The 40,410-nt window shown below is 65.6% G+C and carries 39 protein-coding genes and 3 tRNA genes; 21 read left to right on the top strand and 21 right to left on the bottom strand.

Annotated features, from left to right (window positions below):
• A partial coding sequence (locus IEW02_RS24765) for a hypothetical protein (protein ID WP_188548076.1) occupies nt 1-195 on the bottom strand: 195 nt, incomplete at its 3' end.
• Between the two features lie 183 nt (nt 196-378).
• On the opposite strand from IEW02_RS24765, the gene IEW02_RS24760 reads away from it, so the two are divergent.
• From IEW02_RS24760 to IEW02_RS24750, 3 genes are read left to right on the top strand one after another with little or no spacing between them, the layout of a single operon-like run.
• A complete protein-coding gene (locus tag IEW02_RS24760; RefSeq protein ID WP_229746311.1) occupies nt 379-894 on the top strand; it encodes a 2Fe-2S iron-sulfur cluster-binding protein in 516 nt (171 codons plus the stop codon).
• Nucleotides 891-1,898 carry an FAD binding domain-containing protein gene (locus IEW02_RS24755; RefSeq protein ID WP_188548072.1) on the top strand — a complete coding sequence of 336 codons (1,008 nt, stop codon included), beginning with the start codon at nt 891-893 and terminating at the stop codon, nt 1,896-1,898. The genes IEW02_RS24760 and IEW02_RS24755 overlap by 4 nt, the downstream gene beginning before the upstream one ends.
• Nucleotides 1,895-3,997: a xanthine dehydrogenase family protein molybdopterin-binding subunit gene (locus IEW02_RS24750; protein ID WP_188548070.1), complete on the top strand. Its 2,103-nt coding sequence runs from the start codon at nt 1,895-1,897 to the stop codon at nt 3,995-3,997. Before IEW02_RS24755 ends, IEW02_RS24750 begins: the two co-directional genes overlap by 4 nt.
• Here the strand turns inward: IEW02_RS24750 and IEW02_RS24745 are convergent.
• From IEW02_RS24745 to IEW02_RS24720, 6 genes are read right to left on the bottom strand one after another with little or no spacing between them, the layout of a single operon-like run.
• Nucleotides 3,987-5,075, bottom strand: a complete 1,089-nt coding sequence (locus IEW02_RS24745) for an NADH:flavin oxidoreductase/NADH oxidase (protein ID WP_188548068.1) — start codon at nt 5,073-5,075, stop codon at nt 3,987-3,989. The genes IEW02_RS24750 and IEW02_RS24745 overlap by 11 nt on opposite strands.
• Nucleotides 5,072-6,055 (bottom strand): amidohydrolase family protein, encoded by a 984-nt coding sequence (locus IEW02_RS24740; RefSeq protein WP_188548066.1) that lies wholly within the window; start codon nt 6,053-6,055, stop codon nt 5,072-5,074. Before IEW02_RS24740 ends, IEW02_RS24745 begins: the two co-directional genes overlap by 4 nt.
• Nucleotides 6,052-6,492: a cupin domain-containing protein gene (locus IEW02_RS24735; protein WP_188548064.1), complete on the bottom strand. Its 441-nt coding sequence runs from the start codon at nt 6,490-6,492 to the stop codon at nt 6,052-6,054. Before IEW02_RS24735 ends, IEW02_RS24740 begins: the two co-directional genes overlap by 4 nt.
• Before the next feature lie 24 nt (nt 6,493-6,516).
• Entirely contained in the window at nt 6,517-7,707 is a 1,191-nt protein-coding gene (locus IEW02_RS24730; protein ID WP_188548062.1) for an FAD binding domain-containing protein, read from the bottom strand.
• Nucleotides 7,704-9,098 carry an MFS transporter gene (locus tag IEW02_RS24725; RefSeq protein WP_229746308.1) on the bottom strand — a complete coding sequence of 465 codons (1,395 nt, stop codon included), beginning with the start codon at nt 9,096-9,098 and terminating at the stop codon, nt 7,704-7,706. The genes IEW02_RS24730 and IEW02_RS24725 overlap by 4 nt, the downstream gene beginning before the upstream one ends.
• Nucleotides 9,099-9,136: 38 nt before the next feature.
• On the bottom strand, nt 9,137-10,615 hold the full coding sequence (locus IEW02_RS24720) for an aldehyde dehydrogenase (RefSeq protein ID WP_229746313.1): 1,479 nt from the start codon (nt 10,613-10,615) through the stop codon (nt 9,137-9,139).
• 121 nt (nt 10,616-10,736) lie between these two features.
• Here IEW02_RS24720 and IEW02_RS24715 point away from each other — a divergent pair, with 121 nt between their 5' ends.
• Nucleotides 10,737-12,503 (top strand): helix-turn-helix domain-containing protein, encoded by a 1,767-nt coding sequence (locus tag IEW02_RS24715; protein ID WP_188548059.1) that lies wholly within the window; start codon nt 10,737-10,739, stop codon nt 12,501-12,503.
• Nucleotides 12,504-12,739: 236 nt separating this feature from the next.
• Nucleotides 12,740-13,642: a LysR family transcriptional regulator gene (locus tag IEW02_RS24710; RefSeq protein ID WP_188548056.1), complete on the top strand. Its 903-nt coding sequence runs from the start codon at nt 12,740-12,742 to the stop codon at nt 13,640-13,642.
• Between the two features lie 4 nt (nt 13,643-13,646).
• On the opposite strand, the gene wrbA is transcribed toward IEW02_RS24710, so the two are convergent.
• The 5 genes from wrbA to IEW02_RS24685 form a co-directional block, all read right to left on the bottom strand.
• Nucleotides 13,647-14,246 carry an NAD(P)H:quinone oxidoreductase gene (gene wrbA, locus IEW02_RS24705; protein WP_188548054.1) on the bottom strand — a complete coding sequence of 200 codons (600 nt, stop codon included), beginning with the start codon at nt 14,244-14,246 and terminating at the stop codon, nt 13,647-13,649.
• 96 nt (nt 14,247-14,342) lie between these two features.
• Nucleotides 14,343-15,227: an aldo/keto reductase gene (locus IEW02_RS24700; protein ID WP_188548052.1), complete on the bottom strand. Its 885-nt coding sequence runs from the start codon at nt 15,225-15,227 to the stop codon at nt 14,343-14,345.
• A gap of 88 nt (nt 15,228-15,315) precedes the next feature.
• Nucleotides 15,316-15,388 (bottom strand) — tRNA-Arg (locus IEW02_RS24695).
• A gap of 36 nt (nt 15,389-15,424) precedes the next feature.
• Nucleotides 15,425-15,514: transfer RNA gene (locus tag IEW02_RS24690), tRNA-Ser, on the bottom strand.
• A gap of 90 nt (nt 15,515-15,604) precedes the next feature.
• Nucleotides 15,605-16,306, bottom strand: coding sequence for a dienelactone hydrolase family protein (locus IEW02_RS24685; protein ID WP_188548050.1), 702 nt, complete (start codon nt 16,304-16,306; stop codon nt 15,605-15,607).
• A gap of 59 nt (nt 16,307-16,365) precedes the next feature.
• Between IEW02_RS24685 and hisC the strand changes: the two genes are divergently transcribed.
• Nucleotides 16,366-17,409, top strand: a complete 1,044-nt coding sequence (hisC, locus tag IEW02_RS24680; RefSeq protein WP_188548047.1) for a histidinol-phosphate transaminase — start codon at nt 16,366-16,368, stop codon at nt 17,407-17,409.
• A 5-nt stretch (nt 17,410-17,414) separates the two neighbouring features.
• Here hisC and IEW02_RS24675 read toward each other — a convergent pair whose 3' ends face one another.
• Nucleotides 17,415-18,413: an alpha/beta hydrolase gene (locus IEW02_RS24675; protein ID WP_188548045.1), complete on the bottom strand. Its 999-nt coding sequence runs from the start codon at nt 18,411-18,413 to the stop codon at nt 17,415-17,417.
• A 484-nt stretch (nt 18,414-18,897) separates the two neighbouring features.
• On the opposite strand from IEW02_RS24675, the gene IEW02_RS24670 reads away from it, so the two are divergent.
• Nucleotides 18,898-20,151, top strand: coding sequence for a PucR family transcriptional regulator (locus tag IEW02_RS24670; RefSeq protein WP_229746306.1), 1,254 nt, complete (start codon nt 18,898-18,900; stop codon nt 20,149-20,151).
• A 79-nt stretch (nt 20,152-20,230) separates the two neighbouring features.
• Here IEW02_RS24670 and IEW02_RS24665 read toward each other — a convergent pair.
• The 3 genes from IEW02_RS24665 to IEW02_RS24655 form a co-directional block, all read right to left on the bottom strand.
• Nucleotides 20,231-20,320: transfer RNA gene (locus IEW02_RS24665), tRNA-Ser, on the bottom strand.
• A gap of 26 nt (nt 20,321-20,346) precedes the next feature.
• Nucleotides 20,347-20,778 carry a MarR family winged helix-turn-helix transcriptional regulator gene (locus IEW02_RS24660; RefSeq protein ID WP_188548085.1) on the bottom strand — a complete coding sequence of 144 codons (432 nt, stop codon included), beginning with the start codon at nt 20,776-20,778 and terminating at the stop codon, nt 20,347-20,349.
• A gap of 112 nt (nt 20,779-20,890) precedes the next feature.
• Nucleotides 20,891-22,066 (bottom strand): alpha-hydroxy-acid oxidizing protein, encoded by a 1,176-nt coding sequence (locus tag IEW02_RS24655; protein WP_229746305.1) that lies wholly within the window; start codon nt 22,064-22,066, stop codon nt 20,891-20,893.
• A gap of 32 nt (nt 22,067-22,098) precedes the next feature.
• Between IEW02_RS24655 and mgrA the strand changes: the two genes are divergently transcribed.
• Genes mgrA through IEW02_RS24640 form a run of 3 tightly spaced genes read left to right on the top strand, consistent with a single transcriptional unit; the run spans nt 22,099 to nt 24,525 of the window.
• Nucleotides 22,099-23,133, top strand: a complete 1,035-nt coding sequence (mgrA, locus tag IEW02_RS24650) for an L-glyceraldehyde 3-phosphate reductase (RefSeq protein WP_188548043.1) — start codon at nt 22,099-22,101, stop codon at nt 23,131-23,133.
• Nucleotides 23,134-23,172: 39 nt separating this feature from the next.
• Nucleotides 23,173-24,162: an NAD(P)H-quinone oxidoreductase gene (locus IEW02_RS24645; protein WP_188548041.1), complete on the top strand. Its 990-nt coding sequence runs from the start codon at nt 23,173-23,175 to the stop codon at nt 24,160-24,162.
• A 15-nt stretch (nt 24,163-24,177) separates the two neighbouring features.
• Nucleotides 24,178-24,525, top strand: coding sequence for a DoxX family protein (locus IEW02_RS24640; RefSeq protein ID WP_188548039.1), 348 nt, complete (start codon nt 24,178-24,180; stop codon nt 24,523-24,525).
• Here IEW02_RS24640 and IEW02_RS24635 read toward each other — a convergent pair whose 3' ends face one another.
• A complete protein-coding gene (locus IEW02_RS24635; RefSeq protein ID WP_188548037.1) occupies nt 24,526-25,728 on the bottom strand; it encodes a cysteine desulfurase-like protein in 1,203 nt (400 codons plus the stop codon). It lies immediately after the preceding gene.
• 160 nt (nt 25,729-25,888) lie between these two features.
• Here IEW02_RS24635 and IEW02_RS24630 point away from each other — a divergent pair, with 160 nt between their 5' ends.
• From IEW02_RS24630 to IEW02_RS24610, 5 genes are read left to right on the top strand one after another with little or no spacing between them, the layout of a single operon-like run.
• Nucleotides 25,889-26,473: a bacterial proteasome activator family protein gene (locus IEW02_RS24630; protein ID WP_229746304.1), complete on the top strand. Its 585-nt coding sequence runs from the start codon at nt 25,889-25,891 to the stop codon at nt 26,471-26,473.
• Nucleotides 26,466-27,335 carry a galactan export ABC transporter permease subunit Wzm/RfbD gene (gene wzm / locus IEW02_RS24625; protein WP_188548080.1) on the top strand — a complete coding sequence of 290 codons (870 nt, stop codon included), beginning with the start codon at nt 26,466-26,468 and terminating at the stop codon, nt 27,333-27,335. Before IEW02_RS24630 ends, wzm begins: the two co-directional genes overlap by 8 nt.
• A gap of 12 nt (nt 27,336-27,347) precedes the next feature.
• On the top strand, nt 27,348-28,145 hold the full coding sequence (wzt, locus tag IEW02_RS24620) for a galactan export ABC transporter ATP-binding subunit Wzt/RfbE (protein WP_188548035.1): 798 nt from the start codon (nt 27,348-27,350) through the stop codon (nt 28,143-28,145).
• Nucleotides 28,138-29,025, top strand: a complete 888-nt coding sequence (gene glfT1, locus IEW02_RS24615) for a galactofuranosyltransferase GlfT1 (RefSeq protein ID WP_188548034.1) — start codon at nt 28,138-28,140, stop codon at nt 29,023-29,025. The genes wzt and glfT1 overlap by 8 nt, the downstream gene beginning before the upstream one ends.
• A 16-nt stretch (nt 29,026-29,041) precedes the next feature.
• Nucleotides 29,042-29,872 carry a class I SAM-dependent methyltransferase gene (locus IEW02_RS24610; RefSeq protein WP_188548032.1) on the top strand — a complete coding sequence of 277 codons (831 nt, stop codon included), beginning with the start codon at nt 29,042-29,044 and terminating at the stop codon, nt 29,870-29,872.
• 9 nt (nt 29,873-29,881) lie between these two features.
• Here the strand turns inward: IEW02_RS24610 and IEW02_RS24605 are convergent, their stop codons facing one another.
• Nucleotides 29,882-31,735 (bottom strand): glycosyltransferase, encoded by a 1,854-nt coding sequence (locus tag IEW02_RS24605; RefSeq protein ID WP_188548031.1) that lies wholly within the window; start codon nt 31,733-31,735, stop codon nt 29,882-29,884.
• A 138-nt stretch (nt 31,736-31,873) separates the two neighbouring features.
• Between IEW02_RS24605 and IEW02_RS24600 the strand changes: the two genes are divergently transcribed.
• Nucleotides 31,874-34,105: a hypothetical protein gene (locus tag IEW02_RS24600; RefSeq protein ID WP_188548029.1), complete on the top strand. Its 2,232-nt coding sequence runs from the start codon at nt 31,874-31,876 to the stop codon at nt 34,103-34,105.
• Here the strand turns inward: IEW02_RS24600 and IEW02_RS24595 are convergent.
• Nucleotides 34,063-34,656 (bottom strand): class I SAM-dependent methyltransferase, encoded by a 594-nt coding sequence (locus IEW02_RS24595; protein WP_188548027.1) that lies wholly within the window; start codon nt 34,654-34,656, stop codon nt 34,063-34,065. The genes IEW02_RS24600 and IEW02_RS24595 overlap by 43 nt on opposite strands.
• Nucleotides 34,657-34,812: 156 nt before the next feature.
• On the opposite strand from IEW02_RS24595, the gene IEW02_RS24590 reads away from it, so the two are divergent.
• The 4 genes from IEW02_RS24590 to IEW02_RS24575 are packed head-to-tail and all read left to right on the top strand — an operon-like array spanning nt 34,813 to nt 38,014.
• Complete coding sequence (locus IEW02_RS24590; RefSeq protein ID WP_188548078.1) at nt 34,813-35,799, top strand: glycosyltransferase; 987 nt, start codon at nt 34,813-34,815, stop codon at nt 35,797-35,799.
• Entirely contained in the window at nt 35,796-36,674 is an 879-nt protein-coding gene (locus tag IEW02_RS24585) for an NAD-dependent epimerase/dehydratase family protein (RefSeq protein ID WP_188548025.1), read from the top strand. Before IEW02_RS24590 ends, IEW02_RS24585 begins: the two co-directional genes overlap by 4 nt.
• Nucleotides 36,675-36,713: 39 nt before the next feature.
• Nucleotides 36,714-37,187, top strand: coding sequence for a GtrA family protein (locus IEW02_RS24580; RefSeq protein ID WP_188548023.1), 474 nt, complete (start codon nt 36,714-36,716; stop codon nt 37,185-37,187).
• The gene (locus IEW02_RS24575; RefSeq protein WP_188548021.1) at nt 37,184-38,014 is read left to right on the top strand and encodes a glycosyltransferase family 2 protein; all 831 of its coding nucleotides are present in this window, start codon (nt 37,184-37,186) and stop codon (nt 38,012-38,014) included. The genes IEW02_RS24580 and IEW02_RS24575 overlap by 4 nt, the downstream gene beginning before the upstream one ends.
• On the opposite strand, the gene IEW02_RS24570 is transcribed toward IEW02_RS24575, so the two are convergent.
• Both IEW02_RS24570 and rfbB read right to left on the bottom strand, forming a co-directional pair.
• Nucleotides 38,011-39,132 carry a cutinase family protein gene (locus IEW02_RS24570; RefSeq protein ID WP_188548019.1) on the bottom strand — a complete coding sequence of 374 codons (1,122 nt, stop codon included), beginning with the start codon at nt 39,130-39,132 and terminating at the stop codon, nt 38,011-38,013. The genes IEW02_RS24575 and IEW02_RS24570 overlap by 4 nt on opposite strands.
• On the bottom strand, nt 39,129-40,133 hold the full coding sequence (gene rfbB, locus IEW02_RS24565; protein WP_188548017.1) for a dTDP-glucose 4,6-dehydratase: 1,005 nt from the start codon (nt 40,131-40,133) through the stop codon (nt 39,129-39,131). The genes IEW02_RS24570 and rfbB overlap by 4 nt, the downstream gene beginning before the upstream one ends.
• Nucleotides 40,134-40,172: 39 nt before the next feature.
• On the opposite strand from rfbB, the gene IEW02_RS24560 reads away from it, so the two are divergent.
• Nucleotides 40,173-40,410: dTDP-4-dehydrorhamnose 3,5-epimerase family protein (locus IEW02_RS24560; protein ID WP_188548015.1), on the top strand; the 238-nt coding region annotated here is incomplete at its 3' end.

Here is a 40,410-nt window from a genome sequence, read left to right as displayed (position 1 = left end):
CGCCAACCACGCGTTCGATGCGCCCTCGAGCACGCGGCCCAACCGAACGGCCTCCGCCCACACCGTCTGCAGATCCTCGGTGTGCAGCATCGAGGACTGGGCATCGGTCAGCGCGAGCACCGACTTCTGCGCCGCGGCAAGCAGATCGGCGAACACGACGTCGCCGACCTCACCCGATGTTCCCCCCGAAACCATGCCCACACAGTAGCGAGCACCACCGACAATTTTCGAACATGCGTGCGACTGTTTCATCGGCGCCGGAAACTCAGCGCAGACAGAAAATTCCGTGCGGGCACGAAGTCGGAAGATCAAGTAATCACAGCCTTACCTATGTCCACCAACGGGTTTCGGCCACTTCACCCCCGGGTACCAGAACGTATGAGCCAGATCACTGCCCGGGTCACGCTGAATGTGAACGGTGACGACCGATCGTTCGAGTGCGACGTCCGCACAACGCTGCTGGACGCGTTGCGAGAACATGCCGATCTCACCGGAACCAAGAAGGGGTGCGATCACGGGCAGTGCGGTGCGTGCACGGTCCTGGTGGAGGGGCGGCGAATAAACAGTTGCCTCACGTTCGCCGTCGCACAAGAAGGTCGCGCGATCACCACCGTCGAGGGGCTAGCCGACGGTGACAACCTGCATCCGGTGCAGCAGGCGTTCATCGACCACGACGCATTCCAGTGCGGTTACTGCACTCCCGGCCAGATCTGCTCGGCCGTCGCGGTGCTCGACGAAGTGAAGAACGGGTGGCCCAGTGCGGTCACCGACGACGACCCCACAACCGAGATCGCGCTCACGCGTGAGGAAGTTCAGGAACGTATGAGCGGCAACATCTGTCGGTGTGGCGCGTACGCCAACATCATTCCCGCGGTACAGCAGGCCGGCGAATGAAGACCTTCGCTTTCGACGTGGCCGGTGATGTGGACGATGCGGTCGCGCTCCTCGCCGCCGACCCGGAGGCAAAGCTGCTCGGCGGCGGGACCAACCTCGTCGACCTCATGAAGTTGGGTGTCGAGCGCCCCACTGCCCTCATCGACGTCACGCGGTTGCCCTTGCGCGAGGTCGACGTCCGGGACGACGGCACCGTCCGCGTGGGGGCGGGAGTTCCGAACAGCGATCTGGCCGTACATCCGGTGATCAGAGCGCGGTACTCCGTCCTGTCACGAGCCGTACTGTCCGGCGCGTCCGGTCAGCTCCGGAACATGGCGACCACGGGCGGCAATCTGTTCCAGCGCACGCGCTGCGTGTACTTCATGGACTCGTCCAAGCCGTGCAACAAACGCGAACCCGGATCGGGATGCCCCGCAATCGAGGGTGAACATCGCAACCTGGCCATCCTGGGCGCATCGGAGGACTGCATCGCGACGCATCCATCGGACATGGGCGTCGCGCTCGCGGTGCTGGACGCCACGGTGGAGGTGCTCGGACCCGAAGGCCCGAAGACCGTGACTTTCGGTGATCTGCACCGGTTGCCGGGTGACGACCCGACGCGGGACACGACGCTGCAGCACCACGACATGGTCACATCGATCGACCTGCCGCCCCTCCCGGACGGTGCCGTGTCCGTCTACCGCAAGGTGCGTGATCGTGAGTCGTACGCCTTTGCCGTGGTCTCCGTCGGCGCCGTTCTCGTGATGGACGGCGACACGGTGAAGGAAGTTCGCCTCGCGCTCGGCGGTGTGGCCCACAAGCCCTGGCGCGCAACGACTGCGGAGCGGGCCATCACCGGGGGACCGGCGACGGAAGACGCGTTCCGGATCGGAATCAGAGCGGAGCTGGCAGCAGCACAGCCGCTGCGCGACAACGAGTTCAAGGTTCGGCTTGCGGAAAATCTCGTCGTGAACACACTCGTGGATCTCGTGGCACGAGCACGAAACCAGGGAGTCGGCGCATGACCTCGATCGCAGAACCCAGCATCGGCACACCGATTCGACGCACGGAGAGCGTCGCCAAGGTCACCGGCGCCGCGCACTACGCCGCTGAACACAAGCCCGCCGAAATGCTCTACTGCGCTTACGTTCCCGCGACCATCGCCGCCGGCACCGTCACCGCGGTGGACACTGCCGCCGCCCTCGACGACCCGGCTGTGGTGGCCGTCATCTGGCACGGCAATGCCCCCACACTCGGCGAGATCGACGACACCGAACTGCTTGTCATGCAATCGAACACGGTCGCCTACCGTGGGCAGATCGTCGCCGCCGTCGTCGCCTCGTCCCTCGAAGCGGCCAGGGAAGCAGCAGAGTCTCTCGGAGTCGACTACGACGACCGAGGTGCGCCGGACAACGAGCTGACCGCCGATCATCCCAAGCTCTACGCTCCCGAGTCGGTCAACGCCGGCTTCCCGACCGACGTGACCGTCGGAGAACCGGTGAGCGCCGTGACGAGCTCCGGCCACACCGTCGACGCATGGTATTCGACTGCGCCACTTCACAACGCGGCGATGGAACCGCACGCCACCGTCGCCCGCTGGGACGATGAGAACTCACTCACCGTCTGGGATTCGACTCAGGCACCGTCCGGGGTGCAGGCCGACCTTGCGACTCTGTTCGACCTCGAACCCGACAAAGTGCGCGTGATCGCCGAACACGTCGGTGGTGGATTCGGCGGCAAGGGCAGCACACGGCCCAACGCCGTACTCGCGGCGATGGCAGCGCGGGTGACAGGCAAGCCCGTCGTCTTCTCCCTCCCCCGACAAGGGACTTTCGACATGGTGGGGTACCGAACCCCCACAATTTCGCATGTCCAACTGGCCTCGGACGCGGACGGGCGGCTCACGGCCATCACCCATGACACGTTCCAACAGACGTCGACCATCTTCGAATTCTGTGAGCAGACAGCCGAACCCACGCGGCACATCTACGCCGCGGACAACCGCCGCACCACGCACCGGGTCGTCGCGTTGGACGTCGGTAGCCCCCGGTGGATGCGCGCACCCGGTGAGGCGCCCGGAGCCTTCGCCGTGGAGTCGGCCATCGACGAACTGTCCTACGCGCTCGGCATCGACCCCGTCGAGATCCGCTTGCGGAACGAGCCGTCCGTCGACCCTGCGGACGGCAAGCCGTTCAGCTCCCGCAGCGTCGTCGAATGCCTCACGCACGGCGCAGAGCGATTCGGTTGGGCCGACCGCCCGGCGAGGCCACGGCAGACTCGCGTCGGCCGGTCTCTGATCGGCACGGGCGTCGGTGTGGCCAGCTACCCGGTCCTCATCAGTCCCTCCACCGCCAATGCCCGTGTCGAGGCCGACGGCTCCATCGTCGTGTCCATCGCCGCGTCGGACATCGGAACCGGAGCGCGAACCGCGTTGCGGCAGATCGCCGCCGATGCACTCGGAGTCGGCGCCGACGACGTGGAACTCCGACTGGGCGACAGCGCGCTTCCGACTGCACCCGGCGCCGGCGGATCGTCCGGCACCTCGTCCTGGGGGTGGGCAATCACCAAGGCGTGCAAGGCCCTCGTCGACAAGCGAGGCTCCGATCCTGTACCCGCCGACGGTCTCGAGGTCACGGCGTCCACGGACGACGACATCGAGGGAATGGCGGACGTGTCTCGCATGGCATTCGGAGCCCACTTCGCCGAGGTGCGCGTCGACGTCGACACCGGCGAGGTGAGGGTCAGTCGCATGCTCGGGGTGTACGGCATCGGCAAGGTGATGAACCCGCGGCTCGCGAGGTCCCAGCTCATCGGCGGCATGATGTTCGGTCTCGGCATGGCGCTGATGGAAGAGGGAACGGTCGACACACAGTTCGGCGGGTTCGCCAACCACGACCTCGCGGAGTACCACGTGACCGCATGCGCGGACGTGCCGGAGATCGAGGCCGTCTGGGTCGAGGAGAACGACGACGACCTGAGTCCCATGGGCAGCAAGGGAATCGGCGAGATCGGCAACGTCGGTTCGACGTCGGCGATCGTCAACGCCGTCTTCCACGCAACGGGCATTCGGGTTCGCGACCTGCCGGTCCGGCTCGACAAGTTGGTCGGCGGTCTCAGCGACTGACCGACCGCCTCTGGAACGCCCGCGCGTAGTTGGGCGGGTGGCGCACCGGCTCGCCGAGTTCCAGCGACGCCCGCTGGGCCCAGTTCGGGTTGCGCAGGATCTCCCGTGCGAGGAACACGGCGTCGGCGTCGCCCGATCCGACTATGCGCTCTGCCTGGCCGGGTTCGGTGATCAAACCCACTGCAGCAGTACGCATTCCGGTGCGACGGCGAACCTCGGCTGCGAACCGTACCTGGTAGCCCGGTTCGACGGGGATGCGGGCGTCGGGGACGATCCCTCCCGTCGACACGTCGACGAGGTCTACCCCGTGCTCGGACAGTATCGAGGCAAGCTCGACGGTCTCCTCGAGCGTCCACCCCGGCCGCGGGTCGTCCGTGTCGCCGGAGAGCCAGTCGGTCGCCGAGACGCGGAAGAACAACGGGCGATCCTCCGGCCATTCCTGCCTGACCGCGTCGACGACCTCGATCGCAAACCTCATGCGGTTGGCCGATGATCCTCCGTAGGCGTCGACGCGATGGTTGGCGGCCGGAGACAGGAACTCGTGGATCAGATATCCGTGTGCGCCATGAATTTCCAGAACGTCAAAACCGGCGTCACGTGCCAGTGCGGCACTGGTGGCAAATGCCTCCACCACGTCGGCGATCTCGCCGACGGACAGGGCGACCGGCGACGGTGAGTCACCGAACGCCACCGCCGACGGCGCCACCGTCTGCCACGTTCTGTCCGGCTCCGTCGACCACGGTCGTCCGGTCGACGCCTTGCGACCGCCGTGCACCAACTGAATACCGGCGGCGGCGCCCTGACCGTGCAGGAAGTCGATGATGCGTCGGTGCGAGTCCGCTTGATCGTCGTTCCACAATCCGAGATCGAAGTCGCTGGCCCGCCCGTCGGGCAGAACCGACGTCGCCTCCACCATCGCCAGCCCCACCCCGCCCAGGGCGCGTGCGGCGAAGTGCTGAAAATGCCAATCTGTCGCCACTCCCGTTGCATCGGAGGCGAACTGCATCATCGGTGACATCCAGATCCGGTTCGCGATCGTCAACTTTCTCAGCGTCAACGGCTCGAACAGCGCACTCACGCCGGCACCTCCGAGTGGACGTCGAGGCCGAGGAAGTCCCGGCCGGCCGCGGCCAGCGACAGTCGATCGAGACCGGCTGTGTCGACGAAGGATGCGACGTCGGACTCTGCCATGTCGAAGGGATAGTCCGTGCCACACAGAATCCGGTTCTCGCCCGCATGAGTACGCAGAAGGTCCAGTGCAGCGTGATCGTGCGTCACCGTGTCGAAGTAGGCCGCGCGGAACAGCTCTCGCGGCGAACTCGTGCTGCCGGCTCGGACGTCCGGACGTGCCTCCCAGGCGTGTGTCCATCGGCCCAGCAGGTCGGGTGCACACCCTCCGCCGTGAACGAAACAGATCCGCAGATTCGGCAACTCCTCGAGGACGCCTCCGAGGATGCTCGACGCCACCGCTGTCGCCGTCTCCACCGGGTTGCCGACGAGGTTGGCCAGGTAGTACTTCGACCATTCGGGGCGAGGCAGCTGCATCGGGTGGACCAGGACCGCCAACCGGTGCTCGGACGCCGATCGCACGACGGACCGCAGCACACCGACGTCGAGTGACCCTCCACGCAGCACGGGCGGAACGGCAACGCCCACAAGCGTTCCCTGCGATGCGATGGCACGGATCTGGTGATCGGCTGCGTCTGCGTCGTCCAATCGGATCGACGCGAGGCCGGCGAGTCGTCCGGAGGAGTCGGTGACGACACGCGCGAGTGCGTCGTTGTACGCGTCGGTGTAGTCCCCCGCGGGGACGTCCGCGTCCACAGCGAAAGCGAAGGGCGGCGCCGACAAGGCGCGGACACCGATGCCCGAGACGTTCATGTCCGCGATGATCGCGTCGACATCGCTCATCGCTTCGGTGCGAATGGACAGCGGGACGTCGCCCAGGAACAGTTCCCCGTCCCGATCTCGCATCGCACCGAACGGTGAGTTCGGCGGCAGTCCGAACAGCTCCGTGGGAAGCCAATGAGCGTGGACGTCGATCAGATCGGTGCTCACGACGCCGCCAGCGGGAGTGGGTCGTTGGCCGAGTCCAGGTGCTCGACGGTGGTGAACACCAGTTCGGACGATCCGACGTTCTCGATGTCGTGCAGAAGGTATTCGCCTGCGCCGAAATGGAAGTGGCGGGTCTCGCCGGCGGAGTACGAGACGTCGCGGGTCGTTCCGTCGAAGGTGTGCTGGCGGGAGGTGCCGGCGTTCACCGCTGTCCAGAAATAGTCCAGGACGTGGCGGTGTGCGTGCCACCGCTCACCCGGCGCCAGGCGGATTTCCCACACCCGGACACGGTCGTTCTCGCTGAGGAGTTTCGACCCGACCTCCCCATCGTGGGCGTGGGCGCCGAACTCCGCGCGGAGGTCGTCGGACCAACCTTCGAAGTTGTCGCCGACGAGGTTTCCCGCCAAGGGCAGATCGCTGAGAAAACTGTTCGTGGTCATGGTGTTTCCCTCTCCTCGGTGTCTCTAGCGTCCGGGTCCGTACAGGCCGAACCGTAGGTTTTTGTCACCCGGTGTCCAGGTGTTGGTGAACTGCGACCGCTCACCCATGGCTTTGACGCGCGAGAGCAGGTTGCTGCTCAGTTCGAGTTGACCGGGCTCCCACTTCTCCAGCGCTTCGGTGACGTTGCCGGCGGACGAGGTGAGCGCGTCGCTCAACGCCCAGGCATCGGCCGCGGCCTTCGCGGTTCCCGCGGCGGCGTGCGGACGAGCGCCGCACGCCGCGTCACCGATGAGAGCGACGCGGCCGCTGGCCATCTTCAAGGCACGAGAATCCCACACGACCTGGATGAACGGCGCCTCGGTCGAAGTGACGACCTCCGCCGCAGCCGGAGCGAGCAAGCGGGCTGCGGCATCGCGCATCTCGTCGATGTAGCGATCCTGGACCTGGTGTGGATGCACCGATACCTTGCCCTGGAATCCCCGTTTGTCCGTCAACATCTCGTCGAGATCGGGGCCTTCTGCGACGTTGCGGTACCAGACGTAGTTCATGAGTCGGTCCCCGACGGCCGTGCCTCGTTCGCTCGGAATCGGGTACATGGTGATCTGAGAGTTCGGAACGATGTTGTAGGTGATCGAGTTGTGCAGCAGCTCTGCGGTTTCGGAGGTCAGCAGCGCCTCGTCGACGGTTCCGCGCCAGCCGATGTAACCCGAATACGTCAGCTTTACATCGGGATCGATCCGAGCCCGGTTGGCCGACGTCACGCCGTCCGCGATAACGAGGAGGTCTGCGCTCTCGACACGTCCGCTCACGAATCGAACGGTGACCGAGTCGACGTCCTGGTCGAAGCCGCAGGCGAATTCGCCGAGGTGGTAGTGATCGCGCCCGAAGTCGGCGAGCAGCGCGCGGTAGAAGGTTCCCCACGACGTGTGCGACCACGAGCGGGCATCCCGGTCGACGACGCGGTTGCCGGCCTCGATGTACTGGACCCAATCGGTGGTGGTGCTCACGTCTTCCGGTCGCTGCGAGCTCCGCTCACGGAACCACCGGAGCGTGTCGGGCTGCAGGACGATGCCACCGCCGCGCCCGTCGAGATCCGACGGTGTCCGCTCGTAGATATCGACTTCGAAGCCGAGGTCCCGGAGAAGGAGTGCCGAGGTCAAGCCTCCGATCGATCCTCCGATGACGACCGCTCGTGATCCTGTGTAGACGCTCATGCCGGCGTTCCTTTCACTACTGAGGGTGCCGGCATGGTGTCGGCGGTGTGGGGGTGTACTGCATCGGTGGGCAGCGCTGCGTCCTTGGTCTCCGGAGCGAACGCCAATCCCACGAGCGCGATGACGCCGGTGGAGGCGAGTACCGCGGTGGCGATACCGAGATTGCCGCCGAACCAGGACGTGGCGATCACGCCGGCCACGAGGGGTCCCGCGGCGGTGATGTAGCGACCGATACTGTTGGCCAACGCAATTCCACTGGCCCTCATGCTCGGCGAGAACATCTCCGGGCCGTAGACGAAGTTGCCGGACAGTGCGCCGAAGAGTCCGAATCCGACGATGGGGATGACGATCAGATAGGTGGTGTACGAGTGCTCGAAGGGGAACAGATACGCGACGCTGACACCGGAGACCACGAAGCTGACGAGGAACGCTTTGCGTCGCCCGATCGCATCGGCAAGGAATCCCCATGTGGCGTACCCGATAATGCCGCCGGCGTTGAACAGCATCGACGAGATGGCCACCCGATGGTTTGCGATCTCGGTCGAGAGCGATTCGGCACCGGCCATGTTGCGAATGATCTGCGGGTACCAGGTGGACACACTCCAGAAGGCCAGCAGTGATCCGGTGGCGAGTGCGGTGCAGATGAGCGTGGCTCGCAGGTTCGGCGGGGAGAGCAGGCGACGCAGTACGAACTGGTCCTCCGGGCGCGCGATCCCCCTGTCCTTCCGCTGTTTACGCGTGGCGATGACATTCTTGATCTCCTCGGGCTCCGGAACGTAGCGGCGCAGGAACCAGACGAGGAACGCAGGCACGACGGCGAGGACGAGCATGAAACGCCAGCCTTGGCTGCTCAGCATGCTGTAAGCGAGTGCGGCGATGAAGAATCCTCCGGCGTATCCGGACATCATCACGCCACAGGCGCGAGCACGGTACTTGTTCCGCCACACCTCGGCGACCAAGGCGGCACCCACGGGAGCTTCCACCCCCGATCCGAGACCGGCGATGAAGCGGAGAACGCCCAGCTGCCACCAGGTGTCCGCGAACGCGGCCAGTGCGGTGAACAGCGCGTAGGTGAGGATGCCGATGGACAGCACGCGCACTCGTCCGAAGTAGTCGGCCAAAACGCCGAACAGTATTCCGCCGGTTGCCCATCCGGCCAAGAAAAGAGCGACGGTCATGCCGCCGTAGAGGCCGATGTGCGCTGCGTCGACATTGATTCCGGAGTTCGGGAGAAGGTCGGTCATGGCCGGGCCGAGCACCAGGGCGTAGAGGCTGCCGGCGAAACCGTCGAGGGCCCAGCCCATGGTGGTGCCGAACAGCACCAGCCATTGCACTCGGGTGATCTGTTGGCGCCAGCCCGGTTCGGCAGCGCTTGTGCGACTAGTTGTCATTGTGAGTCCTTGTGAGTCGAGGGGAAAGGGAAGAATGATCAGTTCAAGCGGCCGGGTTCGTCCGACCCGTACCAGTCGACGTCGTCGTCGGCGATACGCACCACGATGGTCTTGATCCAGGTGAAGTCGTCGAACGACTCTGTGCCGGCGTCTTTTCCGGCGCCGGATTCCTTGACTCCGCCCCACGGGAGGGACGGTTCGAGTCGGTGATGATCGTTGACCCAGACCATCCCGGATTCGATCGCTTCGGCGACGCGATGCGCGCGTCCGATGTCGCGGGTCCACACCCCGGCGCCCAGTCCGAAGCGGTTGTCGTTGGCCATCTCGATCGCCTCCTCTTCGGTGTCGAAGGGGACGACGACGGCCACGGGACCGAAGATTTCCTCCTGGGAGACACGCATGGAGTTGGTGGCGTCGGCCAGCACTGTCGGCTGCACGAAGAACCCGTCGTTCAGCGCTCCGGGAAGTTCCGGAACCTCACCGCCTGCGGCGACGCGGGCACCTTCCTCTCGTCCGATGTCGATGTACTCGAGCACCTTTCGGCGTTGGCGATCGCTGATCATCGGTCCCATCTGGGTCGACGTGTCGGCCGGGTCGCCGAGGCGGATCTTCTCGGCGCGTGCGACGAGTGCGGCGACGAACTCGTCGTACCGCCCGCGTTGAACGAGGAATCGCGCTCCTGCAACGCAGGATTGGCCGGACGCGACGAACGCCGCGAATGCAGCGCCCTCGGCAGCGCGGGTGGGGTCGTAGTCGTCGAACACGATGACGGGTGTCTTTCCGCCGAGTTCGGCGGTGATGCGGGCAAATCGCTTCGAGGTGGCACCCGCTGCCGAGCGGCCGGCTTCGGTGCCGCCGGTCAGGGTGATCTTGGCGATGTCCTCGTGCTCGGTGAGCCTGATGCCCGCGTCCCGTCCGCCGGTGACCACGTTGATCACGCCTTCGGGAATGCCGGATTCGGTGACGATGCGTGCGATGGCGAGTGTCGTCAGCGGCGTGAGCTCGGATGGTTTGACCACCACCGTGTTTCCGGTCGCCAAGGCGGCCGACAGACTTCGCGCGAGGATCATGGCCGGATGGTTGAAGGGGGTGATGATGCCGCAGACACCGAGCGGCGCGCGCTTCTGGTATGTCAGATAGGGACCGTCGCTGGGCAGCACCGCATCACGTTGTGCAGCAAGCAATCCCGCGTTGTAACGGAACCACTCCGGCACTCGGGACAGCTGAGCACGCGTCTCGGTGATCGGCCGACCGTTGTTCTGGGTCTCGAGTGTGTACAGCGTGTCGCTCGCGGCCTCCAACGCGTCGGCTGCCCGCAGGAGCGCCTTCGCCCGTGCCGTGCGGCTCATACGGGGCCACGGGCCCGACTCGAAGGCGGCCCGAGCCACGGCCACCGCATTGTCGACGTCGACTCCGACGCCGTCGGGCACGGTAGCGATCGGTCGGCCCGTCGCCGGGTTGACGATTGTCAACCGTGCACCGCTGTCGGCAGAAACATCCTTGCCGTCCACGTACATCCACTGCTCTGTCATCGGATCCGGTTCCTCTCGCTGGCGTAACCCCGTGAGTACAGATCTTGCGATCTGGATCACACAGCAGCCATGTCTGTGTGAACATAAAACGATCGGAGGTATGTGGATGGACACACAGCAGTTCACCGTCGCGACGGATCGGCCGGAGATCAGGCGTTGGATGCGCAGCGTCGGCGCCATCACCAGGACCGTCGTCGCGGCAGCGCCCCTGCACGACGTGCTCGACCTCATCGCGCGAACGGCGGCCGACCTCATGGGGTACGAGTTCTGCGGCGTTCTTCTGCCAGACCCTGAACGCCGCAAACTGATCATCGAAGGGTCGAGCGGTCTGTCGACGGAGTACGTCGCCCGCGTCAACGCCGACCGGCCGGTGCGACTCGATCAGGATGCAGCCGTCGAGGCGCCGTCGAGTACTGCGTTCCGTACCGGCCGACCAGTGGCGATCGCCGACATCGACGCGACACCGCAGTTCGCGCCATGGGGAGGCGTCGCCAAGGAGCAGGGATATCGGGCCATGATCTCGGTCCCGTTGGTGGAGTCGAACGACGTGGTCATCGGGACGCTCAACTGTTATCGCAAGGGCACGTACAGCTTCGAGCCGGAGGAGATATCCCTGCTCACGGTGCTGGCCGACCACGCAGCTCTGGCCCTGACGACGGCGCGTCTGCGTTCCGACGAAGCGGTCCGGATGGACGAGTTGGTGATCCTGAACGGAGAACTGCATCAGCAGCGAGATCTACTGCAGAGGTCCGAGGAGATCCACCGCAAGCTGACCGAGATCGCGCTGCGGGGTGGCGGGGTGCCCGGTATCGCGACCGCGTTGTCCATCCTCGTCTCGAGACCGATCTCGATCGAGGACACGAACGGATCCACTCTCGGGCGGTCGACCGGGCACTTCGCCGTGTCGGTCGACGAGGGCGATGTGGAGTACCCGTGGCATCCGGTCCTGTTGTCCGAGAACGAGGTTGCTCGCATTCGGGTCCATGCCGGCGGCACACCTCTGTCGTCGATCGACACCCGCGCGATCGAACACGCCGCCGTCGTGACCTCGCTCGAAATCCTCCGCAGCAGAACCGCGGACGAGGCGGCGTGGCGGTTGCACGGCGAGGTCTTGAACGACCTGGTCGGTGGTGAACCGTCGGCACTGGCCACGGTCGTCGAACGAGCACAGAGACTCGGCCACGACCTGACCGTCGACCACACGATGGTTGTCGTCGCCCTGTCCGATGTCCGGCCGGACGACGTGGATCTCTGCCAGCAGCAGGCCGTACGCCGCATCCACGCCTGGGCGGGGGCGCAGGAGCCGAAGCCGCTCTCCGGGATTCATCACGATCGCATCGTCGTGCTGATTCCGGACATGGGCCCCGATACGGCCGAACACGTTCGACGGCTGGTCGCGTCGAATAGGCCGCCGGCGGTCTCGACCGCGGTGATCGCGGGTCCGTGCTCGGATCTGCCCTCCTACAACCGGGCCTACCGGGCGGCGTCCGGCGCCCTCGACATGCTTGTGTTGACCGGACGCGCGGACGAAAGCGTCTCGCTCGACGGTCTCGGCCTGGTCGGCCTCTTGCTCCAACTGGACGACACCACACAACTGCTGCGCTATGCCGACCGCGTTCTTGGACCCGTGCGCGCGCACGACGTCACCCGAGGCACCGATCTCATCCTCACTCTGCGGACGCACTTCGCAGGTGGTCTCGTCGCCGGAACCACTGCGACGCGGTTGCACGTCCACCCGAACACCGTCGGGCAACGGTTGCGGCGCATTCATTCGCTGACCGGAATGGACCTCACACGGCCGGACGAAGCGATGGAGATCGCTGTCGCTCTGACCGTGGGAGACGTGGCGAACAGCTATCGAGAAGCTCGATAGCCAGACGCAGCATTGATCGTTGGACTTGTCGCCTGTCGTACGTCACAGTGACGTACACCACGTCGATCGGAGTTCACCGTGCTTGTCGAGCTTTGCTGCAGGTTCGCGGCCAGGTCGTATCGCGACTCGGTTCGACCTGGCCCGACCGTGCCCGCCGCGCTCGGTCACGCCGTTGCGTGGGGAGCATCGATCGATATCGTCTCCACAGACGATCGAAGAGTGCGATCGTCGACACCGTGGACGAACGACAACTCGAGTACTTCGTCGCGGTAGCCGAAGAGCTCAGCTTCACCCGAGCCGCCCGAAAGCTGTTCGTGGTCCAGTCGACCGTGTCGGCGAGCGTGCGCGCCCTGGAGAAGGACGTCGGCGCGCCGCTTCTTCTCCGCACGAGCAAGAGCGTCCGACTCAGCGAAGCCGGCCGGGCGTTCCTGCCCGAGGCCAAAGCAGCACTGGCGGTTCTCGGTCACGCCCGAACCCTGGTCCGAGACTTCGACGACGGCGTTCGCGGCACACTGCGCGTCGGCACTCTCAGCGGTCTGACGGCCGTCGACTCCCCCGGACTCGCTCGCCGTTTCACCCAGCTGTACCCGCAGGTGAGCCTGTACATGGAGACGTCGCCGAGCGGTTCCGCCGGACTTCTGACGAAGGTTCGCGACGCCACGCTGGACGCGGCGTTCATCGGAACAGCAGCACCGGCCGATGCCACGGGTGTCGAATCCCGTTCGCTCCGAACACTGTCGCTTCGGGTCCTGCTCCCGCCCGGGCACCGACTGACCGACCGCACCTCCGTGCAGCTGGCCGATATCGCCGGCGACCCGTTCGTGGACATGCCGGTCGGGTTCGGGCTCAGAACACTCGTCGACGACGAATTCCGCCGCGCGGGCCTCACCCGCACCACCGCAGTTCAGGCCGCCGACCTGTCCACCATTCCCGATTTCGTCGCAGCCGGCCTGGGAACCGCTGTGGTGCCCGACCTTCGGAGGTCCGCCGAACTCGGGTTGACGTCGATTGCCCTCGACGGCTCGACGCCGACGTGGACCCTGTCGGCGGTGGTGCGATCGGGCAGCCGACTATCCAGAGCGACGGAAGCGTTGTTGGCGTTGGCGCCCGAGTTCGTGTCGACGGAGCCGTACTACTGAGCTGCTACTTCGACAGCTTGTCGGCAATGGTGACCACGCGAGTCGCGAGGTGCTCGAGAGCCGCAGCGGTCGCGTCGGCGATCTCGTCCTGATTGTTCGCACCGGTGACGTGGCTGACGCCGTACGGGTTTCCGTCGGCGAACTTCAAGCCGTCGGTGTAGCCCGGAGGAACCAGAATGCCGCCGAAATGCATGATCGAGGTGTACAGGCCGATCAGCGTGGTCTCCTGGCCTCCGTGCAGGGTCTGACTGGAGGTGAAGGCCGCGTACGCCTTGTTCGCGAGTTCGCCCTTCGCCCAGTAACCACCGAGAGAATCCATGAAGTTCTGGAACGGTCCGGCGGTGTTGCCGAAGCGCGTCGGCGAGCCGAAGATGACGGCGTCGGCCCAGACGATTTCGTCGCCGCTCGCGGCCGGAAGGTCCTTGGTCGCCTCGTAATTGGCGGTCCAGGCGGGGTTCTCGGCAAACGTGCTGGGGTCGCGGGTCTCGGCGATGTGCCGGACGCGTACCTCGGCTCCCGCTGCGGTGGCCGCGTCGGCGATCTTGTTCGCCATGGTGGTGCCGTGGCCGGTGGACGAGTAGTAGATGACGGCGAGCTTGGTCATGATGGCGCCTTTCGAGAAAACTCATGTAGTTGCGCGTTCAATCAATACGATACTGCGAATAGTTGCTGTGTCAACTACCGCACGGGAGGCGTTCGATCAGCCGTCCGCATTCAGGTCGGCGACTTCGTCGGCGGTCAGCTCGATGTCGGCTGCGGCGGCCGAATCGCGGACTGACGACGGCCGCTTCGCGCCGGGAATCGGAATCACGCACGGTGACTGCGCAAGCTCCCAGGCAAGCGCAATCTGTTGTGCGCTCACCCCACGCGACTCTGCGACGGTCGCGAAGGCAGGATGCTTGTCCGAGAGGTCCTTGGCCTTGTTCAAGCCACCGAGAGGACTCCACGGCAGGAACGCCAGTCCCAGCTCCTCGCACACCTCTATCTCCGGAGCGCTGCTACGGAACGCCGGTGAAAACTGGTTCTGCACACTGACCAGTGAATCGCCCAGTACCGCGTGCGCGGCACGGATCTGCTCGACATTTGCGTTGGAGAGCCCCACACGGGCGACCTTGCCGGTGTCGGCAATCTCCTTCAGCGTGCCGATCACATCGTCGTAGCTCACGTCTGGATCGGGCCGGTGGTGTTGCCACAATGCGATCTGGTCCACACCGAGCCTGCCCAGGCTGGCGTCGACGGCAGACCGGAGATGAGCCGCCGAACTGTCGGTGTCCCACCCACCGTCCTCCGTGCGCACGTGGCCGCCCTTGGTGGCGAGCAACACGCGATCCCGCACGCCGAGTTCGTCGAGGAGCCCTGCGACCAACGTCTCGTTCGCTCCCTGAGCATCGGGCCCGTTGTCCCCGGGGCCGTACGCGTCGGCGGTGTCGAACAGGCTGACCCCGGCGTCCACTGCGGCGCGCACGGTATCGAGCAGTTGTTCGCGAGGCTGAGGGCCGGACTGGTCGAAGGTCATCAGGCCCAGCCCGATGGCGCCGACCTCGACGCGTCGAGAAGAGTCGTTACCGATGTGTCGTGTCTTCATCTCGGTTGTGTACCCGCACGCGCGGCGGTGAACCAGTACGAAAAAAGGCCGGAGCCGGCATCTCTGCCGACTCCAGCCTCAATTCTTGTGCGCCCGAAGGGATTCGAACCCCTAACCTCCTGATCCGTAGTCAGGTGCTCTATCCGTTGAGCTACGGGCGCATGCATTTTCAGTTGTCTCTCGACCGAAGTCGACAGTGGCGGAGGCGAGAGGATTTGAACCTCCGGACCCGGTGAAGGGTCAAGTCATTAGCAGTGACTCCCATTCGGCCGCTCTGGCACGCCTCCTGAGCCTCTTGCGAGGGCACCGGTCCTTTCGAACCGCCGATGGAGAAGATTACACACGCCTCGTGGGTAAAGGCAAAACGCCTCCCACCGTCATCTCAGATGACTGTCGAACCAGTCGAAGATGCGCCGCTGAGCGTCGACGATGGCCTCGGCGCCGTCCTCGACTTCGGGCCCGGTCGCCTCGTCCGGCCGGTGCCCCTGGCCGCCGTAGGTCACCACGAGCGTGGCCACGGAGGCCGTTGCAACCGCCTCCTGAAGTCGTTCGACGTGATCGGCGGGGATCCGCTCGTCGGCTTGGCCGTACAGACCCAGCCATGGGGCTTTCAGGGACGGAAGAGCGTCGACCAAGGCGGTGGCGTCGCCGGTCAGCGGTTCGACGATCCCGGGGGCCGCCACGCTGACGGCAGCCCCGACGGGACGGGTCGTCGCGACGAGTGCGGCGGCGGTTCCGGCGTCGTCGAAACCGATCACCCCCACGCAGTCGGCGTAGACGCCCCGCGAGACGAGCCAGTCGAACGTCGCGTCGAAATCGTCGAAGAGGTTGTCCCCGAACACCTCGTCGTCACCACCCCGGTGAAAGAGGTTCGGGGCCGCCACGGTCCATCCCTCCTCGGCGAGAAGGCTCATGAAACTGGTGAGCGCGTCGGTGAACTCGCGGGACTCGTGAAGGAGGACGATGCCGCCTCGACCGCTGCCGTCCGGCTCTATCGCAGTGAGGGGTACGTGCTCGGTCGGCTCCTGCCCGGGCGGTACCCGCAGAGGTGCATTGTCAGAGAAGATGCTGCCCGACATGGCGTCTACCGTAGGCGCCCGGGCGGGTCGACGCTGGGGATGGCGCATAATCGGTGGTCGTGACCGCTCGCACTCGTCCCGACCTCGACTCCATCCCCGGTTATGTTCCCGGCCGCAACTTTCCGGGCGCCATCAAACTGGCGAGCAACGAGACCACGGCAGGGCCGCTACCGAGCGTGCACGAGGCAATCGCGACCGCCGCCGCCACCCTGAACCGGTATCCGGACAATCAGTCCACCGCGCTCGTGGAAGCGCTGGCGGACTTCCTGGACGTGCGGCCCGAGAACGTCGTCGCCGGCAACGGGTCCGTTGCCCTGTGCCAGGAACTCGTGCAGATCACCTGCTCGGCGGGCGACGAAGTGGTGTTCGCGTGGCGATCCTTCGAGGCGTACCCCATCGTATCGCTGGTCGCCGGTGCGACCGCCGTGCGGGTACCGCTGGCGGATGGATTCGTGCACGACCTCGATGCGATGCTCGCCGCGATCACCGATCGCACCCGACTCGTGTTCCTCTGCAACCCGAACAACCCGACCGGTACCGCCGTGAGTCGGGCGGCCGTCGAGAAGTTCCTCGACGCTGTTCCGTCGCACGTGCTCGTGGTGCTCGACGAGGCGTACTTCGAATACAACCGCGGCGACGTCGACGGCGTCGAGCTGGGGCGTACCCGGCCCAACGTGATCGTGCTGCGGACGTTCTCCAAGGCGTACGGCCTGGCCGGTCTACGGGTCGGCTACGGCGTCGGCGCGCCGAGCGTGATTGCCGCCCTACAGAAGGTGCACATCGCGTTCAGTGTGAGCGCGGTGGCGCAGGCTGCGGCTATCGCATCATTGGCCGCGTCCGACGAGTTGCTCGCCCGGACGGACTCGGTCATCGCAGAGCGGGAACGCGTTCGTGATGAACTGCGCAGCCTCGGCTTCGAGGTGCCCGAATCGTCGGCCAATTTCGTGTGGCTGCCGTTGGGCGCCGCGACTCCCGAGTTCTCGTCGGCGTCCGCAGAATCGGGTGTGCTGGTACGTGCCTACGGCGACGAGGGCGTGCGCGTGTCGATCGGTGACCCGCACGAGAACGACGCGTTCCTGGCGTTCGCGTCGAAGAAGGCCTAGGACTTCTACAGGCCCAGGGCCCGCTTCAACGTCGGCCAGGAGTCGTGCAGATCGTCCTGCCAGTAGCCCCAGGAATGGCTACCCCATGGACGAAAGACGAAGGTGGCGGGCACGTTTGCGGCCGAGAGCGTACCGGCGAATTCGCGCGTGCACAGGTTTGCAGCCACTTCGAGCGGCCCGCCGACGGACAGCGTGCGGATGATGTCGTTGCCGAAGCCCTGCTCGTAGGGGCCGGGGAAACCGTTGCCCGTGGCGATGTAGATCTGCTTGCCGCGCAGCGCATCCACGTGCAGTGACGGATCGTTGATCTGCCACTGCGGGTCCGAGCTCGGGCCCCACATGTTGTCGGTGTTCCCGCCGACCGAGGCAACCGTGGCGCGGATCGCGTTCTTCTCGTTCTCGGAGTCGTTGGAGTAGCACCCGCTGAACGCCGCGATGCCGGTGTAGAGCGACGGGTACTTGGTGATCAGGTTCATCGCGGCCTGCGCGCCCATCGACAATCCGACGATGGAGTTGGTGCCGTTGCCGTAGAACTGCGAATCGACAAGCGGTGGAAGCTCTTTGGTCAGGAACGTCTCCCACATGTTCACGCCCAGGGCCGGATCGGGACGCAACCAGTCGGCGTAGTAGCTACCGCGGCCGCCGATGGGCAGAACCACGTTCACGTTCTTGTCGGCGAAGAACGCGGCGATGTCGGTCTTCGCCGTCCAGGTGCTCTCGGTGTAGTTCGTTTCCTGCCCCGCGCTGAGACCGTCGAGCATGTAGAGAGACGGACGCGGCTTCGACCGGTCAGCGGGGAGCAGAACCTGAACCTGGACCACCCGACCGAGCGCAGGCGAGTCGACGAACATCGCGGCGCGGCGGTCGGTCAACATCTCGACGTGATCGACGCGGGCCGATGCCGTGGACACCGCCGGCGCAGGGTCTGCCGTCGCCACCGGGGCGCCGCCGACGACCAGACCCGCGATCAGGCCGGCGGCCACCACCAGAGCTTTCCGACGCATTCCATCCCCTTGATTCACCATCACTGCTTCCGGCGCGCATCGGTCGAGAATTCGGCCACGTCGCCCACACAAAGATAACTCACGAAAAGGGTGCCTCGAGCACCCTTGACCTGCAACGAAATGCGGTTGTCAGCGATCACAGCAGTCCGTCTACGAGGCCGTGGATTCTCCACCGGCGGTTGTGTCGCCTCCGCTCCGACCCGAAAAGGGAACATCGATAAATGGTTACGTGACAGATTACAAATGCAATGTGTCGATATTGGTATTTGTCACGTGATGTTCATTCGAGCCGAAGGCCATGCTGTGCTGGACGCACGACTCCGGGCGGTCCCGTGTGTGGCTTGGCCCGACGCCGGGTTGCCACGTCGACCAAACCCATGGTTCAACAACTTATCTCGAAACAATCTCGAGGTACGTTATTCGTTGTTACGGTACGTACCGGGCCGCGAGGTCCGGTCTACTCGAACCGCCACTGGGGGGCATCATGACGATCACCAAGACGGCACTCAATCCACTGAACGGCGCTGTCGACGCGGGCTTCATGGCCGGTGACCGGTCCCATGCGATCGGCTCGAGCGAACTCCGCGGCGTCGCGCGCCACCTGGTCGACCACTTCGCGGCCAACACACCCTGCGGCACCCTCCCCGGTGAACTCCTGCACGGCGACGTCACCGAGGTCACCGTCCGCTGCCTCGGCCTCGCCGTACAGATGCTGGAGAACGGCAAGACACCGACCGAGAGAGACCTCGTCAACGTGCACGACGCGGCTGCCCGCTGGGCACGCGAGGGTGTACCGCTGCGGTCGATCCTGCGCGCCTACCACGACGGTTTCCGATTCGGGCTCACGCTGATCGCCCAGCAATCGCGCACCACCGACACCAACAACGTCACCGACAACTCGCTCCTGCTGGTGACCCTGCTCGAAGCAGTCACCACCGAGGTGTCCATCGCCTACGTCGACGAATATCGTTCGGTGGCGAGTGAACACCACACGGCCACACATACTCTCGTCACCACACTGCTCAGTGGTGGACCCAACGCGCTCTCCCAGGCCAAGCAGTGCGGCATCGACCTCGCCGACCGCTACATGGTCATCGCGCTGCACTTCCCGCAGCACCCCGACGAGAACAATCCGACCGTCGACCGCACCGTCTCCGGTCGCCGCAAACTGCGCCGCATCCAGGCCGAACTCGCGACCCAGTGTGGCCGTACACCTTTGGCGTTGCTCAGCACCGAAGGCGGCACCATCCTGCTGCCGGCACCGCGCGAACGCGAATGGGTCGACGAGTTGATCGAGCAGTTGAGCAAGGCCGGCGAGATTCCGATCACCGCGACGGTCACCGAGTCCGACCGAGGCGACGTTCCCGCAGCATCGGAGCACGGTTACGAATTGCTTTCTCTGACACGTCAACTCGGCCGTAAGCCGGGCACGTACCGCACCGAGGACCTGGTGCTCGAGTACCAGATCACCCGCCCCGGACGCGGGCGCGAACACCTGCTGCGCGTCCTGGCTCCGCTCGACGATTCGCCCGAACTGCTCGAAACTCTGAAGGCGTACATCGGCCACGAGCTCAACCGGCAGCGGACGGCGCGGCACCTGTTCGTCCACGCGAACACCGTCGACTACCGGCTCAAGCGCATCGGCCATCTCACCGGAATCGACCCGAGCGTGCCGTCGGGCCTGCGGTACCTGCAGGCCGCCATCGTCGCACAGGGGTTGGAGCGCAACGGGTCCTGATCGATCCGACCGGAGAACGAGAGAATCCGGTGCTCGGCGGTCCGCAGGGGGAACCGTCGGGCACCGGATTTTTGTCTTTTGGCGGAAGCGGAGGGATTTGAACCCCCGGACGCTTTTACACGTCTCTCGCTTTCAAGGCGAGTGCATTGGGCCGCTCTGCCACGCTTCCATAGTCGAGTCTAGTAGCCCTCGCGCCTAGTAGCCGTCGCGGGTCAGGTGCCCGTCGACCTTCTCGAACACGTCCCCCAGCACCTGCTGTTCGGAGGAGGTCAGCAGATCGATCAAGTGCTTGCGCACACTGACCACATGAGTAGGTGCCGCACTGCGAAGGCGGGCTCGACCTTCCTCGGTGATGACCGCCAGCACGCCGCGTCCGTCCTCGAGGCAGGTATCGCGAACCACCATGTTCTGCGTCTGCATCCGCCGAATCTGGTGAGTGAGCCTGCTGCGGGAAGACAGCACCCCGTCGGCCAGCTCCGACATGCGCAGCGCTCCGTCCGGCGACTCCGACAACATGACCAAGATGCGGTACTCGGCCAGTGTGAGTCCGTGGCTGTCCTGTAGATCCCGGTTCAGCACGTCCATCAACCGGTAGCTGCCGTCCATGAGACTGCGCCACGCGCGCATCTCCGTATGGTCCAGCCAGTTGGGCTGAACACCAGTTTCGCCGGTCTCCCCGATTTCAGCGGTCACGGGAGACGAGGGTAGTCCAGACCGACGAGTCTGCTCCGCTGATCGCTCACCTGTCCGCGAGAACGGAGCGATCGATCTCCTTGATCGAGGACAAACCGGCGAGACCCATCGTCAGATCGAAGTCGGCAAGCAGGCACCAGAGTGCATGCACCACACCCGCCCGACCTGCGAGCCCGAGCCCGTAGACCCACGGCCGACCGTAGAAGACGGCGTCCGCTCCGGACGCGAGCGCGACGATCACGTCGGACCCGGATCGAATGCCCGAGTCGAGCAGGACGGCCGCGCGGTCACCGACCGCATCGGCGATCGGGCCCAACGCGTCGAGAGACGAGATGGACCCGTCGACCTGACGGCCACCGTGATTGCTCACAACGACACCCGCGGCGCCGGCGTCGACGACGGCCCGGGCGTCGTCGGGATGCAGGACGCCCTTCACCGCCACCGGCAGGTCCGTCCACTGCCGGACCCTCTCGACGTCGGAAGGCCGGAGTGTGTGATTGCCAAACATGCCCACCCAGGTGAGTACCGCGATCTGCATGGCCTCCGCACTCTCCTCCGGCGGGGTGGCGAGGCGTGAGCGGAAGACCGGATCGCTCAGGTAGTTGGCGATGCCCTCCGCCTTCAGGAACGGGAGGTGACCGAGGGTGAGGTCCCTTGGCCGCCAACCCATTCCAGGTGTGTCGGCGGTGACGACGATGGCCTTGGCTCCCGCCGCCGTCGCGCGACGCACGAGGGACTCCGCCAATTCGTGGTCGGCGGGCCAGTACAGCTGGAACCACCAGTTCTCCCCGGAGCTCGGGGCGACGTCCTCGAGGGCGGTCGACGACGCGGTGGAGAGCACGGACCCGATCCCCAACTCGCTCGCGGCCGATCCGACGGACGGCTCCGCGTCGGTGTGCACCATGCCGAGCACACCGACCGGCGCGGTGAGAATCGGTGCAGCCAGCCGTGTTCCGAGAACCTCGACCGACAGATCGCGGGCGTCGGGAGCGCTGGCCCCGCGCCACATTCTCGGCACGATCCGGCGAGAAGCGAACGCGTCGACGTTCGAGCGAGCGGTGCGTTCGGTGGACGAGCTGCCTGCGATGTAGGCGAAGGCAGCGGCGGACAGAGTTTCGCGCGCCTGCTGCTCGAGTTCCGCGGCCGTCATGGGGAGCTCGGGAACAGCTCCGCCGAGGCCGCCGAGGTAGATCTCGTTCTGGAAGTTGCCGAAGTACGTCACCCGCCCCACGCTAGACGGTGCAGGATGACAGCATGCCCGATCCTTACGTTGCACATCCCGACCGTTACGAGAACATGCCCTACCGCCGCACGGGAACGTCCGGCCTGAAACTCCCCGCCATCTCCCTCGGGTTGTGGCACAACTTCGGCGACGACACGCCGTTGCAGACTCAGCGCGACGTTCTGCGCCGTGCGTTCGACCTCGGAATCACCCATTTCGACCTGGCCAACAACTACGGCCCTCCGTACGGCAGCGCCGAGATCAACTTCGGACGGATCCTCCGCGAAGATTTCGGTCCCTACCGCGACGAACTGGTGATCTCGTCGAAGGCCGGCTGGGACATGTGGCCCGGCCCCTACGGATTCGGCGGATCTCGCAAGTACCTGCTGTCGTCGCTGGACCAGTCGCTGGGACGAATGGGGATCGACTACGTCGACATCTTCTACAGCCATCGGCCCGACGCCGACACACCCGTCGAAGAGACCGCCGGTGCGTTGATCAGCGCCGTCCACCAGGGCAAGGCACTGCACGTCGGCATCAGTTCGTACTCACCCGAGCGCACGCGCGCCATGGCGTCGTTGCTCTCCGACGCGGGTGTTCCGTTGCTGATCCATCAGCCGTCGTACTCGATGCTGAACCGCTGGATCGAGACCGAACTGTTGGGCACCCTCGACGACCTCGGCGTCGGGACGATTGCGTTCTCCCCGTTGGCTCAGGGAATGCTGACCGACAAATATCTGGACGGCGTTCCGGCCAATTCACGTGCAGCGCAGGGTAAATCGCTCGATCCCGACTGGCTGAACGAGGAGACTCTCGGCCATCTTCGCGCCCTGAACGACATCGCCTCGGCGCGGGGGCAGTCGTTGGCGCAACTGGCGCTGAGCTGGGCACTGCGCGACTCGCGGGTCACGTCGGTCCTGATCGGCGCGTCGAGCGTGAAGCAGTTGGAGGACAACGTGGGAGCGCTCGGCAACCTCTCGTTCAGCGACGAGGAGCTGTCCTCGATCGACGCGCACGCCCGGGATTCCGGAATCAACATCTGGGCGGGGGCGACGGAGAGCGCCTGAGTTCGCGTCCCGTTTCGGGGGAGGGCCTACGGTGGTCTCATGCATGCGATCACGCTCCGCGAATACGGTGACCCCGACGTCCTGACGTGGACCGAGGTGCCCGACCCGACACCCGGCCCCGGCGAAGTGCTGATCGACGTGTCCGCCACCGCGGTCAACCGCGCCGATCTGCAACAGCGGCAAGGCAATTACCCACCTCCGCCCGGAGCGTCGGAGATTCTCGGACTCGAGTGTTCGGGCATCGTCAGCGACCTCGGACCGGGCGTCTCCGGATTCTCGGTCGGTGACCGAGTCTGCGCACTCCTCGCCGGCGGTGGGTACGCCGAGCAGGTGGTCGCGCCCGTCGGTCAGGTCATGCCGATTCCCGACGGGCTCGACCTGCGCGCCGCAGCTGCCCTGCCCGAGGTGGCGTGCACCGTGTGGTCGAACGTGATGATGACGGCCGGCCTGAAATCGGGCGACACCCTGCTCATTCACGGCGGCGGCAGTGGAATCGGAACGCACGCTTCGCAATTGGCGAAGGCCCTCGGAGTACGGGTCGCGGTGACTGCAGGCTCGGCCGAGAAGCTGGAGATCTGCCGCACGTACGGCGCCGAGATTCTGATCGACTACAAGACAACCGATTTCGTCGAGGAGCTGAATACGGCCACCGACGGTCACGGCGCCGACGTCATCCTCGACAACATGGGCGCGAAGTATCTGTCCCGCAACATCTCTGCGCTCGCGATGGACGGCCGGTTGATCACGATCGGCATGCAGGGTGGCCGGAAAGCAGAGCTCGACTTCGGCAGCTTGATCGCCAAACGCGGCACCGTTCATGCCGCCGGGCTGCGCGCTCGCCCGCTCAGCGGTGCGCACGGAAAGGCCGAGATCATTCGGGCCGTGGTCGAACACGTCTGGCCTCTCGTCACCGAAGGCGCCGTGGTTCCGGTGATCCACGCCGAGGTGCCCATTCAGGACGCGGCGTCCGCGCACCGGATGCTCGACGACCACTCCACCGTGGGGAAGGTGCTGCTGCGCGTTCGATGAGGTTGGATAACGACCATGGCCATCGTCGCAATCGTTGTCAATGCCTTCCTCGCCATCGCGCTGACTCTGTCCGCGATCGGAAAACTGACCAAGAACGAGCAAGCTCTGGCCGGCATTCGTTCCGTCGGTTTCCCCGACGACAAGATCCCGCTGCTCGCCGTCGTCGAACTGGCCGGTGCAGTGGGGTTGATCATCGGCATCTTCTTCACGCCGTTGGCCATCGCTGCCGCGATCGGTGTCGTTCTCTACTTCGTCGGCGCAGTCGTCGGGCACATCCGTGTCAAGGACGGCCAGTTCGGCCCGGCTGCCTTCCTCCTGGTGCTGGCGCTGGTCGCCGTGATCGTCAACGCGATCGCGGCTTGATCAGCTGAGAGCCGCTATCCGCGAGACGAACTCGTCGAGTTCGTAGCGCGTCGTGTACGGCGCCAACCCGATGGTGATGGCGCCGCCCTCGTCGTTCACCCCGAGCGAGTCGAGCAATCGGCTGCCACCGTGGATGCCGCTGACGACGCCGATGCGGTTCTCGGCGAGGTGGGCTGCCACCTTCTCGGCGGGGACGCCGTCGACGCTCAAACTGAGTGTCGGCACCCGGCTCGGGGACCGTCCGATGACCATGGCCCTCGGGAGGTCGTCCAGGGATTTCAGCAAGTGGTCGAACAGCTGATCCTGATAGTCCTGCAGCGAGCTGATGGACATCTCGAGGCGTCGGCGACGCGAGCCCGTGGCGTTCTCGTCCAGACCGGCGAGGAAGTCGATCGAGGCGGTCATTCCCGCGAGCATCGCGTACTGCAGACCGCCCACCTCGAGCCGCTCGGCGCCCCGCGCCTGTGGATTCAGCGACATCGCGGGAATGCGGTCGAGAAGGGCCGGGTCCCGGAACACCAAGGCGCCCACCTGAGGTCCGCCCCACGCCGGTGCGCTGACCGCCACCACGTCGGCGCCGAGTTCACCGATGTCGACGTGGGCGTAGGGCGTCGCACCGACGGCGTCGACCACGATCAGACCGCCGACATCGTGGACCCGGTCGGCGGCGATGCGGACGTCGGGCGCCGAACCCACCACCGGCGACGCGGCGGTGAGCGCCACCAGACGCGTCGTGGGTCCGATCAGTTCGGTGAACTGCCAGCTCGGGAGAGCACAGGTCTCGATGTCCACCTCGGCCCACCGGACCTGGGCGCCGTAGCGGTTCGCGATGCGCAGCCACGGCGCGACGTTCGCTTCGTCGTCGAGACGGGACAGAACCAGCCCCGTTCCGAGACCGAGACGGGTGCTGAGCGATTCGGCGAGCCACGCCAGAAGCGTCGCCCGATCCGGACCGAGAACGACGCCTTCCGGTTTGCCACCGACGAGATCGGCAACTGCCTGCCGGGCATCCTCGGTGATCGACGCGCTGCGACGGGAGAAGGTGTGTCGACCCGTACGCGTCGACGACGCCCCGCGGAACGCCGTCGAGACGGCGGTGGAGACGCGGTCGGGAATCTGCATTCCGAGTTGCGGGTCGAGGTGAATCCACCCGTCGCCGAGGGAGGGGATGAGCCCTCGTACCCGCGCGACGTCGTAGCTCATGCCGGACACTCTAAGCGCCGCGAACCGCCGAGCGCCCCGTCACCGGTCGGGGTGCACGCAGGCATGATCGATCCTCCCGTAGCGGTCCTCCCCGACGCTGCTACCAGGATAGGGCGCCCCGGCGCTGGCGGGTGTCGGTACGTCGGGTCAAGATGGACACATGACGTCATCTCAGCCGCAGCCCGACCAGCCCGAAGACGACCAGGTCGTCATCGTCGGACCAGACGGCCGTCCCGTTGCGATGAGTGCGGCGGAAGCGTCTGCGGCGGCCGCACGTGCCTCGGTGACGGGCGCGGCGGACGACGAGCCCGGTGAATCGCTGGCCGACATGGTCGAGCAGCCCGCCAAGGTGATGCGTATCGGCACCATGATCAAGCAGCTGCTCGAAGAGGTGCGGGCCGCTCCGCTCGACGACGCGAGCCGCGCCCGTCTGAAGGAGATTCACCAGTCCTCCGTGCGTGAGCTCGAACAGGGACTCGCTCCGGAACTGCGCGACGAGCTCGAGCGGCTCACGCTGCCGTTCGGCGAGGACACCGTTCCTACCGACGCCGAGCTGCGTATCGCGCAGGCTCAGCTGGTCGGGTGGCTCGAAGGCCTGTTCCACGGCATTCAGACCGCGCTGTTCGCGCAGCAGATGGCAGCGCGAGCCCAGCTGGAGCAGATGCGGCAGGGCGCCCTGCCTCCCGGCGTGAGCATGGGCGGCGGTCCGTCTCAGCCGTCGTCGGGCACCGGGCAGTATCTCTGATCGGGCTGCCTCGGGAAACCAAGTAGGCTCGTCGCTCGTGTCCGACAGCCAAACGCTCAGCCGCGCCTTCCGAGATCTGCGGGAGGGGTACGGGCAGCGCGAACTCTGGCTCAGCCTCGGCTGGCAAGACATCAAGCAGCGCTACCGCCGGTCGGTGATCGGTCCGTTCTGGATCACGATCGCGACGGGTGTGCAGGCCGCGGCCATGGGCGTCCTCTACTCGGCGCTCCTCGACCAACCGATCTCGCAGTTCCTGCCCTACGTGACCGTCGGGCTGATCATCTGGAATCTCATCAGCGCGTCGATTCTCGAGGGCTCCGAGGTGTTCGTCGCGAACGAGGGGCTGATCAAACAGCTGCCGTCGGCGCTGAGCGTGCACATCTATCGCCTCGTGTGGCGGCAGCTGTTGCTGTTGGCACACAACCTCGTGATCTACGTGGTGATCCTGGCCGCGTTCGGAGTGTGGCGGGAGCTGACCTGGGCGTCGCTCACCGCGATCCCGGCACTGGTGCTCATCATCATGAACTCTCTGTGGGTCTCGTTCGTGTTCGGCATCTTCGCCACCCGCTACCGCGACATCGCGCCGATCCTCGGCAGCCTCATCCTTCTGCTCTTCGTGCTGACGCCCATCATGTGGACCACCGAAGCGCTCAGCGGCGCCGGCGGGCAGATTTCCGAACGGGCGAAGCTTGCGGAGATCAACCCGCTCTTCCACTACCTCGCGATCATCCGCGACCCGATGATCGGGCAGCCGCAGAAGGCGTACCACTGGTACATCGTCATCGCGATCACGGTGTTCGGGTGGCTCCTTGCCATCCACGCCATGCGCAAATATCGGGCCCGCGTGCCCTACTGGGTTTAGGAGCGACCGACCGTGACCGTCAGCATCGAGACCAAGGATGCCTGCGTCGACTTCCCGATCTTCGACGCCAAGTCCCGCTCCCTGAAGAAGGCGTTCCTCGGCAAGGCCGGCGGCTCCATCGGTCGAAACGACTCCGACGTCGTCGTCGTCGAGGCGCTGCGCGACATCACCCTCTCGCTGAAGGAGGGCGACCGCATCGGCCTGGTCGGCCACAACGGCGCGGGCAAGTCGACCCTGCTGAGGTTGCTGGCCGGCATCTACGAACCGACACGCGGAAGCGCGTCCATTCGTGGGCGAGTCGCGCCCGTCTTCGACTTGGGCGTCGGCATGGACCCGGAGATCTCGGGATACGAGAACATCATCATTCGCGGGTTGTTCCTCGGGCAGACGCGTAAGCAGATGCTCGCGAAGATGGACGAGATCGCCGAATTCACCGAACTCGGCGACTACCTGTCGATGCCGCTGCGCACCTATTCCACCGGCATGCGAGTGCGCGTCGCGATGGGCGTCGTCACCAGCATCGACCCGGAGATCCTGCTGCTCGACGAAGGCATCGGCGCCGTCGACGCAGAGTTCATGAAGAAGGCGCGCATTCGGCTGCAGTCGTTGGTGCAGCGGTCCGGCATCCTCGTGTTCGCCTCGCACTCCAACGAATTCCTGGCCCAACTCTGCGACAGCGCGATGTGGATCGATCACGGCAACATCCGCCAGCAGGGTGGAATCGAGGAGATCGTGCGGGCGTACGAGGGCCCCGAAGCGGGAGACCACGTCGCGCACGTCATCAGGGAGCTCGAGAAGTCCGGTGACTGAACGAATCATCGGTGTCGTCGTCACTCATCGACGCCGCGAGCTCCTGGCGCAGTCGTTGGAAGTGCTTGCGTCCCAGTCGCGTTCACTCGACCATCTTGTCGTCGTCGACAATGCGGACGAGGAGGCTGTTCGTTCGTTGGTCGAATCGGTCCGACTCGAGACGACGTATCTCGGGTCCAAGCACAACCTCGGCGGCGCAGGTGGATTCGCCCTGGGCATCCTCTACGCGCTGTCCCTCGGTGCCGACCGGGTGTGGCTGGCCGACGACGACGGCCGCCCCGAAGGGCCACGCGTTCTCGAGACGCTGTTGGCGTGCGCCGAGAAGTATTCGTTGCAGGAGGTGTCGCCCGTCGTGTGCGACATCGACGAGCCCGACCGACTTGCTTTCCCGCTGCGGCGGGGAACCGCGTGGCGACGGTGGCGGCACGAGCTCGGGGAGGAGGAATTACTTCCGTCGTACGCCTCGTTGTTCAACGGCGCGCTGTTCACCGCAGCCGCCATCGAGGCAGTGGGCGTTCCCGACCTCCGGTTGTTCGTCCGCGGCGACGAGGTGGAGATACACCGTCGACTCACCCGGTCCGGCCTCCAGTTCGGCACGTGTCTGCAGACTGCGTACGTCCACCCCAACGGAGCCGAGGAGTTCAAACCCATCCTCGGGGGACGAATGCACACGCAGTATCCCGACGACCCCACCAAGCGCTACTTCACCTACCGCAACCGGGGGTACGTGATGTCGCAGCCGGGCATGCGCAAACTGCTTCCGCAGGAGTGGATTCGGTTTTCCTGGTACTTCCTGGTGACGAAACGCGACCCCCGCGGCCTGGGCGAATGGTTCCGATTGCGCAAGCTCGGTCGGCAGGAGCGTTTCCGGAGACCGTGAACTACGGTATGTCTTCATGACGTCCCGCCCCCGGTGGTCCGAACGCCTCAAGGTGTCCGCCCGCAACAAGCTCATCAACGCAGTACAGGACGCCGTGGCCGAACCACTGGCCGAGTCGGACCGCCGGCACCGTGAGCTGATCAAGCGACTGGACGAGCAGGGCGCCGTGCTCGCCGACCTCCGTGCATCGGTCGACACCCTGGAATTTCGGATGCGGCACGACATGCCTTTCGCATCCGATCTCGAAGCAGTCGCATCGAGCGCAGATTTCGCCGAAACGACGCTCGACAATCTCCCGACGTTCACCCATCCGCACGAGACACTGCGCTTCGCGCTGGACCAGGTGTCCATCGACGGCATGGCGCTCGAATTCGGCGTCGCCACCGGCACGACGCTCACGATCATCGCCGAGAAGTGGAAAGAGGAGTCGAACGTCGGTGTCGTCGTCGGCTTCGACACCTTCGACGGCCTCCCCGAGCCGTGGCGCACCGGCTACCCCGTCGGCGAGTTCGCCGTTGCGGAGAAGCCGGACGTCCCGGGGGCGTTCCTCGTCGAAGGGTTGTTCCAGCAGACTCTGGCGACGTTTCTGTCGAAGAATCGCGGACCGGTGGCGTTCCTGCACCTCGACGCGGACCTGTACTCGTCGACGGATTTCGTCCTGCGCCGACTCGAAAGCCGGTTGAAGCCGGGCACGATCATCGTCTTCGACGAGTTCTTCAACTTTCCCGGGTGGGAGCAGCACGAATACCGGGCGTGGGTGGAGTTCGTGAAGCGGGCCGGGGTGAAGTTCGACTACCTCGCGTACACGTCGAACAGTGAGCAGGTGGTCGTGCGGATCACCGGGTGATCTCTGCGGTCAGAGCCCGTACAACCGCGCCCAGTTCTCCCTGCTGATGAGGTCCGGCACCGCCGCCCGATACTGCTCGGAGACCGCAGGGGCTTCGGCGCGCAATCGCTTCATCAGTCGGTAGGTTCGCAGCACCAACTTTCGTGCAGTTGCCTTGTCGCGCCGACGAATTCGCACCCCACCCTGCGACGCGTCGGTCACCACCACGTGATCGAAGCGCGAGATGTGCCACCAGTGGGCGTCCTCGCGGGTGACGCCGTGCAATCCGCCGATGGTGCGGCCGCGCCACTGATCGAGTGCTCGTTTGGCGAGGATCAGCCGCATCCTGCTCGGCTCACCGCTCGCTCTTTCGACGCGAAGGTCCGCCGACCGAACCGGCGCCGTCGCGGCCGGATGCATGATGGTCTCGGGGTAGTCCTTGCGGTCCGCACGAATCTGGGCCATCGCCGCCATGCCGCCGTCCCGCAGGTGGGACGGACCCTTCAGGAAGTCCTCGATCCCCTTCAGCGTGGTGTGCGCGAGTCCGTACTGCATGCCGACTATGTATTCCGCGATCTGCCGGAAGAACATGGCCGACAACGCTTTACCGTCGAGCTGACTGTGAAGCGAACCGACGACGAGGGAATTGCGGGTGCTGAAGTAGCGTGCCCAGTCGTCGAAATCCTTCCAGTAGAAGTCGGCGTGCCACACGGCCGCGTTGGGAAGCGTGACCGTCACGAAGCCGGCTTCCCGTGCGCGAACGCCGTATTCGACGTCGTCCCACTGGAAGAAGATCGGCAGTGGCAGTCCGATCGTCTTCACCACTTCGGCGGGGATCAGGCACGTCCACCACGCGTTGTACCCGGCGTCGACCCGTCGCTCCTGGTTCTTGGTGAGCATCGACTTGTTGCCCAACGCTTTCGGTACCCGCCGGCCGTGCATCAGGACCGACAGATCGACGTCTTCGGCTCCCACGTTCAGGTAGTCGGGGTTGAGTAGGAACAGCATCTGCGCGCCGACCAGGGTCGGTTCGACGGTCGTGTTGGCGAATGTGCTGAGCCGCAACACCGTTTCGGGTTCACAGAGGATGTCGTCGTCCATGAGGATGACGTCGGCGGTGGATCCGCTGCCGGACACCTCGTACAGGCCTCGCGTGAATCCGCCTGCGCCACCGAGGTTGGGCTGGTTCAGGTAGACGAGTTTGTCGCCCAGTATCGATGCGGCCCGGACGAACTCGTCACGGTCCTTCACCAGGTCGGTCCCCTGGTCCACCACGTACACCGCGTCGATGATGTCGACGATCGACTCGTCGGACGCCAGAGCAGCAACCGTGTGGGCGCAATCGTCGGCGCGATTGAAGGTACAGATGGCGATGGCGACGTTGCGGACCACGTCGGGCGACGTCACGGTCCACTCGAGGTCGTCGACCACCAGGGAGCCGCCGAAGGACTCGAACTCGAGCCACAGCGCGCCACCGTCGACGAACTTGTCGAGCGGCACGTCGAAGCTGATCACCGTGTCGGACGTCGGTTCCTCGCCGGCGACTATGCGGCGGTGTCCGGCGATGTCGGAGGCCATCAGCCGCACCCGTGCGCGTTGGCTCGTGCTCAGACGCGCGCTGACACGCACGGCGGAGACAGTGGTCCACCGCTGCCAGTACGACGCGGCGAAGCGGCCGAAGTACGTGTTGGTGTGCGCGAAGGACCGCGGCTCCAGAGAGAAGAAGTGGCGTTCTCGGTGCCCGGCCCCGCGCTCGATGTTCACGTACAGGTCACTGTTGACTCGGGCCGACGGACCGACGAACACACCACGCTGGACCAGCAGCCGATCCGGGACCTTCCGGGCCTCGGTGAGCGTGGACGGAACCGAAGCGGGTTGGGACATGCGGCCACGATAACAACGCGGCGGGTCCGTACCCGGCATCCGTCGTAGGGCGCGCCTACCACCCGAACGGCCGCGGCGAACGGCTATCGGCGACAATCTAGGTTCTCGCACCCCCCGACGAAGAGGTAGATCAATCAGATGAGTTCGGCGACCTCGACCTTTCGTCGCGAGCGCTGGGCCTGGGGATCTGCTTCCGCCGGAATTGTCGTGGTCGGTCTGCTCGCCGTACTGGCGCTGCGACCGACGTTCTTCTACATCGACGACACCGCGTCCGGCGCGGTCGGAAACTGGCTGCAGTTGGGTCGGCTGCTCCGCGAAGGCCAGTTCGTGCCGATCGTCCTGCACCAGTGGATGGCCGGAAACTACCCGGTGGAGGGCCAGGGTGGGCTCTGGAATCCCGTGCAGATGGCGATCAACTTCATTGCCCCCTCCGTCGACAACCTGTCGTTGCTCGCCGCCGCCGTCAAAATCGGTTTCGCCGTCGTACTGGCCCTCGGCGTGTACCGAGTTGCGCTGGTCTACGGCGCACGCCCCGCCTGGGCCGCGGTCGCCGCCGCGAGTGCGCCGTTCGCGGGCTTCACCCTCTTCTTCGAGCAACCGTCGTGGGTCACCTCGCTGATCGGCATGGCCTGGGTGATCCAGGCGTGGGCCAGTGCCGTCCGCTACGTGCGCGGGCAGTCGGGCCCGATCCCGGTCTTCGTGTTCCTCTATCTTGCGATCAGCGTCGGGTACGTCCACGCCGCGCTGATGGCCGGCGTGACCGCCGGCGCCGTGATGATCGGCGAATACATCCATACCCGGCAACTGTGGCCGTCGCTTCGTCTCGCCGCGGTGTCCGTCGCGGCGGCGGCGTGCGGCGCCGTGACCTTCCTGCCCGGCGTGCTGAGCTCGGCCGTCACGTGGCGCACCGGACAGGAAGGCACGCTGAACGACAACTTCCTGACGGCGCCGTGGTCGGAGACGATCACCGCCAGCATTCCGTCGGCGGTGACCAGCATCGAGTCGTGGGCCGGCGAGACGACCACGGCCCCGGTCACCTACATCGCGTGGTTTCTCGTACCCATCCTGGCGTTCGTCGGGTGGCAGCGAGCCACGTCGTCGTTCAAGGAACTGTCGGCTCCGGCGATCCTTCTGGTGTTCCTGCTGCTCTTCACCGCTGGGCCGTCCGACATCGGCCAGATTCGCTGGCCGGCACGACTGCTGCCGTTCGTCGCAGTCGTGGCACTGATCATCGTGGTGACGCTGGTCAGCCGATTCGGAACCACCCGACCGGCGCGTCCCCGGATCGTCGCCGCCGTCACAATCACCGTGATTCTGGTGCTGCGGGCGATGTCGTCGGGACCTCAGTTCGCGAGTCGACACCTGATGTGGGGACTGTTGGTCGTCGCCCTCGGCGCCGTCGTCCTGGTCCTCGCGATGCGACGCGATCAGCGCGTCGCAGCCGCGCTCCTGATGGTGCTGGTGATTCCGATCGCGCTGTATCAGGTCGGCAACTACGTTCCGGTACTGAGCAGCTGGGCGCTTCCGACGTCGCAGTCCGAAGCGCGCGACGAGTTTCCCGATTTCGACGGCACCACGCTGCAGCTGGGCACCCGCACCCTGACCGACACCCCATCGTCAGGGACGAAGGGCACCGACAACCTCCCCTGGCGTTCGCAGGTCTACGGCAACTACGCCAAGGACCTCGACCTCGACTACGTCAACGCGTACACACCGGTGGGTCATCAGAAGTTCGCCGGCCTGCTCTGCATGGAGTACGACGGGTCCACCTGCGCATCCGCACTTCAGAGCGTGTTCAACACCGATCTCTACACCGGCCGCACCTTCGCCGACCTGATGCTTCTCGATCGCGTGACCGTACAGAAGACGCAGTTCCCGTCGCTGCAGAACTTCGCGGTCCCGCCGGGTTGGCACTGGGTTCCCGCGCCGAAATCGTCGGGCGATCAGATTGCGGTACTCGAGCGGATCGACGGGCCGATCTCCGCGCAGCAGGGCACGGTGTCGGCGACAGTGAACGCCACGGCCACGCCGGTGTCGTCGAGCTCGAACCACGAAGAAGTCACGGTCAGTTCGCCCGCGGGTGGATCAGTCGTCTTCGCCCGCCTCGCGTGGCCCGGATACACCGCGTCACTGAACGGGCAGCCGCTGACGGTGCAGGGTCTGGGCGGAACGTTCGTCTACGTCGACCTGCCGGCGGGCACCACCGATGCAGCCCTGGAAATCACCTTCCGGCCGCCCGGCCAGCGCCTCGGCCTGGCCGGAATGGCATTCGGCATCGTCCTGCTCGCGGTCATGGTGGGCGAGAACATTCGTCGCCGACGGCGTGATCAGGGCGCCGGAGCGTCTCCGACGACCACGGTCTCGTTGTAGACGAACAACTTTCCCACCGGCCGCGGGAACGGGAAGGAGGCAGACGTCGCCTTCCGGATTCCGGTCTCGCCGCAGATCCGAAGCAGGTCGTCGGCGTCGAGCCAGCTGGTGTGCGTCGGGTCGCTCGCGAATCCCACTTCCTGCGGACAGACGATCATCACCGTCGCGTTCGGTTCCAGGTACGGCAGATACTCGTCGATCACCTTGTGCTCGACCCCGGGCGGAAGATGTTCGAGGAGGTGCGCCATCAGCATGCCGTCGTACGTCGCCTTGGGGAGAGCGTGGAACTCGTCGGCCGTGTACGCCTCCATGCCCTGCGATCGACAGAACTCGACAGACGCCTCGTTGTGGTCGACGCCGACGCTGCCCGGCGGAAGATTGCGCAGGTTGCGCCCGATGCCGCATCCCACGTCGAGAACTCGTCGCCCACCCAGGTGACGGCGGATGTTCCACTGGTACGGCGCCTGGACACGCAGGACTCGCTTCCAACGCGCGCCCTGCAACTCACGCAGACGGGCCGTGTAGCTGTCGCTGGTGGTGTCGTCGCTCATGTGTGCGCCTCCCGAGGCGAAAGAAGGGGTCGGCAATTCGGACACGCTAGTCGCAAAACGGACTTCTCGCAGGTTTCCGAACGCGCCGAGGGGAGTGCACCGATTCGCGGGCCGCTAGGCTCACGACCTGTGACCGACGCTTCCTCCCCACACCGGATCTCCGTCATCGTGCCGGTGTATCAGGGCGAGAAGACGTTGCCGGCGCTCATCGCGGAACTCGAACCGCTGACCGAGCGAACAGTGACACCGGGCCGGCGCCCGATGGTGGTCGAGGAAGTTCTGCTGGTCTTCGACCACGGGCCGGACGCCTCCGCACGCGTCATCCGTGAGCTCATCGCCGAGCGGCCGTGGGTGCGTGGGATCTGGCTCAGCCGCAACTTCGGCCAACATCCGGCGACCCTCGCGGGAATGGCGTCGAGTGGTGGCGAGTGGATCGTCACCATGGACGAGGACGGTCAACACGATCCCCGCGACATCGGCGGATTGCTTGATACCGCACTCGACGAGCAGGCAAGCGTCGTCTACGCCCGCGCCACGAACGCGCCGCCCCACGGCATGTGGCGCAACGTCGCATCGAAGGGGTCCAAGTGGCTCATCGCGAAAGCCCTATCGGCCGAGAACACGGTGCAGTACAACAGCTTTCGGCTCGTCCTCGGTGAGGTCGGCCGGTCCGTCGCGGCGTACTCGGGGTCGGAGGCGTACCTCGACGTGGCGCTCGGGTGGATCGCCGGCGACATCGCCACCAGTCCTGTCGCACTTCGCGAAGAAGGTGGACGGCGCTCCGGCTACCACCTCCGCAGTCTCCTCTCGCATTTCTGGCGGATGGTGCTGTCCAGCGGGACGAAGGGTCTGCGGATCGTCAGCATTCTCGGACTGCTCTTCGCCGTCCTCGGACTGGTGCTGGTCGCGTACCTGATCATCGTCTACGCCTTCTTCGATCCCGACTCCGAAGTGCGCGGGTGGGCGTCGACCATGGTCGTTCTTCTCTTCGGGTTCGGCGCATCGCTGTTCTCGTTGGGCGTCGTCGCCGAGTACGTGGGCGTCAACGTCAAGACCGCGATGGGCAAACCGCCGTACTTGATCGTCAACGACCCTGCAGCCGGGCCCTTGGGGCGGGCGGAGCGGCTGCCCGAGCGCGAATGACGCGGTCGTGGGTGGTCGGCAGCGGTGGCCTGTTGGGTCGATCGGTCGTCACCGAACTGGGTCGACGCGGACACGAGGTCCTCACCTCGTCCGTCCCGTGGGGAGACAACCCACGGGCCCGTGACGTGGTGATCGAGGACGCGCGACGGCTGCACGACGTCGACAATGTCGTGTGGTGCGCGGGGGCCGGTGTCAACGGAACGTCGCGCGACGAGTTCGCCCGAGAGAACGACCTGCTCGGAAGCGTGCTGGAGCAGCTGAACTGCGGCACCTTCTTCCACGCGTCGTCGGCCGGCGGGGTGTACGCGGGCACACCGGATGCGCCGCACGACGAGAACAGCGTCCCGTCTCCCCTCGGCGACTACGGTCACGCCAAGCTCGACGCCGAAGAGCTGGTGCGCGGGTTCGGCGCCCGCACCGTCATCGGACGCTTCGCCAATCTCTACGGACCGGGTCAGAACCTGTCCAAGCCCCAGGGTCTGATCTCGCACCTGTGCCGCGGGTATCTCTTGGCGTCGCCGGTCTCGATCTACGTACCGATGGACACGTTGCGCGACTACCTGTTCGTCACCGACGCAGCCGAAATGGTGGGCGACGCACTCGACTACGCCCCGACGGCAGGTCCCGGCTCGACGACGAAGATCTTCGCGTCGGGGCAGGCCGTGACGATCGGTGCGATTCTCGGCGCCTGTCGATCGGTCTTCCACCGTCGACCCAACGTCGTGCAGGCTGCGTCCCCGCTCTCTGCGATGCAGGGCAGTGACCTGCGGTTACGGTCCGTGGTGTGGCCGCACATCGACCGGCGCACGCACCGCACGTTGCACGCAGGGATCGCGTCGACGTTGAATGCGACGCGGAGCGCCTTGCTCTTCTAGGTTTGTGATTCTTCACCGGCTGCTGAGAGACTTCGAAGAATGCACGGTCTGACCCCGGGCGTTCCGGACGAGGACTCCCCCGCCGCTCCCCCGACGGGACCCCTGGCACGGCTGATAGGCAATCAGGCAATCGTGTTCCTGCTCGTCGGTGGCTTCAACACGGCACTGGGAACGGCGTGGTTCATCGCCTTTCAACTCGCCATCGGCGACACCTGGGGTTACCACGCGGCGATCGTGCTCGGATACGCCTGCAACGTGGTGACTGCGTTCTGCACCAACCGCTACCTGGTGTTCCGCGTGCGAGGGCATCTTCTGCGGGACTTCTGGCGCTTCGTGGTGGTCAACCTCGGCGCGTTCGCCGTCAACCTCGTCCTGATGACGATCGCCGTGTCCGGGCTCGGCTTCCCACCCATCCCGTCGCAGCTCGTGATCACACTGTTCACCGCCGTGGTCAGTTTCTTCGGTTACCGCGACTTCTCGTTCCGACGTCACAAGAGAGAGCCGACTGTATGACCCCCCGTGTGTCTGTCGTCGTTCCGTCCTTCAACAACGCCGCCTATCTGGCGGAGACCATGGACTCCATCCTGGCGCAGACGTACGACGACTTCGAAGTGGTGGTCGCCGATCACTCGTCGACGGACGGCACCATGGACGTCGCGCGGCGGTACGAGTCCGATCCTCGCGTCCGACTGCTGACCACGGAAGCCGGCGGCGGGGCAAAACGTAACTGGGATCGGGTCAGCCAGGAGGCGCGAGGCGAACTGATCAAGCTCGTCTGCGGCGACGACACCATCACACCGACGTCACTCCAGCAGCAGGTGGCAGCGTTCGATGCCCACCCGTCGGCCGTCCTGGTTGCCTCGCAACGGACGTTGACCGACGCTGCAGGCAAGCCACTCATCGCCGCCCGCGGTCTCGGCGGACTCGACGGTCTGGTCGGTGGCCGCGAAGCTGCCCGAACCGCAGTTCTCGCCGGTTCCAACATCTTCGGTGAACCGGCGTGCGTCATGATGCGCCGCGATGCGCTCGAGAAGATCGGATGGTGGGACAACACCCACCCGTACCTGATCGATCAGGCGAGCTTCATCGAGGTGTCGCTGCAGGGCGACGTCGTGGCCATTCCCGAGTCGCTGGCGTCGTTCCGCATCAACGCCGGCCAGTGGAGTGTGCGCCTGGCGCGCGAGCAGGCACATCAGGCCGCGGGCTTCCACGAGAAACTACGCTCCGAGAATCCGGATCTGTTGTCGGCCAACGACGTTCGCATCGGTAACGTCAAGGCTCTGTTGACCTCGTTCATGCGCCGCGCGGTGTACATCGTGCTGCGGCACCGGATGAGCTAGGCGGCCACGATCGGCACGTACGGCTTGTCCTGACCACCCGCTGCCACCTCGAACGGCATGGACGTCACGCCTCCCACCGTCGCCGTGTACGTACCCGGCGGCAGAGTCACCGAGGCCGCAGCAATTCCGTCCGGGCTGAGGACGACGGGAACGCTGACCGGTCCCACAGTGACCACCAGTTGCGCGAGCCCCTGTGCCGGACCGAGATCTGCCATGATCGCGATCGGTGCGTCGGCGGGCAGAATTTGCGGGGCAGGCACGGACGTCGGTGCGCTCGAACCGAGGGCATTTGCGATCACCGTTGCGCCGCACGCGGTGGGTGTGGTCACCGAACTAGTTGCAGCGCAGTCGATTCCGGTCGTGTAATAGTTGACATGGACGTCACCGGTGACCTTCGCCGCCGACTCGAGGCCCAGCCCGGGAATCACCTGCAGCGCAGACGACGTGTCGCAGACGGCGTCGAATCCCGCGCAGAACGACGTGAAGATGGTGCGGTGATCGGCAATCCACGCATCGGTGGCCGGGTCCACGGGCGAGAACACCGGCAACGTGCGGCGTACACCCTGACCGCGGGTGGCGATGGCCTCGGGCATGGCACCCTGCAGGCGGCTGGGGTCGCCGAACACGACTACCTTGTTCACCCGCGAGAAGTCGGTCGCACCGTCGTTCTGTACCTGCGCGAGCGCCGCATTGACCACGTCGGCGCCCTGGGAATACCCGGTGACCACAATAGTGGTCGACTGCGATCCACATCGAGAATCGATGTCGCGCAGCGTCTGTCGGAGCGCAGCCGCTCCGGTTGCGACGGACGCCGCGTAGTCGTCCCGGTACGCGGGAAGACCCGTGAGTGTCGTCTCCACCGGCACGGCGGGGTACACGATTCCGTACCCGGTGACGCCGCTGAGTCCCTGAAACTGTTGCTGGAGAAGCGGTCCCATGCCACCACCGTCGGGGTAGGTGGACGTGGCCGCACCCGCCGCGTCACCCTGCGGCTGCTCACCCGAGCCTCGAACAGCGAGATAGTATGCGGGGTCGCAGGTTTCCTGCGCCTGCGCCGGCACGGACATGAGCAGGGCCGCTGCGAACAGCCCGACGGTCACCGCGGCCAGTCGCTTCACAGTGTGCGTTCGCCTGCCTTCGCGTAGGCCTGCTCGGTGGCGTCCTTCTGCGGACGCCACCAGGCTTCGTTGTCTCGGTACCACTGAACGGTCGCCTCGAGGCCGGCGCGGAAATCGCGGTACCGCGGCTCCCACCCCAACTCGGTGCGCAACCTGCTCGAATCGATCGCATATCGCATGTCGTGCCCGGGGCGGTCGGTCACGAAGTCGAAATCGGTCTTGCCCTTGCCACAGATTTCCAGCACCGATTCGACGACGGTGCGGTTGTTCGCCTCTCCGTCGGCGCCGATCAGATACGTCTGACCCAGCTCACCGCCGTCGATGATCGCCCACACCGCACTGTTGTGGTCGTCGACGTGAATCCAGTCCCGCACGTTCAGGCCCGCCCCGTACAGCTTCGGGCGCACCCCATCGAGGACGTTGGTGATCTGACGGGGAATGAACTTCTCCACGTGCTGATACGGACCGTAATTGTTCGAGCAGTTCGAGATGGTCGCCTTCACCCCGAACGACCGGGTCCACGCCCGCACGATCAGATCGCTCGACGCCTTCGTCGAGGAATACGGGCTCGACGGGTTGTACGGCGTCGCTTCGGTGAACCGCTCCGGATCGTCCAACTCCAGATCGCCGTACACCTCGTCGGTGGAGATGTGGTGGTACCGCACGTCGTGCTCACGCACCGCCTGCAGGAGGGTGTACGTCCCGATGACGTTGGTCTGCACGAACGGCCACGGATCGGACAACGAATTGTCGTTGTGCGACTCCGCCGCGAAATGCACCACCAGATCGGACTTCTGCACCAGATCGTCGACCAGGGGGGCGTCGGCGATGTTGCCGTGGACGAACTCGATCCGGTCCCTGACCGAGGCCAAAGATTCTTCGTTGCCGGCGTAGGTCAACGCATCGAGCACCGTGATCTCGGCGTCCGGCCGAGTGGCGAGGGTCTGATGCACGAAATTCGCGCCGATGAACCCGGCACCACCGGTCACGAGAAGCTTCATGGACAGCAAGAATACGGGTGCGCCCGATACTGTGCTCTCGTGACTTTGCGTGAACTTTCGGTGGCCGGGGCGTTCGAATACACCCCCAAGCAATTCGGCGACGACCGCGGCGTGTTCTTCGAATGGTTCAAAGCCTCCGTCTTCGAACCCGCCGTCGGGCACCCGCTGAACCTGCGGCAGGCCAACTGCTCCGTCTCCGCCGCCGGCGTCCTACGCGGCATCCACTACACCGTGAACCCGCCCGGTCAGGCGAAGTACGTCACCTGCACACGCGGGG

It is taken from the genome of Rhodococcoides trifolii, assembly GCF_014635345.1.
GTDB lineage: Bacteria > Actinomycetota > Actinomycetes > Mycobacteriales > Mycobacteriaceae > Rhodococcoides > Rhodococcoides trifolii.
Note: the sequence above shows the minus strand (reverse complement) of the source record. Positions and strands in the feature narration are given on the sequence as shown.

What these genes read in the sequence shown, in the direction of transcription:
- IEW02_RS24750 (WP_188548070.1), top strand. Translation starts at nt 1,895, where the DNA reads ATGACCTCGATCGCAGAACCCAGCATCGGCACACCGATTCGACGCACG.
- IEW02_RS24685 (WP_188548050.1), bottom strand. Translation starts at nt 16,306, where the DNA reads ATGTCGGGCAGCATCTTCTCTGACAATGCACCTCTGCGGGTACCGCCC.
- IEW02_RS24645 (WP_188548041.1), top strand. Translation starts at nt 23,173, where the DNA reads ATGCATGCGATCACGCTCCGCGAATACGGTGACCCCGACGTCCTGACG.
- IEW02_RS24670 (WP_229746306.1), top strand. Translation starts at nt 18,898, where the DNA reads ATGACGATCACCAAGACGGCACTCAATCCACTGAACGGCGCTGTCGAC.
- IEW02_RS24630 (WP_229746304.1), top strand. Translation starts at nt 25,889, where the DNA reads ATGACGTCATCTCAGCCGCAGCCCGACCAGCCCGAAGACGACCAGGTC.
- IEW02_RS24605 (WP_188548031.1), bottom strand. Translation starts at nt 31,735, where the DNA reads ATGTCCCAACCCGCTTCGGTTCCGTCCACGCTCACCGAGGCCCGGAAG.
- IEW02_RS24715 (WP_188548059.1), top strand. Translation starts at nt 10,737, where the DNA reads ATGGACACACAGCAGTTCACCGTCGCGACGGATCGGCCGGAGATCAGG.
- IEW02_RS24635 (WP_188548037.1), bottom strand. Translation starts at nt 25,728, where the DNA reads ATGAGCTACGACGTCGCGCGGGTACGAGGGCTCATCCCCTCCCTCGGC.
- IEW02_RS24675 (WP_188548045.1), bottom strand. Translation starts at nt 18,413, where the DNA reads ATGCGTCGGAAAGCTCTGGTGGTGGCCGCCGGCCTGATCGCGGGTCTG.
- IEW02_RS24585 (WP_188548025.1), top strand. Translation starts at nt 35,796, where the DNA reads ATGACGCGGTCGTGGGTGGTCGGCAGCGGTGGCCTGTTGGGTCGATCG.
- IEW02_RS24595 (WP_188548027.1), bottom strand. Translation starts at nt 34,656, where the DNA reads ATGAGCGACGACACCACCAGCGACAGCTACACGGCCCGTCTGCGTGAG.
- IEW02_RS24660 (WP_188548085.1), bottom strand. Translation starts at nt 20,778, where the DNA reads ATGCGCGCGTGGCGCAGTCTCATGGACGGCAGCTACCGGTTGATGGAC.
- IEW02_RS24600 (WP_188548029.1), top strand. Translation starts at nt 31,874, where the DNA reads ATGAGTTCGGCGACCTCGACCTTTCGTCGCGAGCGCTGGGCCTGGGGA.
- IEW02_RS24730 (WP_188548062.1), bottom strand. Translation starts at nt 7,707, where the DNA reads ATGAGCGTCTACACAGGATCACGAGCGGTCGTCATCGGAGGATCGATC.
- IEW02_RS24735 (WP_188548064.1), bottom strand. Translation starts at nt 6,492, where the DNA reads ATGACCACGAACAGTTTTCTCAGCGATCTGCCCTTGGCGGGAAACCTC.
- IEW02_RS24640 (WP_188548039.1), top strand. Translation starts at nt 24,178, where the DNA reads ATGGCCATCGTCGCAATCGTTGTCAATGCCTTCCTCGCCATCGCGCTG.
- IEW02_RS24720 (WP_229746313.1), bottom strand. Translation starts at nt 10,615, where the DNA reads ATGTACGTGGACGGCAAGGATGTTTCTGCCGACAGCGGTGCACGGTTG.
- mgrA (WP_188548043.1), top strand. Translation starts at nt 22,099, where the DNA reads ATGCCCGATCCTTACGTTGCACATCCCGACCGTTACGAGAACATGCCC.
- IEW02_RS24760 (WP_229746311.1), top strand. Translation starts at nt 379, where the DNA reads ATGAGCCAGATCACTGCCCGGGTCACGCTGAATGTGAACGGTGACGAC.
- IEW02_RS24610 (WP_188548032.1), top strand. Translation starts at nt 29,042, where the DNA reads ATGACGTCCCGCCCCCGGTGGTCCGAACGCCTCAAGGTGTCCGCCCGC.
- IEW02_RS24700 (WP_188548052.1), bottom strand. Translation starts at nt 15,227, where the DNA reads ATGAAGACACGACACATCGGTAACGACTCTTCTCGACGCGTCGAGGTC.
- IEW02_RS24580 (WP_188548023.1), top strand. Translation starts at nt 36,714, where the DNA reads ATGCACGGTCTGACCCCGGGCGTTCCGGACGAGGACTCCCCCGCCGCT.
- rfbB (WP_188548017.1), bottom strand. Translation starts at nt 40,133, where the DNA reads ATGAAGCTTCTCGTGACCGGTGGTGCCGGGTTCATCGGCGCGAATTTC.
- IEW02_RS24575 (WP_188548021.1), top strand. Translation starts at nt 37,184, where the DNA reads ATGACCCCCCGTGTGTCTGTCGTCGTTCCGTCCTTCAACAACGCCGCC.
- IEW02_RS24755 (WP_188548072.1), top strand. Translation starts at nt 891, where the DNA reads ATGAAGACCTTCGCTTTCGACGTGGCCGGTGATGTGGACGATGCGGTC.
- IEW02_RS24725 (WP_229746308.1), bottom strand. Translation starts at nt 9,098, where the DNA reads ATGACAACTAGTCGCACAAGCGCTGCCGAACCGGGCTGGCGCCAACAG.
- wrbA (WP_188548054.1), bottom strand. Translation starts at nt 14,246, where the DNA reads ATGACCAAGCTCGCCGTCATCTACTACTCGTCCACCGGCCACGGCACC.